At 50.9% G+C, this 57671-nt stretch carries 53 protein-coding genes (2 of these 53 running past the window's edge); 18 read left to right on the forward strand and 35 right to left on the reverse strand.

From position 1 onward, the window contains the following. The 5 genes from icmF to CFI03_RS28695 form a co-directional block, all read right to left on the reverse strand. Positions 1-1319, reverse strand: the 5' portion of a protein-coding gene (gene icmF, locus CFI03_RS28675; protein WP_248762539.1) for a fused isobutyryl-CoA mutase/GTPase IcmF. 1912 nt of this gene lie to the left of the window's left edge; 1319 of the gene's 3231 nt are visible here — the first part of the coding sequence; it begins with the start codon at positions 1317-1319; the stop codon falls past the left edge of the window. Positions 1320-1574: 255 nt separating this feature from the next. Then, a complete protein-coding gene (locus tag CFI03_RS28680; RefSeq protein WP_127491439.1) occupies positions 1575-2807 on the reverse strand; it encodes a beta-ketoacyl-[acyl-carrier-protein] synthase family protein in 1233 nt (410 codons plus the stop codon). A gap of 1 nt (position 2808) precedes the next feature. Then, complete coding sequence (locus tag CFI03_RS28685) at positions 2809-3297, reverse strand: SRPBCC family protein (RefSeq protein ID WP_248762540.1); 489 nt, start codon at positions 3295-3297, stop codon at positions 2809-2811. Then, positions 3270-4457 (reverse strand): NAD(P)/FAD-dependent oxidoreductase, encoded by a 1188-nt coding sequence (locus CFI03_RS28690; protein ID WP_248762541.1) that lies wholly within the window; start codon positions 4455-4457, stop codon positions 3270-3272. Before CFI03_RS28690 ends, CFI03_RS28685 begins: the two co-directional genes overlap by 28 nt. Then, positions 4450-5154 carry a methyltransferase domain-containing protein gene (locus CFI03_RS28695; protein WP_248762542.1) on the reverse strand — a complete coding sequence of 235 codons (705 nt, stop codon included), beginning with the start codon at positions 5152-5154 and terminating at the stop codon, positions 4450-4452. Before CFI03_RS28695 ends, CFI03_RS28690 begins: the two co-directional genes overlap by 8 nt. Before the next feature lie 192 nt (positions 5155-5346). On the opposite strand from CFI03_RS28695, the gene CFI03_RS28700 reads away from it, so the two are divergent. Then, complete coding sequence (locus CFI03_RS28700; RefSeq protein ID WP_248762543.1) at positions 5347-7278, forward strand: glycosyl hydrolase family 18 protein; 1932 nt, start codon at positions 5347-5349, stop codon at positions 7276-7278. A gap of 50 nt (positions 7279-7328) precedes the next feature. On the opposite strand, the gene CFI03_RS28705 is transcribed toward CFI03_RS28700, so the two are convergent. Beyond that, positions 7329-8471: a DUF2264 domain-containing protein gene (locus CFI03_RS28705; RefSeq protein WP_248762544.1), complete on the reverse strand. Its 1143-nt coding sequence runs from the start codon at positions 8469-8471 to the stop codon at positions 7329-7331. Between the two features lie 47 nt (positions 8472-8518). Next, positions 8519-9649, reverse strand: coding sequence for a glycoside hydrolase family 88 protein (locus CFI03_RS28710; protein ID WP_248762545.1), 1131 nt, complete (start codon positions 9647-9649; stop codon positions 8519-8521). A gap of 112 nt (positions 9650-9761) precedes the next feature. On the opposite strand from CFI03_RS28710, the gene CFI03_RS28715 reads away from it, so the two are divergent. Next, positions 9762-10637, forward strand: coding sequence for an AraC family transcriptional regulator (locus tag CFI03_RS28715; protein WP_248762546.1), 876 nt, complete (start codon positions 9762-9764; stop codon positions 10635-10637). 62 nt (positions 10638-10699) lie between these two features. Here the strand turns inward: CFI03_RS28715 and CFI03_RS28720 are convergent, their stop codons facing one another. The 4 genes from CFI03_RS28720 to CFI03_RS28735 all read right to left on the reverse strand — a co-directional run bounded on the left by CFI03_RS28720 (position 10700) and on the right by CFI03_RS28735 (position 14306). Next, complete coding sequence (locus CFI03_RS28720; protein WP_248762547.1) at positions 10700-12253, reverse strand: AbfB domain-containing protein; 1554 nt, start codon at positions 12251-12253, stop codon at positions 10700-10702. Between the two features lie 322 nt (positions 12254-12575). Further along, entirely contained in the window at positions 12576-12962 is a 387-nt protein-coding gene (locus tag CFI03_RS28725; RefSeq protein ID WP_248762548.1) for a VOC family protein, read from the reverse strand. A gap of 103 nt (positions 12963-13065) precedes the next feature. Continuing rightward, entirely contained in the window at positions 13066-13950 is an 885-nt protein-coding gene (locus CFI03_RS28730) for an AraC family transcriptional regulator (RefSeq protein ID WP_248762549.1), read from the reverse strand. 155 nt (positions 13951-14105) lie between these two features. Next, positions 14106-14306, reverse strand: a complete 201-nt coding sequence (locus tag CFI03_RS28735) for a hypothetical protein (protein ID WP_127491516.1) — start codon at positions 14304-14306, stop codon at positions 14106-14108. Positions 14307-14524: 218 nt separating this feature from the next. Here CFI03_RS28735 and CFI03_RS28740 point away from each other — a divergent pair, with 218 nt between their 5' ends. After that, positions 14525-17998 carry a glycoside hydrolase family 2 TIM barrel-domain containing protein gene (locus CFI03_RS28740; protein ID WP_248762550.1) on the forward strand — a complete coding sequence of 1158 codons (3474 nt, stop codon included), beginning with the start codon at positions 14525-14527 and terminating at the stop codon, positions 17996-17998. Between the two features lie 298 nt (positions 17999-18296). Beyond that, positions 18297-18905 (forward strand): hypothetical protein, encoded by a 609-nt coding sequence (locus tag CFI03_RS28745; RefSeq protein WP_248762551.1) that lies wholly within the window; start codon positions 18297-18299, stop codon positions 18903-18905. A 25-nt stretch (positions 18906-18930) separates the two neighbouring features. Here CFI03_RS28745 and CFI03_RS28750 read toward each other — a convergent pair whose 3' ends face one another. From CFI03_RS28750 to CFI03_RS28785, 8 genes are all read right to left on the reverse strand, one after another. Next, positions 18931-19608 carry an HAD family hydrolase gene (locus CFI03_RS28750; RefSeq protein ID WP_248762552.1) on the reverse strand — a complete coding sequence of 226 codons (678 nt, stop codon included), beginning with the start codon at positions 19606-19608 and terminating at the stop codon, positions 18931-18933. Then, on the reverse strand, positions 19601-20395 hold the full coding sequence (locus CFI03_RS28755; protein ID WP_248762553.1) for an aminoglycoside adenylyltransferase domain-containing protein: 795 nt from the start codon (positions 20393-20395) through the stop codon (positions 19601-19603). Before CFI03_RS28755 ends, CFI03_RS28750 begins: the two co-directional genes overlap by 8 nt. Positions 20396-20541: 146 nt before the next feature. Continuing rightward, positions 20542-20832, reverse strand: coding sequence for a hypothetical protein (locus tag CFI03_RS28760; RefSeq protein ID WP_248762554.1), 291 nt, complete (start codon positions 20830-20832; stop codon positions 20542-20544). A 21-nt stretch (positions 20833-20853) separates the two neighbouring features. Continuing rightward, positions 20854-21093, reverse strand: a complete 240-nt coding sequence (locus CFI03_RS28765; protein ID WP_248762555.1) for a hypothetical protein — start codon at positions 21091-21093, stop codon at positions 20854-20856. Positions 21094-21212: 119 nt separating this feature from the next. Continuing rightward, positions 21213-23801 carry a metallophosphoesterase gene (locus CFI03_RS28770; protein ID WP_248762556.1) on the reverse strand — a complete coding sequence of 863 codons (2589 nt, stop codon included), beginning with the start codon at positions 23799-23801 and terminating at the stop codon, positions 21213-21215. Between the two features lie 2 nt (positions 23802-23803). Next, complete coding sequence (locus CFI03_RS28775; protein ID WP_248762594.1) at positions 23804-25069, reverse strand: methyltransferase domain-containing protein; 1266 nt, start codon at positions 25067-25069, stop codon at positions 23804-23806. A gap of 148 nt (positions 25070-25217) precedes the next feature. Then, positions 25218-25658, reverse strand: coding sequence for a hypothetical protein (locus CFI03_RS28780; RefSeq protein ID WP_248762557.1), 441 nt, complete (start codon positions 25656-25658; stop codon positions 25218-25220). A gap of 35 nt (positions 25659-25693) precedes the next feature. After that, positions 25694-26731, reverse strand: a complete 1038-nt coding sequence (locus CFI03_RS28785; protein WP_248762558.1) for a collagen-like repeat preface domain-containing protein — start codon at positions 26729-26731, stop codon at positions 25694-25696. Positions 26732-26923: 192 nt separating this feature from the next. Here CFI03_RS28785 and CFI03_RS28790 point away from each other — a divergent pair, with 192 nt between their 5' ends. Further along, positions 26924-27355, forward strand: coding sequence for a VOC family protein (locus CFI03_RS28790; protein ID WP_127499186.1), 432 nt, complete (start codon positions 26924-26926; stop codon positions 27353-27355). Between the two features lie 27 nt (positions 27356-27382). Continuing rightward, complete coding sequence (locus tag CFI03_RS28795; protein WP_248762559.1) at positions 27383-27745, forward strand: hypothetical protein; 363 nt, start codon at positions 27383-27385, stop codon at positions 27743-27745. Here CFI03_RS28795 and CFI03_RS28800 read toward each other — a convergent pair. Beyond that, a complete protein-coding gene (locus tag CFI03_RS28800) occupies positions 27678-28790 on the reverse strand; it encodes a DNA alkylation repair protein (RefSeq protein WP_248762561.1) in 1113 nt (370 codons plus the stop codon). The genes CFI03_RS28795 and CFI03_RS28800 overlap by 68 nt on opposite strands. Positions 28791-28886: 96 nt before the next feature. Between CFI03_RS28800 and CFI03_RS28805 the strand changes: the two genes are divergently transcribed. Beyond that, positions 28887-29417 (forward strand): GNAT family N-acetyltransferase, encoded by a 531-nt coding sequence (locus tag CFI03_RS28805; RefSeq protein ID WP_248762563.1) that lies wholly within the window; start codon positions 28887-28889, stop codon positions 29415-29417. Here CFI03_RS28805 and CFI03_RS28810 read toward each other — a convergent pair. The 3 genes from CFI03_RS28810 to CFI03_RS28820 all read right to left on the reverse strand — a co-directional run bounded on the left by CFI03_RS28810 (position 29414) and on the right by CFI03_RS28820 (position 32557). Next, a complete protein-coding gene (locus CFI03_RS28810; protein WP_248762565.1) occupies positions 29414-29935 on the reverse strand; it encodes a GNAT family N-acetyltransferase in 522 nt (173 codons plus the stop codon). The genes CFI03_RS28805 and CFI03_RS28810 overlap by 4 nt on opposite strands. A gap of 94 nt (positions 29936-30029) precedes the next feature. Next, positions 30030-30452 (reverse strand): VOC family protein, encoded by a 423-nt coding sequence (locus CFI03_RS28815; protein WP_127499194.1) that lies wholly within the window; start codon positions 30450-30452, stop codon positions 30030-30032. An 89-nt stretch (positions 30453-30541) separates the two neighbouring features. After that, entirely contained in the window at positions 30542-32557 is a 2016-nt protein-coding gene (locus CFI03_RS28820; RefSeq protein WP_248762566.1) for a methyl-accepting chemotaxis protein, read from the reverse strand. Between the two features lie 282 nt (positions 32558-32839). On the opposite strand from CFI03_RS28820, the gene greA reads away from it, so the two are divergent. Beyond that, positions 32840-33316 carry a transcription elongation factor GreA gene (gene greA / locus CFI03_RS28825; protein WP_127499198.1) on the forward strand — a complete coding sequence of 159 codons (477 nt, stop codon included), beginning with the start codon at positions 32840-32842 and terminating at the stop codon, positions 33314-33316. 38 nt (positions 33317-33354) lie between these two features. On the opposite strand, the gene CFI03_RS28830 is transcribed toward greA, so the two are convergent. Next, the gene (locus tag CFI03_RS28830) at positions 33355-34245 is read right to left on the reverse strand and encodes a LysR family transcriptional regulator (protein WP_201003417.1); all 891 of its coding nucleotides are present in this window, start codon (positions 34243-34245) and stop codon (positions 33355-33357) included. Positions 34246-34362: 117 nt separating this feature from the next. Here CFI03_RS28830 and CFI03_RS28835 point away from each other — a divergent pair, with 117 nt between their 5' ends. Continuing rightward, positions 34363-35460 carry a branched-chain amino acid aminotransferase gene (locus tag CFI03_RS28835; RefSeq protein WP_248762567.1) on the forward strand — a complete coding sequence of 366 codons (1098 nt, stop codon included), beginning with the start codon at positions 34363-34365 and terminating at the stop codon, positions 35458-35460. Here the strand turns inward: CFI03_RS28835 and pdaA are convergent. Further along, positions 35457-36251: a delta-lactam-biosynthetic de-N-acetylase gene (gene pdaA / locus CFI03_RS28840; RefSeq protein WP_248762568.1), complete on the reverse strand. Its 795-nt coding sequence runs from the start codon at positions 36249-36251 to the stop codon at positions 35457-35459. The two genes, CFI03_RS28835 and pdaA, sit on opposite strands and share 4 nt — an antisense overlap. A gap of 137 nt (positions 36252-36388) precedes the next feature. On the opposite strand from pdaA, the gene CFI03_RS28845 reads away from it, so the two are divergent. The 3 genes from CFI03_RS28845 to CFI03_RS28855 all read left to right on the forward strand — a co-directional run bounded on the left by CFI03_RS28845 (position 36389) and on the right by CFI03_RS28855 (position 39776). Continuing rightward, the gene (locus CFI03_RS28845) at positions 36389-36841 is read left to right on the forward strand and encodes a MarR family winged helix-turn-helix transcriptional regulator (RefSeq protein ID WP_127499207.1); all 453 of its coding nucleotides are present in this window, start codon (positions 36389-36391) and stop codon (positions 36839-36841) included. A gap of 8 nt (positions 36842-36849) precedes the next feature. Continuing rightward, complete coding sequence (locus CFI03_RS28850) at positions 36850-38085, forward strand: MFS transporter (protein WP_248762569.1); 1236 nt, start codon at positions 36850-36852, stop codon at positions 38083-38085. A 587-nt stretch (positions 38086-38672) separates the two neighbouring features. After that, positions 38673-39776 (forward strand): winged helix DNA-binding domain-containing protein, encoded by a 1104-nt coding sequence (locus tag CFI03_RS28855; RefSeq protein WP_248762570.1) that lies wholly within the window; start codon positions 38673-38675, stop codon positions 39774-39776. Between the two features lie 60 nt (positions 39777-39836). Here the strand turns inward: CFI03_RS28855 and araA are convergent, their stop codons facing one another. Together araA and CFI03_RS28865 are read right to left on the reverse strand one after the other, a co-directional pair. Continuing rightward, the gene (gene araA / locus CFI03_RS28860) at positions 39837-41327 is read right to left on the reverse strand and encodes an L-arabinose isomerase (RefSeq protein WP_248762595.1); all 1491 of its coding nucleotides are present in this window, start codon (positions 41325-41327) and stop codon (positions 39837-39839) included. Between the two features lie 149 nt (positions 41328-41476). Continuing rightward, positions 41477-41665: a hypothetical protein gene (locus CFI03_RS28865; RefSeq protein ID WP_248762571.1), complete on the reverse strand. Its 189-nt coding sequence runs from the start codon at positions 41663-41665 to the stop codon at positions 41477-41479. Positions 41666-41817: 152 nt separating this feature from the next. Here CFI03_RS28865 and CFI03_RS28870 point away from each other — a divergent pair, with 152 nt between their 5' ends. Beyond that, complete coding sequence (locus tag CFI03_RS28870) at positions 41818-42132, forward strand: helix-turn-helix domain-containing protein (protein ID WP_236013277.1); 315 nt, start codon at positions 41818-41820, stop codon at positions 42130-42132. 21 nt (positions 42133-42153) lie between these two features. Here CFI03_RS28870 and CFI03_RS28875 read toward each other — a convergent pair whose 3' ends face one another. Next, positions 42154-42741 carry a phosphatase PAP2 family protein gene (locus CFI03_RS28875; RefSeq protein ID WP_248762572.1) on the reverse strand — a complete coding sequence of 196 codons (588 nt, stop codon included), beginning with the start codon at positions 42739-42741 and terminating at the stop codon, positions 42154-42156. 257 nt (positions 42742-42998) lie between these two features. Between CFI03_RS28875 and CFI03_RS28880 the strand changes: the two genes are divergently transcribed. The 3 genes from CFI03_RS28880 to CFI03_RS28890 are packed head-to-tail and all read left to right on the forward strand — an operon-like array spanning position 42999 to position 45891. Continuing rightward, positions 42999-43865: a class I SAM-dependent methyltransferase gene (locus tag CFI03_RS28880; RefSeq protein ID WP_248762573.1), complete on the forward strand. Its 867-nt coding sequence runs from the start codon at positions 42999-43001 to the stop codon at positions 43863-43865. After that, positions 43865-44593, forward strand: coding sequence for an RluA family pseudouridine synthase (locus CFI03_RS28885; protein WP_248762574.1), 729 nt, complete (start codon positions 43865-43867; stop codon positions 44591-44593). Before CFI03_RS28880 ends, CFI03_RS28885 begins: the two co-directional genes overlap by 1 nt. A gap of 17 nt (positions 44594-44610) precedes the next feature. Next, positions 44611-45891 carry a CapA family protein gene (locus CFI03_RS28890; RefSeq protein WP_248762575.1) on the forward strand — a complete coding sequence of 427 codons (1281 nt, stop codon included), beginning with the start codon at positions 44611-44613 and terminating at the stop codon, positions 45889-45891. Here the strand turns inward: CFI03_RS28890 and CFI03_RS28895 are convergent, their stop codons facing one another. After that, a complete protein-coding gene (locus CFI03_RS28895; RefSeq protein WP_127499002.1) occupies positions 45892-46296 on the reverse strand; it encodes a MarR family transcriptional regulator in 405 nt (134 codons plus the stop codon). Positions 46297-46491: 195 nt separating this feature from the next. Between CFI03_RS28895 and CFI03_RS28900 the strand changes: the two genes are divergently transcribed. Then, on the forward strand, positions 46492-46659 hold the full coding sequence (locus tag CFI03_RS28900) for a hypothetical protein (protein ID WP_164775626.1): 168 nt from the start codon (positions 46492-46494) through the stop codon (positions 46657-46659). On the opposite strand, the gene gyrA is transcribed toward CFI03_RS28900, so the two are convergent. The 5 genes from gyrA to CFI03_RS28925 all read right to left on the reverse strand — a co-directional run bounded on the left by gyrA (position 46650) and on the right by CFI03_RS28925 (position 56299). Then, complete coding sequence (gyrA, locus tag CFI03_RS28905; protein WP_248762576.1) at positions 46650-49103, reverse strand: DNA gyrase subunit A; 2454 nt, start codon at positions 49101-49103, stop codon at positions 46650-46652. The genes CFI03_RS28900 and gyrA overlap by 10 nt on opposite strands. Positions 49104-49114: 11 nt before the next feature. Beyond that, the gene (gene parE, locus CFI03_RS28910) at positions 49115-51085 is read right to left on the reverse strand and encodes a DNA topoisomerase IV subunit B (protein ID WP_248762578.1); all 1971 of its coding nucleotides are present in this window, start codon (positions 51083-51085) and stop codon (positions 49115-49117) included. A gap of 285 nt (positions 51086-51370) precedes the next feature. Then, positions 51371-52549 carry a formate-dependent phosphoribosylglycinamide formyltransferase gene (purT, locus tag CFI03_RS28915; RefSeq protein WP_248762580.1) on the reverse strand — a complete coding sequence of 393 codons (1179 nt, stop codon included), beginning with the start codon at positions 52547-52549 and terminating at the stop codon, positions 51371-51373. A 115-nt stretch (positions 52550-52664) separates the two neighbouring features. Beyond that, positions 52665-54518, reverse strand: coding sequence for an ABC transporter ATP-binding protein (locus tag CFI03_RS28920; RefSeq protein ID WP_248762582.1), 1854 nt, complete (start codon positions 54516-54518; stop codon positions 52665-52667). Continuing rightward, complete coding sequence (locus tag CFI03_RS28925) at positions 54515-56299, reverse strand: ABC transporter ATP-binding protein (protein ID WP_248762584.1); 1785 nt, start codon at positions 56297-56299, stop codon at positions 54515-54517. The genes CFI03_RS28920 and CFI03_RS28925 overlap by 4 nt, the downstream gene beginning before the upstream one ends. Positions 56300-56679: 380 nt before the next feature. Between CFI03_RS28925 and CFI03_RS28930 the strand changes: the two genes are divergently transcribed. Next, a complete protein-coding gene (locus CFI03_RS28930) occupies positions 56680-57507 on the forward strand; it encodes a helix-turn-helix transcriptional regulator (protein ID WP_248762586.1) in 828 nt (275 codons plus the stop codon). A gap of 10 nt (positions 57508-57517) precedes the next feature. Here the strand turns inward: CFI03_RS28930 and CFI03_RS28935 are convergent, their stop codons facing one another. Next, positions 57518-57671 carry the end of a quinone oxidoreductase family protein gene (locus tag CFI03_RS28935; protein ID WP_248762587.1) on the reverse strand. Its footprint extends 839 nt past the window's final position, so 154 of the gene's 993 nt are visible here — the last part of the coding sequence; its start codon lies beyond the right edge, outside the window — the gene reads right to left on this strand; its stop codon occupies positions 57518-57520.

Consider the following 57671-nt stretch of genomic DNA (forward strand, 5'->3'; position numbering starts at 1 on the left):
TCGCGCAAATATCCGGTTCGTTCCTGCGGAATAATCAGGTTTCTCTTGGTTGCCCTAATACCGGAATCCTCCAGCCGAACCGGCCAGCTTCCGCCCATTTTGTCCTGGGCAAGCTGCATCGCATGCCGGAAGAGCATCGTTACGCCGGGATCGTTGAATTGACTCGCCATCGTCCCGAATACGGGAAGCTGCTCGCTAGGAACCCTGTCAAGCCTTCTGCTTCGCTTGTATTGCTTGCGGACATCCCTCAAGGCATCCTCTGATCCTTGGCGTTCAAATTTGTTAATGACGATAATGTCGGCGTAATCAATCATATCAATCTTCTCCAGCTGGCTAGGTGCTCCGTATTCGCTGGTCATAACATACATAGCGATATCGCATAGCTCTACAATGGCAGCATCTCCTTGGCCAATTCCGCTAGTCTCGACGATTACAAAGTCGTAGCCCGCTTGCTTGACGATCGCGATCGCGTCACCTGTGGCTTCGCTGATCTCCGACCTGGATTTCCTTGTCGCCATGCTGCGCATGTAAGCCCGCGGATCATGTATGGCGTTCATTCGGATCCTGTCCCCAAGAAGAGCCCCGCCCGATTTCATCTTTGTTGGATCTACCGAAATGACGGCAATCGAACGGTTCGGAAAATAGTCCAGGAACCGGCGCACAAGCTCATCCGTCAAGGAGCTTTTGCCGGCGCCGCCCGTTCCGGTTATCCCTATCACAGGCACGCCGGGAACTTGTTCCTTCAGCTGTTGCAATACGTTGACGGTACAGTCATCGGCAGAAACGCCCGCCGCCATATCCTCGGCCGAAGAGATCAGTCTTGCAATCGCTCCCCAGTTGCGCTGCTTCACCAGCTTAAGATCCTGTTCAGCCTGTCTCGGCGTCGGATGATCGCAAGCTTCAATCATGGCATTGATCATCCCCTGCAGCCCCATCCTGCGCCCGTCTTCAGGGGAAAACACTTTGGCGACGCCGTAACGCTCCAACGCTTCAATCTCGGAGGGAATAATAACGCCGCCTCCGCCTGCGAATAGTTTGATATGCCCGGCTCCGGCTTGTTTCAGCACATCCATCATATAGGTTAAATATTCGATATGACCGCCTTGGTAAGAGCTTATCGCAATACCCTGGACATCCTCTTGTATCGCTGCGCTGGCTACTTCCTGAACCGACCGGTTATGGCCGAGATGAATAACCTCAACTCCGGAGGCCTGCAGAATCCTCCTCATAATGTTGATTGATGCGTCATGCCCGTCAAATAAAGCGGCTGCCGTAATAAATCGCACATGGTTTTGCGGGCGATATACGGGTATTTCCATGCTGGTTCCCGCCCTTCCGATCCGGTTATATCGCTTCGACTCCATCCATCCTAGTATTACAATATTCGCTTGCGGGCAAGTGATGCTTGATTCAAATGGCATTTACAATCGTACGCGTGTTTGCTAATATACTTTATGGTAATATTTACAATTTTAATCTATGGGAGAAATCGTTAATGCCCGTAAAGCCTCACGTGCAAGAGCTGTAATAGAAAAAAAGGCCGCTTCCAATGTGACATGGAAACGGCCTTTTCGTTATGCTTTGCGGAATGCCAATACCGCATTGACTCCGCCGAAGCCGTAGGAATTCGATACGGCTGCCTCTGCCTTCACTTCTCTGGCCTGCCTGGCGACCAGATCAATCTCGGCCTCCGGATCCGGATCATTCAAATTCGTCGTTGGCGGAAGCCAGCCCTGGTTCAAGGAAAGCAGCGTAATCGCCGCTTCTATTGCGCCGGAAGCTCCAAGCGGATGCCCGTACAAGCCTTTTGTTCCGCTGACCGCAACCGGACGGCTGCCGAATACGCTTCGGATCACCTTTGATTCCGTCACGTCATTAAGCAGCGTTGAAGATCCGTGCGCATTGACGTACGAGACGTCATCCGGCGACATATCCGCGCTCGAGAGCGCCAGCCTAAGCGCACGGGCAGCTTGCGCGCCCGTGGGAAGCGGCGCGCTCATATGATGGGCGTCGTTTGTTAATCCAAATCCCGCAAGCTCGCCATAGATCCTTGCGCCGCGGGCACGGGCATGATGCTCGGCCTCGATAACAAGAATAGCGGAGCCTTCTCCCATCACAAACCCGTCCCGGTTCCGGTCAAACGGTCTGCTTGCGCTTGCCGGTTCTTCATTGCGAGTCGACATCGCGCGCAGCATATCGAATGCGCCGAAGGATAAAGGAGCAAGCGGCGCTTCCGAGCCGCCCGCCAGCACGACATCCGCTTCGCCGCGCTTGATGGCCTGCAATGCCCTGCCGATGGCAACCGCACCCGAGCCGCAGGACATCGAATTCGTCTCGTTTGGTCCGGTAAATCCGAACTCCATGGCCAGATTGCAGGAGGCTGCCCCGCCAAATACGGAAAACCCAAGCGTTGGGGACACCGAACGGAAGCCGCCATGGAAATATTGCCCGCATTGTTCCTCCGCAAAGGCGATACCGCCTAGAGCCGAGCCCATAAAGACGCCGGCCCGCTCGGTTTCCAGATCCTCCGCATCCAGTCCGGAATCGCGAAGCGCCATAATGCCGCCGGCTACCGCAAGCTGGGAGTAACGGTCCATCCGGTGCGCCCGCTTCTTATCCATAAATGCCGTCGCGTCGAAATGCGGAATTTGCGCGGCAATCCGGCTGCGAAGCCCTTCCGGCACAAATCGGTCAATCGGTTTGACCGCGCTTTCTCCCCGCTGCACGCCTGCCCATAACGCTTCGACTCCTATGCCAATCGGGGTTACGCAGCCGATGCCGGTTACCACCGCTCTAATCTCGTTCATATTAGCCCACCTCTTCCTGGATGTCCTGCTCGTTCCCGTGCTCTTCGATCCGCTGTTTCAGGCCCTGCAAAGTCCGGTCCGCAATCGCGTATACGAATAAATCGCCGATCATGTCGGCTGCCAGTCTTCTGCCAAGCGGCGGCTGCAGCCAACGATGGATGATCGTCACCTTTACCGGCTCCTTCTCATCCAATGCTTCTATCAGCCATTCGACTTCCATTCCGGCTGTAACGCCGCGAACATGCTTGTAATACACCGAGCATAACTGCTCGTCCACCTTCATTTCGCTAACCCACCAGACCGGCCATTTAAACGGCTTAAACGGCCTTACCGCTCTCATCATGACGAGTCCGCCCCGGTCGCTGCCGCCCTGCTCGAACTGGACTCCCCGGTAATGCGGGAGCAGCGCCGGCCAATTCTCCACTTGCCGGGCATAACGGAAAGCCGTTTCTTTATCGCAATTTATGGTGATTTCATTACGGGTATACATGTATTCGTCTCCTTCGGGCAATCTCCGATGATCCCCGCAAGCTTATTGGTCAGCAGCGAGGAAGTGCCAACGATTCTAAGGGCTGAACGCCATAAGATAGGCTGTCTGCTTAAACGTTCAATGATGTGCTGCAATCGGGAACCGGCTGCGAATTCGGCCTGCTGGTCCATTCTATATTGACGCAGCGGCTCGTGACTGCGCGTCTGAAGCATACGTACGATTGCGGGTGCGGCAAGCTCCGCGCTTCTTAATGCCCGATAGATCCCTTGTCCGGTTAACGGATCGTAATAACCCGCCGCATCGCCGAGCAGAAGCATGCCCGCTATGTCATGAGGAATGACCGGTCTGTCGAAGGGACCGCATGTCAGCACGCCGTCTTCGATTTCCGCATCCCGCAGCCGTTCCGTCAGCTCCGGCACAGCCCTCGCCTCGCCAAGGACAACGCCGGAAAGGTCCTTGACCGCTAATGAAGCCGCCTTGGCGCTGCCAAGCACAACGGTCATATTCGCCAGCCCGGCGCCAATCGGGGCGAGGCCAATGACTTTTCCATCGCCGGCCGTAAACAGCTCGACCCTGCCATTTAAACCTCGCACCCCATTCAAACGCGCAGTAAAAGCGGCCTTGCGAAGCGATCCGTACCGGTTCACTTTGGCGTTTCTCGCCACAACGGACCGCAGACCGTCGCTTCCGATGACAAGGGAGGCTCTTATGGACATCGGCTTGCCTTCCGGGGAGCGGGCGATTACGCCAGCCGCCCTCTCTCCTTCCCAGATCAGACGCTCCACCTTCGTACGCTGCTCAAATACCGCACCAGCGCGGCTGGCCTGCTCGGCAAGCCATAAATCGACCTGTTCCCTGCGGCATCCCGCTCCGTACTGTCCTTCCGGATAAACGGCTTCAAGCAAGGCTCGTCCGCTGCTTACTTTCCAGCCTTGTATCGGACTGGACGGGAAATCAAAGGCTTCACGGGCATGCGAATGCCCCGTTATTCTCCCAAGGGCGGCAACCGCTCCGGGATTCAAGGACTCGCCGCAAGGCTTGCGCCGCGGGAAGGCCTCCGCATCCAGCATCAACACGCGAACGCCGCTGGCAGCCAGCAATCTGGCGGATGCGCTTCCGGACGGGCCGGCACCCACAATAATGACGTCATACCTATTCATGGCCAACCACGGCTAGCCGGAACGGAAAATGTTTATGCACCGCCGCGTTTACGCCAGCAAGCTGAACGAGCTGCCGTGCCTCCTGCTGAGTGAAGGAGCGCATGACAGACAGCGGTCCGTCATGTCTCGTTACCGGGCTTTTCCATACGAATCTGGCCAGCAGCTTGGCCGCCAGATAAGCGAGCCGATGCCGTTCCAGATCCGTTACAACCCAACCTGCGCGGGTTACGCGAGCCATTTCGGCGAACAGCTTTATCGCTGATTGCTCGTCCAAATGGTGCAGAGCAAGATTGCAGAACGCCAGATCAAAGCTTCGGTCTTCAAAAGGCAGGGCCGTTCCGTCCGCATGCAAGACTTCAATGGATGGATACGCATCCGTCCGCCGGGCAGCGAGCTGCACAATTTGCGGATGGTTGTCCACGGCGACAAGCGAAACGTTCCTGCCTCTTTTTTTGCACCAGTCAACAAATGCAACCGGAAGGTCCGCAAGACCCGTGGCCACATCCAATACCCGCACCGGTTCGCTTGGCGCCAGCTTGCGCATCAACCTTTCCAGATGAACAAACAAAGCCGGATTTCCGCCAAGATACCGGTTGACGCCCCACACTTCCCGAAGGCTCTTTTCCAGCTCCACCGGTTCTACGCTATCCCCGTCCAGCCATTCCTTCAGGTCCAGCCGTTCGAACAGCTGTGCCATGCCATCACCTCATCCAGATTTTCCCTGCATGACCTTATTGTTATTCTTTTCCACCTCTTTTATCCGTCCCTCGCAAGGTTTGCGCAACGATTGCCATTATTTACACCTGAAAGCCAGCTGAAATTCATCGCAACCTATCTCTCTCAATTGCGTCTAAATTAGTAGACTTTGAGAGGAGAGTGATAAAGAAGCATGTTCAAAAAACTATCGGCGGCGGTTCTGCTTCTGTTCGTTGCCCAAACCATTGGGACATCCGCGATCAGCATGGCAGCCAGCCCGGTTTCCGGCACAATGACCAAGTATCGCGTCTATCAGAACGATCGTGCATTGCGTGAATTTGCTACCGATAAACAGGCGATTGCTTACGCGTCGAGTTTCGAGTACAGTCATGTGGAAGCGATTACGGGCCGTGAGTGGGTGTGGGACAACCTGCCCAGGTACAAAATCTATCAAGGCGGCACTTCCAGCACCAAATGGGAATACCGCACGTACAACGAGGCAATGGCCGCAGCCAAGAAGATGAAAGGCGTACATATCCGGGATCTGGAAAGCCCGGGCTGGATTTATCAATCCTATCCGAAATATCAGCTCTATCAAGGCGACAAAACAAACGCGAATTGGGGTTATACGACCCTCGATGCAGCCAAGCAGGAAGCGAAGCGCTGGACAAACGCCCATATTATGGAGCTCAGCTCGAATAGCTGGATCTGGGACAACATGACGGATGCTACGGAGAAAAAAATACGGAGCGGCAGCCCGGTCTACTCCATTAAGGTAGATCAGGTACCGGTGGACGGGACAAAAACGTATGCTTTTCTGTACGATGCGATAAAAGCGGCAGCAGCTATTCCAAGCAGCACCGTTGTAAACGAGGTGTCCGGACTTGTCGTGCATTCCAATGTGCCGGCTTACGATGTTCAGCAAAGCGGTAAAACGATCAAATCCTTTGTCGCTCTGCAGCCTGCTTTGCAATATGCCAAATATTTCTTTAACTCCGAAGTCAAACATAACGGAACAACCTGGTGGACTAGCGTGCCTTATCTTTCGGTCTATCAAGGCAATAACAAGTTAAAATCATTCTTTACACGCGCATCGGCTGTCGCTTACGCGAAAAGCTACTCCAACAGCTATGTCATCAATGCAGACGGTCGCAAATTATGGAGCAATACCAAAAACCTTGTCTATCTGGCATGGAATGGTTCATCCAACAGTCAGACGATTCTGAATCAAACGTCGAAGACGCAAGGTCTGTCCATCGATTCCCCGTCATGGTTTGAGCTGAAGGATAGCAGCGGCGCATTAACGGACCTGTCGGATCCGTCGATCGTAACGACGCTGAAGGCTCAGGGCATACAGGTGATGCCGCTTGTGTCGAACGACTTCGATAAGCAGATGACAACGGCTTTCCTGGCGAACTCGAATGCTCAGCAGCAATTCATCTCGGGTCTGGTAACAAAGCTTGATGCCTTGGGCGTATACGGAGTTAATATCGACTTCGAAGAGGTTGCGGGTACGGACCGGGCTGGATACACCGCATTCGTTACCGCTTTAACGAAAGCGGCGCACGCCAAAGGGCTGAAGGTCTCCATCGACCTGCCGCGCGGCGATACCAGCTGGGATCATCTCACCGCCTACGAACATGCCGAGCTTGCCCAAGTGGTGGACACGATCATCATTATGGCGTATGACGAGCACTGGAGCGGAAGCTCAACGGCGGGTTCCGTAGCCAGCCTGCCATGGGTGGAAAAAGGCGTTCAGCAGTTCCTGGCGTACGGCGTACCCCGCAGCAAGCTGATGCTGGGCATTCCGTTCTACGTGCGGGAATGGAAGCTTGACGGCTCCGGCAATCTCGTTAGCAACCGCGCGGTTCTGATGAGCGACATTCCTAAGCTGATCGCGGACACGAATGCCGTTGGCGTCTCGGATCCTGCCACTCCCGGTCAGACCAAATACAAATACGTGAAGGACGGCTTCACCTATGTATTTTGGGCGGAAACCGCGAGCAGCGTGCAGGCGCGTATCAACCTCGCGATTAAATACGACCTTGCCGGCGTTGGCGCTTGGCGCCTCGGCTATGAGACACCTGATCTCTGGACGATGATGCTTCGTTTAAAGCAAGGGTAAACAAAACCCCCGGTCCTCGCTGCCTAGCGAGAACCGGGGGTTATTTATTTTTACTTTTGGGCCTTATCTATCGGAAACGGCTGTCCGGACCATGCTTTCTTGGAAGTCCAGTCCGCTTCGCCCTGCCAGAACGGGTGCTCGCGTTTCAAGCCAAGGGGCAGGAACACGGCTGCGCATAGATACAAGCTGCCTGTCGAGATGTATCCTTCGCCAATATCCTCTTGGTCGCCGCAGAATCCGATTCGAAGCCAGCCTCCCTCGTCGAAGGTCCCGGGCTGCTCCATCATACGGCGGATAACCGCCGTCAGCGCGCATCTTGCCTGATTAGGAGCAATGTCTGACGGAAGCCAGCCTTGAAGCACGGCCTGCGACAGCAGCTGAAACGCGCCAAACCGGTAAGCAAGCGAGCGCCCGATCGGCGGAAAAGTGCCTTCCGGAGAAATCAAGCGTTCTTGCTGCGCCGCATGGCGGGCCGCCCGGCGGATAACAACAGTCGTTATCTGCTCCCACTCCGGCAATTCCGGTCCGACTGTCCGGAGAATATCAACCAGCATCGGTTGAATGACAAATCCGTTATAGTAGTCCCAATGGAATTCCGGCCCGTCCCCATATACTCCATCGCCCAAATACCATTCCTGATGCTTCTTGAGGGCATAATCGATGCGCATCGGATCCCAATCTTCGCCGAGCAGATACAAGGCCGTCTCGGTCATGGCTGCGAATAACAGCCAGTTGTTATAGCCCGGTTTTCTTGAGCGCGTCGCCTTTAAGCAGCTGACTACGTTTTGCTTTACCCGGTTCTCAAGCTTGCCAAGCAATTCATGCGGTGCCCGGACAAGGGCATGGGACAAAAAGGCGGAATCGACAATCGGCTGATAGCCGCCGGCGAAGTTCATAACGTCCGGCGATGACGGATCCGTTGCCGCGTCAATGGCTTCTCTCGCCAATTGCGCCATCCCGCTTCGCAGCTTCTCCTCATCCCCGGATAAGCCGGTCATTTCAAACCAGGGAGCCATTCCGGTCAGCAACCGCCCCAAGGCTTCCAGGTATGTGTATTCGCTGCGGTCGTCTGTGAACGCTTGAACCGGCATCCGTTCCTTCAGCTTGCGTTCCGCTAAAGCTTCCAATACCGGCCTTCCGATTCGAAGCATCCATTCTATCCACTGCTCGCGATCCTGCTTAACTTCAGCCATCGTTTTTGCCCCCTGCAGTCTTGTCTTCATTTCCATTTCTAATAACGCTAACGTTCGTACCAGTAACCCGGAATGCCTTTTTCAAGGCGCATCAGCGCTTCAAGGTAGAAGTAATCGCCCCAAATCGTATAATCGTCCGGCGAAGTATTCGTGCGAACGGAATACGAACCGCGGTTCAAGAAGCCTTCCGCTTCTTTCTCTCCATTCGTCGAGTAATGGCTGACGAGTCCTTCCATGGAGCGGTTCACCGCTTGCATCAGCTTTTTGTACGCGGGATCATTGTCCGGCAGGAAGCCGCAAATCTCCAGCATACCGGAGGCCGCGATGGCCGAAGCCGAGCTGTCCCTCATGGTTTCCGGCACCTGAGGCGCGTCAAAGTCCCAATACACTACGCCATCTTCCGGAATTCGGTCTGCAAAATAGTTGGCGAGCCGCTTGGCCGTTTCCAGATACTCCGGCTTTCGCAAATAACGATAAGCCAGCGCAAAGCCGTAGATCCCCCACGCTTGCCCGCGCGTCCAAGTCGAGCCGTCTTTAAAGCCTTGATGGGTTCCCCCCCGGTTGGAATCGCCGGTCTCGGGATTAAACCAGAAGGTATGGTAAGAGGAATCGTCTCCGCGCACAAGGAAGCGGCGGCTCATCTCCGTATGCTGCTCCGCGGCCTCCCTGAACGATTTGTCCCCGGTCTGCACATAAGCCCAGTGAAGCAGCGGCAGGTTCATCATACAGTCAATGATCATGCGCCCGCCGTTAATCGGATCATCCTTTGGTCCCCAAGCCTGCAAAATATTCATATTTTCGCGCCAGCGCTTCATCAGTACTTTCGCGGCATCTATCGTTATTTGCTTGGCGGCTTCATCCTTCTCCAAGATCCATTGCGCCTTTGCGGACAAGGAATACAAGAAGCCGATGTCGTGATGGTCCAGACTCAGGTTGTTCTCGAGCCTCTTCCCTAGGCTATTAACCGTTTGCACGGCTGCTTCCCGGTAAGCCCTGTCTCCGGAATACTCGTAGCTCAGCCATAGAACCCCGGGCCAAAAGCCTTCCGTCCAGCCTTCGTTTTCAATGAGTACGTATTGACCGCTGCTGTTCTCGCTGACATGCGGGAATTTACTCCCAAACCGTTCGATATTGGCTCTAGTTACTCGCAGCGTATCTTCAATGGCTTTCTTCCACATTTCGATGCCCTCCCGATAAGGTTTATGGCCTCATTATAAATCTCTTGGGCTTAAGGGGAGTTGTGCTATAATGTAGCTAAATTGCGATTTTAGCCCTACCGGGAGGTACGTAATGCCAACAAATGTTCAGCCTATGGATCTTGGCGCTAACGCTTTTTCCTTTACTCATAGATATGAAACCCGCAACGAGAATTGGCTGATGCTGCATGCGCATCAAGGGATAGAGCTGCTGTACATCCACGAAGGATCCGGCACGGTAACGCTTGAAAGCCAGCAGTATAAGCTTGAGGATAACATGTTATTTTGTTTTCAGCCCTACCAGCTTCATAAAGTAGATGTTCCATTAAAGGACGGCGCTACCTATATAAGAACCAATCTGACCTTTGATGCCCGCATATTGGATCCCTATCTGCAGCCTTATCCCAAAATGCAAGCTTTTCTGCGAAGATTAATGTACGGCTTGCTCAGGCGCCAGGTATTTACGTTTTGCGATGACAAGACCTTAGCGAATTTGCTGTCGGACTATGATAAAATGCGAACTCTTACCGGAGGCGAGCCAAGCGTAGAGGATCGGGTACTTTTTCTTCTAGCCCTGTTTAAGCATCTTCAACTGCATGTATTTGAATTAGAAGATACGCACGCTTCCATGGATAAAAACTCCGGCCATGTCGAGAAAATACTAGACTGGATCGAAACGCACTACCGTCAGACGATATCCCTGGAATCCCTGTCACGGGAGCTTCATTTATCCTCTTACCATATATCGCACTTGTTCAAGCAGCAGACCGGAATGACCATCTCCGATTACGTGGCGGGACGCCGGATTCGCGAAGCGTGTGCGCTGCTCGAGAATACGGATTATTCCATTAACGAGATCGGCCGAATGATCGGCGGCTTTAGCGCTCCGTATTTCTCCCAGCTGTTTAAGAAGCATAAAGGGGTAACACCCAATTTGTATCGAAGTGCTATCAAGCATACGTACCGGTAGTCTCGTGGGTAGTCTCGTGGCTGCTGCATGCAAAAAGCTGCCGTCTCCGGCAGCTTTTTGCATTAATGGATGATAAACGTGGCATCCTGTTTATCGGTCGTAGAGCTGGACGAGCTGAGCGGATCAATCCGCATAGCGGTGTAATTGGATTGTCTGAGATAGTAGGTCGGGAAGTTGTAGGATCGGAACGATACCTGCGAAGAGTTCGCAAGACCCGCCGTTTGATAGAACGTAGCATCCTGCTGGAATGTTGTTGTACCGTCGTTGCGGCTTAATTGCATGACATAGTTGTAATGTCTCAGGTAGTAGCCAGGGAAATTGACGGACTCGAAGGAAACGCCGCCCGAATCCGCAAGTCCCGGCACCATTCTGAATTTGGAATCATTAACCGGAGACGGATTCGCATCGATTCGGGCCAGGAAATTGTAGTGGCGGATATAGTATCCGGCATAACGGCCCGATTCGATTTGGTGAAGCTGTGCCGCATCTCCCAGGTCCTTGCTGCCGTAAGTCACCGAGTTGTGTCCGCTGCCAAGCGGTCCGCCCGACAGAATCAATACGCTGTGATTGTCGGCAAGTGGCAGGATCGCGCGGCTGTAGCCTTGCGGAACGACCGTGCTTACACGCGTCCAAGTATCGGATGCCCCGTTCTCGGAGTTCAGAAATAGCTCGTTACTTGAATTGGAGGTTACGGCGATTGTTCCGTTAGGCCCCGTACCCGGCACCCATACGACATAAGGGGAGCTGGTAGGAACAATTCCGTCTCTCGTTTTCAGCAGAGTGCCGGGATCGGTAGCTGCGCCAAAGTTCTCGGGGTTGGAAGAGATTTTGTAATAGACGGCAAAATTGCCGTTAGGCGATCCGCCGTATTCGTAGGTCATAATATAATTACCGTTCCCAAGCTTGGCTACCGTCGTCATGCCCGGACGTTTCGTCGAATCGGCGAGAGCGATATCTTCGACCGCCGTGCTCCAAGTCGTGCCGTTCGTCGAGGTTACATGAACCAGCTTCTGGTTATGAGCGGCATCACGCTCATCCGAGTAATACATAATCAGCTTGTTATTAGCGACGAGAAGAAACGGCTCCCACACCGGATCGTATGAGCCATTTGGATCCGCGCGGCCGCCGGTAGCGATCGAGCTCACGAAAGTCCAAGTCAAGCCTTTATCCGTGCTTTTGTACAAATCAAGCTTCGTTTGGGACAAATCGGATGGAATCGAATTGCCGGCGCAAAGAAGCGTTCCCGCAGGCAAATTGCCGATGGCTTGAGGAAGCTCGTACAGGAAGGGCTGATACCGGAGACCCCATCCGTTCACGGTATCGGCTACTTCCGAAATCTTCGTCCAGGATACGCCTCCGTCCGTACTGCGATAAATCGGGAACGTTGGCGTACCGTTGACATAATGCTCAAAGGTAGCCAGCATGGTGCCGTTTGAGGTTCCGTTGTACTGCAACCGGATGGCTCTTGGATACAGAGTACCCGGACCGGGATCCGTGGAAGGCGAAGTATACATCGTTGAAGGGCCAAAAGCATTCGCTTCCCCTATGATCATCAAACAGGCCAATAGAGCCAAGCCTATTGTTTTTACCCACATCCTTTTTAACTTTTTCCCCATTATCTTTCCTCTTTTCGATAGGAGATCGGAATCCGGGAACGGGCAGGTTCAAGCAGCAGAAATCCGGACTTCCGTCAGGCATTTTATACTGCGCTACGAGTCGGATCTTTAAAGGATTGTGTAAGAAGAGACGGCTGTTAAACCATGTTGGATGATGCGATGTGGCATACGGGCAGGCGCTGCATGGAGTTGTGTGGCTGAGGTAAGCACCTTTTTAGGAAGCTGCAGACTTCGCTAATTAATGAAAGCGCTTTATATATTGGATTATAATGTACGTTAAATCGTATTTATATAACTAATTGATTATAAAAACAATATTTTTTCATTGCTCATTCTTATTCCCGGAACCAAATCCGATGACATAACCGTCCGGATCCTTCACCGAGAATTCCTTCCACACTCCCCAATCATGCTCGGATAGGACAGGCTCAGCTTCAATGATTGCCCCGTTTGCTTTCAACTCCGCATAGAGAAGATCCAGCTCTTGATGGGTCTGTACGTAAGCATACGTATTCCATATCCCTTTGTTTGGACGCACATCCTTGCTGTCCTCCGCTTGAATAAGCTTGAAGCCTAGGCCAAAGTTATCCCGAATAACCCAATAGTCATTCACTTCGCACCCTAATGCTTCCGCATAATAGTTCTGTGAATTAGCCAGATTGGATACCACTAAGACCGTAAGAGAATTCTCGACTTTCGCCTTCTTCATCACTATTCAATCACCCATTTACTGGAAGTATACTCACAAACAAAATACTACCAAACATATGTTCCTATGTAAAGCAAAAAAAGAAGAGGGGCTCCCTCTTCTTCTAGCTTGATCTATCCTTCTGAATGACCGGTATCCAGATCTCGCTCCTGAACGTCGGCGAACTGGTATCCTTATGCTCATTCCATAATATCTCGGGACCTTGAGCCGCTTCGTAATTCGAGGACGGAAACCATTCCGAGTAGATGCGCCCCCAAACATTTTGCAGCGTTGCCGGGAATGGCCCTACCGCTTCGAATACGGCCCATGTTCCGGCTTCAACCAGCAGTTCGCTGTAATGCTCCGGACATGCGGAACTCGTTGCTGCACCGATATAATGGTCTAGCTCTCCTTTTTCCTCCATACGGCCCTCGGAGAAATTTACGGAGGCGCTTATTAAGCCTGTAGGTGTCACGTTGGACAATGCTTTAAGCTCGCGGATCCGCTCCTCGGTCAAGCTCTGCCACATCGCGGCAATTTCCGGGTTCACGCCTTCGAATACAATCGGTACCCGCTTCATCAGCCCAACAATGCGGAACGCTTCCTTGTCTTCAATCCGGTAATTCATTTCGTCTCCCCCTGTTATGGTTAATTGAAAGGACATGCGGGGAAAAGCTTTCAAAGACTGCCCTTGCCGCCTTGCCTCGGACGGTGTAAGCCCGTGAACAGCCTGGAATGCCTTGCTGAACGAATCCGCGGAGGTATAACCGTATTTGACCGCCACGTCGATTACTCTGGATGAAGAGTTCATCAGATCAAAAGCCGCCAACGTCAGTCTTCTCCTTCGGATATATTCAGACAAGGAAACCCCGGCAAGAAACGAGAACATGCGCGAAAAATGGTATTCCGAGCAGTGTGCCCTTCTGGCCGCTTCCTTGAGATCAATCTCCTCGGCCAAATGATCCTCGATATATTTCAAAGCCTGATTCATTTGTTCCAGCGTATTCATCCGTTTCCCCTCCTTTCCTCACCAATAGATTAACAAAAGGGAATTCTCCCTATCCGACTTTTCTTGCACAAGATTAACGGCAAGCAGCTTATGAGCTCTTAAAATTTAAAAAAGGCAAACCTATGCAGGCTCGCCTCTTCCTTGCCTAATATTGCCTAATATTGCCTAACTTCCTCAATAACAGAGATCGGAACATGCACAAGCACGTTGGACTGGTAACGCAGCTGCACGAACTGTTCCTCTACCTTTTCGATTTTCCCGCTCCATACTTTTCCCTTGCTGGTTCTTACGGCTACCGACTGCTGTGCAATTTGCGCATGCAATAAGTGCAATCGAATCGTTGAGATTGGTATCATCTCCTCTTCTGTTACCCGAAGTCCTCCAGCTCTTATCTATCCGGGACCTATTTCTTGATTTTAAAGGACCCGACGTTTTTGCACAATTGTTTAATTGCTTACTTAGAAAATTAAATATGATACTCCAATAAAATTACTTCTTCGTTTAATTTCGTTGCACTCCCGCATACCTGATGCCACTATCGAAATAGATGCGTCAGAATGAAAGGAGTTCTCTCATGAGCCGGAAACAAAAGCTGAATAATGACTGGTATTTCTCCAAGCATCCGCTTGGTACGGAGCTAGACGCCATCAAGCAAGGCGGTATCGATTGGTCCCCTATTACCCTCCCGCATGACTGGTTAATTTATGACTCTAACAACCTGTATGAGAATAGCGTCGGCTGGTACCGTAAAGTTATCAGCTTCGAAGACCTGCCCGAAAATAAGAAATTTGCCCTTCGATTTGAAGGCGTTTACATGAATTCGACGGTTTATGTGAACAGTCGTGTTGCCGGTACGTGGAAGAATGGATACTCGACCTTTGAATTCGATATCACCTCCTTGCTAATAACAGGCGATAATGAAATTCTCGTTCAGGTCGTTCATGAATCTCCGAACTCCCGCTGGTATTCCGGAGCAGGAATTTACAGGCCGGTGTGGCTCATTGCCTCACCGGATACACGCCTTGCCTCTGACGGTATTTATATATCCGCCAAAAAAAATACAGGCGATGCCTGGTCTGTTGATATTGATACCGAGGTTGCATTTGGGAATCTCACCGATTCTTCCGAATTTAAGCTTCGGCATACGATCCTGGATGCCGCAGCGACGGTAATCAGCCAATCCGAAACCCTTGTTCAACCGGAGGCTGGCTCGACCGTAACCTTTAACCGGGTGCTTGCGGTTCATCAGCCGATGCTTTGGGATCTGGAAGAGCCGAACCTCTACAAGCTCCAAACGGAATTAATCGTTGAAAATAACGTATTGGATTCGGAAGAGCAAACCTTCGGATTCCGTACCTTCGATTTCGATACCCAGAAAGGCTTTTTCCTGAATGGCCGGCATGTCAAGCTTCAAGGGGTTTGCCAGCACCATGACCTTGGTTCTCTTGGTGCCGCCGTCAACAAGACGGCTCTAAGAAGACAAATTGCCCTCCTCCAGGAAATGGGCGTTAACGCGATTCGGACAGCCCACAATATGCCGGCGGTTGAGCTGATGGAATTGGCCGATGAGATGGGCGTGCTTATCGTCTCCGAAGCGTACGACATGTGGGAACGGGCGAAGACGCCGTATGACTTTGCGAGATTTTACAAGGACTGGTGGGAAAAAGATATCGCCAGCTGGGTCCGCAGAGACCGGAACCATCCAAGCATGCTGATGTGGAGTATCGGCAATGAAATTTACGATACCCATGCCGATGAACGCGGGCAGACGCTTACGGTAGAGCTGCGGGACAAAGTGCAATTCCATGATCCGAAGGGCAATGCCGTTGTCACGATCGGTTCAAACTATATGCCTTGGGAGAATGCCCGGAAATGCGCCGACCTGGTTCAATTCGCCGGTTATAATTACGGGGACAAATACTATAAGCAGCATCATGAGGAGCATCCGGACTGGTACATTTACGGCAGCGAGACCTGTTCGACGGTGCAAAGCCGGGGGATCTATCACTTCCCGCTTGCCCAGTCCGTTCTGGCGGACGACGACGAGCAATGCTCCTCGCTCGGCAACAGCTCGACCAGCTGGGGGGCAAAAAGCACGGAAGCCTGTATTATCGCCGACCGTGACGCCGCCTTCTCACTCGGGCAATTTCTGTGGACCGGCTTCGATTACATCGGAGAGCCAACCCCTTACCATACGAAGAACTCCTACTTCGGGCAGATCGATACAGCCGGTTTCAAGAAGGATGCCTTCTATATTTACCAGGCGGAATGGACCGATTATCGCGTGAAGCCGATGGTTCATATTTTCCCCTACTGGGATTTCTCGGAAGGACAGCTTATCGATGTACGCGTCTCTTCGAATGCGCCAAGGATCGAGCTTTTCTTCAACGATAACTCCCTTGGAACTTATGACATTGATCATGTCCACGGCCAACAGCTGCTGGGAGAATGGCGGATTCCTTATACGAAAGGCATCCTTCGGGCTGTTGCTTATGACGATTCGGGCAATGCGATTGCAACCGACATTCAGTCCTCCTTCAGTGATGCGGAGACCATCCTTCTGACACCGGACAAAACAACTTTGGCGGCCGACGGCTCGGATCTGGTCTTTATCGAGATCTCAACTCTTGACCGGGATGGCTTGCCGGTAGCCAATGCAAATAACCGCATTCATGTGACCGTAGAAGGTCCCGGCCGACTCGTTGGGCTCGATAACGGGGACAGCACCGATTACGATTCATACAAAGGAACGAACCGCCGCATGTTCAGCGGCAAGCTTCTTGCGGTCGTTGCGCCTACGCTGGAGAGCGGAACCATTACCGTGAGGGCGGAATCCAAAGGTTTAACTGCCGGCGAAGTGACGTTGACCGCTGCTGCTCCTGAGCCGGCAACACCGGGTAATGAATATACTCTGTATGCCTATGCGCCTGGACAAGCTGACGATCCATCAAGCAAACCAGCCGTTTCCGACGACGAGATTCCCGTACGCAAGCTGGAAATCATTTGTCCGCAAGGCAATGAGCTTTCGGCGGAGGACCGCGCTTTGCCGGTACAAGTCGTTATCCATCCAAGCCAAGCCGCGTATCGGGACGTGGAGTGGCGGGTTACGAACGCTGCCGGCGTTGATGCCAATATAGCGACCCTGGAGGCAGACGGGCATCACGCAGCCGTTCATGCCGTTAGCGACGGCGAGTTCTATCTCCGATGCGCAACAAAGAACGGAGCAGACCGTATCCGTCTTTATTCTTTAATGGAGTTTCGGACTGACGGTGTCGGACAAGCTTTTATTAATCCGTACGAATTCGTATCCGCAGGCTACCATAGCGAGGCCAGCCGCAATCTGACAAACGGGAATGAACGCGGCGTAGCGACAAGCCGGGACGGCGAAAGCTGGATCTGTTTTGACAACATCGACTTTGGAAGCTACGGCGCGGACGAGATTACGCTGCCAATCTTCTCGCTCGACAGCGAACGGTTCGCCATCGATATGTGGGAAGGCATCCCTGGCGAGCCCTCGGCTTCCCTGCTAGCCCAGCTGGCGTATCAAAAGCCATCCAAATGGAATGTGTACCAGGAAGAGACGTATCGTCTGCCACGCCGGCTTACAGGCATTACGTCCCTCAGCTTTGTTCTTCATCGCAAGATTCATTTGAAGGGCTTCCGCTTCAAGAAGGCAATGAAAGCCTTTGAACGACTGGAAGCGCTGGAGAATAACCAGATTTACGGCGATACGTATACGCTGGCGGATCAGGCAATCGAGAACATTGGCAACAACGTCTCGCTTGTGTTCCGGGACATGGATTTTGGGGACACAGGCACAAGGAAGCTAGCCATCCGCGGTCAATCGCCTATCGACAACAATACGATCCATATCCTTTTCAGCGGTGCCGAAGGCGAAACTACTCAGCTGGTGGAGTTTGCCTATACGGAAGATTATTTCGAGAAAGAATACGCTCTCGAGCGGATCACCGGCCTTCAGACGGTCACCTTCATTTTCCTGCCGGGCAGCCGATTCAACTTTAAATCTTTTCAGTTTCTCCCGGAGTAATTTGCTCAACAGGCATAGGGACCTCAGCGGACAGCTGAGGTTTTCTTTTTCCCCCTTCCCACCGCAACTTACCAAACAGAAAGACGTACAATTGTATAATTCAGGAAGATGGTAATAGTAATACCATAAGGGATGCCGACTTATCCTGACCCTCCTTTACGAAAATGTATATTTGAAATAAAGACTTTAGAAGGATTGAAGTGAGCACATTGGTACTTTCGAACATTTCCATACGGGTTCATATTTTGGTACACTAAACGTTACGATTGTAACAGTCAGCTAAGGGAGGATTTATACATTGCGAGTAAAAGAGAATCTGATTGGCGCTGCAATCGCTTTTGTACTCATCTGCGGTGCGGGAGCCATCGGCGCGAATTACGTTCTTAAAGCCATGGATAGTGGGGATAAGACTGAAACAACCGATAAAACGGAAACAACGGATACAGTACAACCGCTGCATGTTCCGCAAGTTGACTTTGCGGCGAATTCGACGGAAGGTAAAGCGATCGGGAAGATTAAGGAGTATCATTCGACCTTTGATCTCAAGGTAACGGGCGGCGGACTGGATAATTTCAAGCCGGACAACGATACCGCCTGGGAGGAGTTTCTCGCGTCGGAAGTCTTCAACGCCAAAAATTACGAAGACATTGGCAAAGCCCTGTCTAGCGTCGAAGGTCTGCAGATTGATATGAACAACCTGATCGAGCTTGCCGATATTGCCCGCAAGAAGCATGATCCGGATGCTTTGCGTTTCATGCACCGTATTTTGCATGATTTGGACTTATACGCATTCCCTAATAAAGATACCGTCCAGCGCGATTACTGGGGGGTAACGAACACCGCTCCCTCCGGCGACAATGCGAACCGGGATGAGATGGAGAAGTTTCTGGCCGCTAATAAAAAGTAATGGAAAAACCGGGAACACGAAAGTGTTACCCGGTTTTTGTCTGAATGAAACTATAGATAAGATTCGGTATCTCCGATAAATCATCGCATGCGAAGTCCGTATACTCGTTAGGATCGGCCCTTTGCTTCCATACGGTCCTCATCCCCAGCTCCTTCGCCGGTATTATATCTTTCTTCATGTTATCGCCTACAAAAACGGCCTCCGCTGCGGATACGTTCAGGTTGGATAGGGATAATTGAAAAATGGCGGGATCCGGCTTCCGCAAACCTACCGCTTCCGAGATGACAATGTCGTCAAAATAATCCTCGATGCCTAAAGCCCGTATTTTGTCCCGCTGATAAAACGCTCTTCCGTTCGTAATCATGCCCAATTTGAATGGGGCCTTCTTCAGACCGATAAGCATTTCCGTAAGCCCCGGATAACCGATAGCATGCTTCGAAAAATTACGGTTCAGATCCTCCAGCATAACGGGAAGCAAGGAGCTGGCCATGTCGAAAAACCCGATTAGATCCTTATAGACCTCTTCCTTCGGACGAACGACATGATTCATTTCCGTAAACTTTCGAACATACTCCCCTTTGTCTATACGATAGGCTTCCAGAGCATAAGCATCATATTGATGATTGGCGAATCCGATTAAGGATTGATGTTTATCCAGCAACGTTTGGTCGAGATCGAAAATAACGGCAGCGATCTTATTCATTCAAGCACTCCTTAATCATATAGTCCATATAGGCTAAGGCATCTTGTCTGCGTTTGAAGACGTTAAGGTACAAGGATTTGGAGTTGCCCTCTCGCAAACGAATGGATTCCCGTAAAATAAGATGCCATCTTGCCGGTACATGCCGCATGACATATTGACCTGCCCCTGATTTCGAGATCAGATCCCGTTCCTTAATCGTGTAATAAATGCGGGAAACGCCAAGTACACCCCACTCAATCATCCAGCCTTTCATGAACATGCCGAAGTAAGGCAAGGAAGGAAATTTCTCAGCTCGTCTTTTCCAGTTCAGCCAATAGTGCTCTAGATTCAGCTTCATGTTACGGGTTAATACATCCCAATCAATCGTATAGCCGAAGGTTTGGGGAGGCGGCCCGATTATCGCCATTCCGTAATGCTTGAGCTGGAACGCATCAACCGAATTTTTGGATAACCGCTCTAATCCGACCAACCTGCCGCTATTAAAATAATAGTAAGGGCAATCCTGATCTTCGATACTATCCAAATCCGCCTTCCATATGTACCTGCCGTCCAAGCTGATCTTCGGACGGCTTTTCTCCAGATCGAAATGGATCCGCTCGAGGACCTTCACTTCTTGCTCCGTTAACGGCCGGTAGGTGACTGCCGCAAAATCCAAATCGCTAACCCCTTCCTGAAAGGAGGCAAGCGAGATGGATCCGAACAGGTAGAAGGCTTCCAATAGGCCGGGCAGATCCTTGTTCATTCTGGCGAAGTATTGATCCAATACCGTTTGGACTTGCTCAGGCATCGTCATTCGCTTCACCCTCAATATTAGGATAAAGAGAGAATAGCACAGGATAGGAAATTATAAAATATTGGAAATACCATGGGGATCTCCTAACCGAATGACTGTCAGGACAGGCTCGAACACGGCAACGCTGCCCGTCATGCTCTCTACGACCAGGCTGATTGCCGCTCCTTCAGGAAGTGACAGGACATGGTTCTGCTTATTCCAGCCGTAATGGAATCCCCATTTTTGCCATTGCCAAGCCTTCCTCTTGTTTTGCCAATACCTTCACCATCTACGAAAAGGATAAAAGTTACATTCGACACGGGAGGTACCGTAGCGTTAACGGAATACGAGACCAGATATAAGCCGGCATGGGACACTACAATGGCACCGTACCGCAAATCCGTATTCTCCGAATCATAGAGCTCCGTCACCTCGATCGCCTCACCGCTCACCGGCTTAATTTCCGAGTCTATTCAGGCGTCTCCAAAGCTTGTAAAAGGATTACCCGACGGTCCCGGTACTCCTTGCGGCCCGGGCGGTCCGGTTAATCCCGTTGGTCCTGTTGGCCCGGTTGGCCCGGTTGGTCCCGTAGCGCCGGTTCTTCCCGTTAATCCTGTTGGTCCAGGAGGTCCGGGCGGTCCTTGAATGCCTTGCGGCCCGGGTGGTCCTGTCATACCTGTCAATCCCGTATAACCTGTTAATCCATCACTCATCCGCTGCTCACCTTCCATCCTTTTTCTACTAGATTATATGTGCCATTCGGCAAGCTTGTCTGTACATTAGCAATAGAAAAAACGCACCTGAACAGTGCATTTTTCCTGAAATAATCTACTCATAGCCTTGGGTCGATTTCCTTCTCTTTGGCCACCTCGAACAGCAGATTTGCTGCGATATTTTTGTAATGCTCATTATCCGGCGAGATCTCTGCGTGGGGAATGGCCAGCATCCGTTGACCGATCCGGAATTCCGCAGCAGAGGTGCGAAGCTTCTGACTGACATTCTTTTGCTTCATCAGCTTGTTGTATTTATGAGGGAATCGATAGTCATACCCGTACACGATGGACAAGTACTCCGCATTCCGAACCTTGAGGAATGGAACAACCTGATCTCCGTTTGTTTCCGGCTTAATGACCACTCCTTCCATCTTCTGTTCGACGGTCAGCTTGGAGAAAAATTGCTCCGCTTGCTCAGCTGCGTGCTCATTCGTCAAGTCCAGGAGCAGGAATTCGTCGTCCGAGAGAAAGCGATACATTTCGGAGGTTTTCCAGCTTACCGGAAGCTCCTCTTGACCGGATTTATAAATGATTTTCAGCAGAGCAAAAGGCTTATAGGCAAGCTCGCCTTCTTCCGCATACAGCTCCATTTGTTGCTTATAGGTTTCGTAAGCAGCCCGGTGGACATCCAGCGGCACATAGGAATCAACAACGGCAGGCAGATGCTTATAGTTCTGATAGGCGATCGATCCGTATTTTTTGTTTAACTCCGCCTTTGGCGTATGATGTTGATCCTTTTCGAAGCCGCTTGCGCGGTAACCTTCGGTTAACTGATGAAGAGCCTCTTCAAATCCGTTCTGCTGCAGAAAAGCGATCTCGGTCTCTAGCGCCTTCTCGATAGGCTTGAATTGCCGCTGGATCAATCTCTCCCCCATTGCCTGCCAAGGAAGCAGTTCGCCGTCGAGGATAAGCATTTCTATTGCATGATCTCTCATAAAACCGCCAATTTTGTTAAGCAGCCCGGAATAGATGCCGTTCATATCCACTTTCTTGATTTTGTATCCGTTACGGCTGATCGCAAAGCATTGCTCTGCATCGGCATGGAGATAAATATTGCATCTCGAGCCCATATACTTCGGCTGCAGCACAACTTCCTTCACACCGCGCTCCGCGTAATACTGCAAACCTTTGCGGATAGATTCTAATTGGCCCGCCGAATCATCCTTATCCGCCGGAGCCATAGTTCCGGAAATATAATTGATCTTGTGATGAGTGGCATAGCGAAGGCGGCGCAGCTCCTCTTCCCCTAAATCCTGAACCGCTACTTTTCGTACCGACACAAATAAAGGCTTCAGCTCCTCGGTCATATAAGCCTGTTTGGATGGCTGGGACTTATAAAATGGCTTATAAGACAGGCTCACAGCGGTTAGTGCGTTACCATGCACGCAGCCGGAATCGACATGGACTTTATTTTTGATCCGGAACGCATTCTTCGCGGCGACATGGCCGAATACATGAAACGGATAATTGCTCACAGCTTCTTCCTCCAGAAATTTCAGCTGCGATTCCAAGTCAGCTTCGCGGTCAATCCGGAAATTCCGCTGATGGTGAACCGAATGCGTGTCCAGCTTGCCGATATATTTGTTCCGGCATGGCGCATGAGTGACATAAAAAGAGGAACCGCTGCCGCCAACAAGGCGGTAAAAAGGCTTCGACACCGCAACAAGCTGATGAAATTGATCAAGCAGCTCCGTATCGCCTGCAAGTACCTGCGTGGAGTCGAAATACGTATGCAGCAGCTCCTGGTCGACTCCCTGTACATCCCCTTTTAAATACTTGTGAACGAAATTTTCGTGATTGCCCAGCACAAAATAGAAATGCTCCCGATTCTCATAAAGAAACCGAATCGTTTCCCTGGTCTGTTTTCCTTTGTCAATCCAATCACCCACAAGGACGATTTTCGTGTCTTTGACACGGTCGGCAGGCGTCAAAGTATTCCCTTCAATCTGATAACCGTAGCTGCGCAGCAAGGATTGAAACGTATCCAGGCATTCGTGGATATCCCCTACCACGATATATTTATAGCGGCTTGGCAGCGCGGTTGCCAGGTATTCATCCAGATTCTCGATACGAACACGGTATTCGGGATTTGCTTTTTTCTCTGTGGCGGAGTAGAAATCTTTGGCCCTTATTTTGTGAACGGCGGAATAGCCTTCTCTGGATAAAGAACGCAGCACTTCGGTCTTGAGACGGTTAAGGTGTGCCGTGATCACCTTTTTGGAACGCTCGGAGGCGTAATAATCGGCACGGTTGCGATAATCGAACAGGATAACTTCCACATTGTAGTTGTTCTCATGGGCGATTTCTCTCACTTTTGCGCGGAAATCCTCTGCCAGCCCCGTTGTATCTACAATGACGAATTCCGCATTGACCGGAAAGGAGGTTACAAGCTTCAGCTTGGTAAACAACAATTGAAAAGCCTGATCGCTAGCTTCCAGCATAACCCGGTCATATTTATCGTAATCAAAGCCCAATACCTCCTGCCGGATGGAATCCGAGGACAAATATTGAATATTGGGTGTAATGCCCTTCTCTTCATCCCGGAACTTCAGGCCCGGAATCAATATTTCGTTCGCGAAGGTAGACTTCCCGCATTCCGTTGAGCCGACCATTAGAAAGATGGTATGGATTTTTGTTAAGATCTGCATGGTTATGCCCCTCTTTTCTTCAAAATAACGCCTTGCGTTGTTTGGATGCCGTTCACTCCATCGCCGATTGCGATAAATTCGATATCCCATTTGATTTCATGAAGGATATCCTCGAACCACTGCCGGAATTCTTTTTGCGTCATCTCCCATTTGTGATCTTCGTGCCTCATGTTCTGAAGCTCGTAATAGGGATTAAAGTCAGCATTAGGCGTTGTCAAAATAAATTGATCGAACTCGATATGGGCACAAATCGTTCGAATAAGTTGCTTGGCTTCATCCATGCTCATATGCTCAATAACCTCGGTCAGGATAATATCGACCTGTTCCCCGTTGTAATCCTCCAAGAAATGCTCAATCGACCGGTAAAGCGCAATGTTCTCGATTTCTTTCGATCTCGCTTTACGTTCAACGGCTGCAAGCTGCTCCTCGTTAATATCGATCGCATAATAGCTTCCCTCTATCTTTTTGGAGAAAGGTATCGCGTAAAAGCCTTCCCCGCAGCCGACATCCAATATAGATTTATCGAATGTAAGGGAGCTGCCGATATAATTCCTTCTCTGGAACGCCGTTCCGCCGAAATCAAAGTCAATGGCGTAACGTTCCGTATGCTCCAACGCCTGTTTGTATTTCCAGAAGCTCGACTTGGACTGCAGGAAGTTTCTAGCGAATAGGCTGCGAATATAAAAGGGAGCATCAATTTCTTGAATGCTATGAATATATTTGTCCAGAACTTCATCGTTGATATCGATATACTCCTTGCCCGACATGGCCAGAAACAAGCAGAGGACGCTAACCACATGAAGGAGATGATACAAGCTCTTCTCGGTTGTGACCGTTAACGCATAGCTCTTGCCGGATAACGATTGATATTCGAAGCTGCAATCCCGCATGTGCTTCTCGAACATCTCGACGTAGCGGACCCATTCCACATGAACCATATTGATGTGGAAAGCATGCACGAATCCGTCTATATCCTCTTCATGCCGGGTTTTGTAAGGTGCCGAAAAATATTCGTTGATGGCATTAAGCGGAAACAACGGCGTATTGTACCTGGAAACATTCAAGTATTCGAATTGTTCCTCTTCGCTTTCTTTATAGGAAATTTCATTGTCCGCATCCTTGAAATAGACATTGTAAGCCGAGTCGTCGGTATACCAGCCAAAGGCCATACCTTTCCGGACGGAACGGATTTGCATGCCGGAGCCCGGATTCTTTTTTAAGAGATAAGATAATTTCGGATTCGTAGATTTCAACTGCACGATGGCCATAAGGTTCATTCCCTTCTTCCTTCACAACTTCTAATCGCATTTTCACATGTCTTCCAATCAAGGAACACGGCAAAAGTATTACGACACCGCTTTTTAAGGGTAAAAAACAGCACGTTGGCCTGAGGAACCATCGTGCTGCTGTCTCTTTTTAAGTTAAACGATGCATGCTCCAGACAATCCCTCCCGAGTTCGCCCCGCCTAATATAAGCGCAACGGTTAACCCATCCGCATTGTAAAACAAGCCGATTACGTCTCCCGCATTCAAAGTTACGCCGCCGGATAAGGTAACCGTGCCATTCCCCAAAATAGCCCTTAGGTTGAGAAGCGTAACGTTAACATTGAGAAGCGGGAATAATCCGCTAATAAGCGTCGTAGCCGTTGGCGAAGTTCGTTGCACGGCAAAGGAGGGATTTATTCCTGCTCCTAGAGATAAGGTTATTGCGGCTGTTGTTGAGTAGTTGATCGTCGCCAGGATTTCATATCTGCCTGTAACCGGAACGGTATAATTGCCTGTGACGGCGTTAAAGCTGGCGCTTGTAAAATACGGCGAAGCCGTCGACCAGTTGGTCAACTGCTGACTTGCCGCCAAGTTCAGAGTACTTATAAATCCCGAAAACCCTTCCGTCAGGATGTTCGGGCCGGTAGCTCCTGTTGCTCCTGTTGCTCCCGTTGCACCTGTCGCTCCTGTTGCTCCTGTTGCTCCTGTTGCACCTGTTGCTCCTGTTGCTCCTGTTGCTCCTGTTGCTCCCGTCGCTCCCGTCGCACCTGTCGCTCCTGTCGCTCCCGTGGCTCCCGTCTCGCCCGTCGCACCCGTGCTCCTGTCGCTCCCGTCGCCCCTGTGGCTCCTGTAGCTCCTGTTTCGCCTGTAGCTCCCGTTGCACCCGTCGCACCCGTAGCTCCTGTTTCGCCTGTCGCTCCCGTCGCACCCGTCGCTCCCGTTGCACCCATCTCACCCGTAGCTCCTGTTTCGCCTGTCGCTCCCGTCGCCCCTGTCGCACCCGTCGCTCCCGTGGCTCCTGTCGCACCCGTCGCACCCGTAGCTCCTGTTTCGCCTGTCGCCCCCGTCGCACCTGTCGCACCCGTAGCTCCCGTCTCACCCGTGGCTCCCGTGGCTCCTGTCGCACCCGTCGCTCCCGTGGCTCCTGTCGCACCCGTCGCTCCTGTCGCACCTGTCGCTCCCGTCGCTCCCGTCGCACCCGTCGCACCCGGTTGGCAATGGCATCTTAACGCATCCGCCAATATCGCCTGAATAGAAGAAATAATCGTTATGAACCGGCTCGTAAAACTGGGATCCAGACAACCCTGCCTTACGATAGACAACAAAACATTCATCAGTTGCTGTAAGGCAATACCGACGCTCAGGGTTGCAAAAGGAGTTATTTTAGCCGTTACAAGTGCCAGCTCTATTCTGGCAACCAGACGGGCTTTGTTCGCATTTTTTATTCTCGAGCACTCCGTTATTTTCAGCAGCCTGCTTAAAAGCTCCTGAAGGTATACGATTGCTTGGGGAGTTGGAGCTACCTTCAACACAATCGGTATAATCGTCCTTAACTCTTGCAGAAGTTGCAAAACCGTACCCGTTTCTTGCCCAAATCCTTTTATTTTGGATTTATGTCTATTCTGGTTTCCCAAAGCGCCTTTCATCGGTTTCCGGCGTTTCAACCGTTCCACCTCCCCGTGCTTCTCCAAAGGCTCAACGTACAATTACAACCGCTGCTGCAACCTATATATTTACGTGCAAAAGGTTTTTAACATAACTAGCTGTTCGCATTTCTCTATTGCCTCTCCAAATTCCAAAACGGTATAATTGGTTCCATATTCCAATATTTCATATTTTTCAGGAGGACAACCGATATGATCCCTCAGCGTGTCAGCTTGATCACGATTGGTGCTTACGATTTGCCTGCGCTTCGTGCTTTCTACCAGAAGCTTGGCTGGGAGGAAACCGCCCACAGTTCGGATAACTATGCTGCATTTACAACCGCAGGCGTCATTTTGACCCTATTCCCGATTGAAGAACTCGCCAAGGATGCCGGAATAACCTTTACCCAAGACAGAAATAGCTACCGTGCGGTTTCATTTGCCATTAACTTGGACGAGCCTTCGCAAGTAGACTCGGTCATTGAACAAATCCGAGAGATTGGCGGTACGATATTAAGAGAGCCTAGCGATGCGTTCTGGGGAGGCCGTACGGCGTATTTCGCCGACCCGGAGAACAATCTGTGGGAAGTGGCCTGGAATCCCTCTGCCGTATTCGACGAGCGGGGCGCAATGATCTCGTACTAACTTCACAGGGGAAGAGGTAATCCATTCGTGGAAATCCGAAGCATTCGCGAATCTGAGATTGACCTGTTTATTGAGGTATTAATGGAAGGCGCAAGTTGGATAGCCGCTAACAAAGAACGGATGTGGGATGAAGCCGATCTTCAAGCGCACAGCTTGATGGAAGGACTTACGATAAACAATTTTTTTGCGGCCTTTATGGATGGTGAGATTGCCGGGGTTATGATTTTGCAGGATGAGGACAGCTTTTTCTGGCCGGAAGACCCGGAGGGCGAGGCTTTATACCGAAATAAAGAGCTATGCCAACGCATAGCTCTTCTTCTCTCTATTCAGCTGGCGGTCGCAGATCAATTACCGTGGAAGCCGTTTCAATACCATTTACCATCAGTATAATACGATGCTCTCCCGCGTAATGCCGCCGGGTAGATAAATCCGCGAACCGGTGAACCCTGCTGCCAGAAAGCTTTGAACCACCCGGAACCGTCTTATCTGATAAGAGGAACAACTTGCGTGAAGTTTTGCCGCCCGATTTCACGAAATCTATTCCGTATTCAATCCTAAGATGCATCGGCTCTCCCTCTTGGATTTGCAAGGCATATTCCAGTCTGCAGCTATCGCCGATTGCCAGAATGGAAGGACGGGCCTGCAGATCTGCGGACGTAACAATGGGGGTCGAATCATCGGACATTGCATAACCGAAAATAGCCAGAGCCTCCGGATGTGCTTGGCGAACCAGATTCCGGCAAGCATGACGGATAATCCAATCCGTGTAAGGATTCTGCCCCTGCCAGCGCCGGGCTATGCCCAGTACAACATCCGGATGATCCTTCGCGATATCGTTCAGATTGTTGGCAACGCTCTTGCGCACGTAAAGCGAAGGATCCGCCTTCAACAATTCCAGTACCGGAAGCAGCGGCGAAGGGTCTTTCTTAAAGACGGGAAGAGCTTGGCCCCATGGAAGACGAGGCCTGCAGCCTTCGCTTGCCAGTCTTCGCACATGTTCATTCGGGTCGCTTGCCCAGGTCAGCATTTGCTTCATCATACGCTCGGGATCACGCAGCAAAAACACGCGGACGGCGAATTCCGCCGAAGATTTCGGAGTAAATCTCTCCAAGGCTTGCATGGACAGCTCCCAATGCTCTTCAGCTCTTCCGTACACCTCAACGAAATCCGGGAAGAACAGATACGGGAATCCGCTGCACTCCTCGCAGATCGCATACAAGACTGCAAGCGCGTCGCCGTAATTTGCCGGCAAATGCCTGCCCAGTACCGTTGAGATTTGTCTGATCCTCCCTTTCAAGGCTAGCTCGTTCCACTCTTCATTCATAACTTCAGTCACAAAAGCCTCTTTCTCAAACGCTGGATAAGCGGCCAGCACTTTATCCGCGAATTGCCGCAGGAAAGCTTCGTCGTACATATCTTTTAACGGCTCAGCCAATGGAGTACCTCTCTTCGATAATCTCTTTGTCGTAGTCATACGCCCATTATAGAACATTTGTTCTTGTTTTGCAAAGTAGCTTGAAGGAGGAACCGCATGTTCCCTGTTCTAGAGACTGACCGCTTGCTATTAAGAGAGATCACTTGCGAGGATCGATCGGACATCTTTGCTTGCTTTTCGAACAAACAGGTTACCATGTATTACGGACAAGAAGCATTGGAGCATATGGACCAGGCACAGGCACTTATTGATTTTTTCTCAAGAAGCTATGCGGAAAAGCGCGGCATTCGCTGGGGAGTTGAACGTAAGGAAGAAAAGAATCTTATCGGTACCGTCGGCTTTAATCAGTGGTCTCCCAAGCATAGAAGAGCCGAGGTTGGATATGAGCTTCTTCCCGATTCCTGGAGGAATGGATACGCTTCGGAAGCGATTTCCGCAGTTCTGCGGTTCGGATTTCAAGAACTTAAGCTCAATCGCATTGTTGCCGTAGTGTTTAAGGAAAACGTAGCCTCGAATCATCTGCTGACAAAGCTGGGGTTTCAACAAGAAGGCATTCTTAGGGACTATATGGTCCAAGACGGGAAGGCACATGATACTTACATTTACTCTCTGCTAAACCGTATTTAAAATTTGCGATACCAAAAAATAGCTTTCTCCCGTGCCGTAGAAAATTTGGAGTAGAGCATCGTATCCACCCCGCCGATGATAAAATGATTCCTGGCATAGAAACGGCATGCAGATAAATTAACGTCTTGCGTCTCGAGCATAAGACCAATCTGATGATTTTGCCTTGCCCACTCGACCGCTTTTTCTAGCAATCGGGTTCCGATGCCTTGCTGACGACTGCTGGCGGATACCCCGATATCTTCTACAAGCGCAAAGCCGTTCCAATTGGAACGGAGTTTAATCCGGCCAATGCATTTATCGTCCGCGTAGTAGAAAAAAACAGCCTTTTCGGCATCCTCCATATACGAGTCGTCAATATCATCGTTCTCATATTGCTTCAAGTACGGTTCAGAAAAGCTCTCTTCCGTATAGGTCCAATGATCGTTTTCATACTTGGGGATTATACGTCCGGTTACAAGGAAGCTTTCGTTGGACTTGTTATAATCATCTTTATTGGAATGCGTCATCTTCTTAATCATGCCTTATGCGATACTCCTTTCCGGTATAAAAAAAGAACCAGTACCTGCCCAAACAGACTACTGGTTCCTTCTATTTTTGTTAGATAACTATGAGTTAGTATTCGCCAATTCCGAGATTGAACTGCCAATGAATACCGAATTTATCGGTAACCTGACCGTACAGCTTGCTCCAGAACGTTTCCTGCAGCTCCATCGCGATGTTGCCGCCAACCTTCAAACGATCGAAGGCCGAACGGAGTTTGGCTTCATCTTCCTCCACGAAGGCCAGCGAAATATTGTTGCCTACCGTAAACGGCATGCCCGGGAATACGTCGGAGAACATCACGTTGCTGCCGCCAATATTCAGGCGCGTGTGCATGATCAAGTTTTTCGCCTCTTCCGGCAAAGGATATTCCGGGTTGGGAGGAACTTCGCCAAACGTCATCAGTTTAGGCTTGTCCAGTCCAAATACTTCGGCATAAAACTCCGCCGCTTCACGGCAATTTCCGTCAAAGTTCAAATAAGCATCAACTGACATCTCAATCTCTCCTTGTATGACGATTATAAAATCGTTGGATGGCTACCCTTCCATACTGTACCATTTTCGATATAAATAATCAAAACCTGTTAATTCGTTTTGAATTTCGACAGCACTTCCTGCAAATGCTGTGCCATATGGCTCAAATCCTCGGCAGACGCCGAAATATCCTTCATGGATGACAGCTGCTTCGATGCCCCCTGCGAAATATCTTGAGAATGGTTATGCGTGGTTTGCGTCATCGATACAATTTCGGTCATCGACGCCGTAACCTCTTCCGTCCCCGCGGACATTTGCTCCGATGCGGCAGACACCTCTTGGATTTGACTGGAGATCTCCTGGAAGGTTGCGGTCATGCGGCCAAATACTTCGCCCGCTTCATTAATAAGCTCCGATCCAATCTCTGCATCATTCACGCCTTGATTCATCGCATGTGCGGCGCGTATCGTTGTTCCTTGTACTTCCTGGATCAACGCCGTAATTTCGGACGCGGATTGCGCCGACTGCTCCGCCAGCTTTTTCACTTCATTGGCGACTACGGCAAAACCTCTTCCATGCTCCCCTGCCCGTGCAGCTTCAATGGATGCATTAAGCGACAACAGCTGCGTCTGATTCGTGATTTCCTGAATAACCGATACAATGCTGCCGATCTGGTTCGACTTAAGCTCCAGATCCCGGACTTCATCGGCCGACTTGATTGCGGACGCGTGAATAAGCTTCATCTGCTCAACGGCATGAGTGACGGCAACCTGTCCAAGCTGCACTTCTTCAAGCGAGGTCTGAGAAGCTTCCGCAACGACCGATGAGGATTCCGCAATCCGCTGCACGCCGGAAGCCATCTCTTCCATCGCAGTAGAGGTCTGCTCGGCAGAGATCATTTGATTCTCCCCGGCTGATGCCACATTATGTATCGCTTCTCCGATACGGCTCGAAATATCGACGGAATCAATGGATGAAGCAGTCAGCTCTTCGGAGGAAGCGGCCAGTTGCTCCGCCGCGAAGCTGACTTTGCCGATCGTATCGGAGAACGAATCAAGCATCTCGTTCATATTATCCGCAAGCTGGCCAAGCTCGTTTCTCGCCTCGACTTCCAGTCTTGGCCGCAGATCCCCGCTTGCGAGGGTTTTAATGACATTCGATATGTAGACAATCGGTTTCGCCATTTGATTGGCGGATATATAGGTAGCGATAAGAGCAAGAAGGGTTACCGCGAGAGCAACGCCGATCGTTTTCCAGAGCATGTTCGTAACGGGCTGCATCGCTTCTTGCTCCGAGATCGATAATTGAATGACATAGCCGTTCCGCGTCGCTTCGGCATAACCGATCTTTTTCTCCCCGTTAAAGGTATAGGAGTAGTTCGTGTCCTTGCCCTGCTTGGCCATTTCGAAAGCCTTCACCGTTTCCGGCATATTCATGTCGTAGACGGTTTTCTTCATGACCAAGTCTGCTTCCGGATGACTGACAACAAGCCCGTTGCTGTCCAGCAGAATCGCGTAGCCGGTTTTTCCGACTTTCGTTTCGCTTACAATCGCCGCGGCTTTGTTAATTTCATAACCGAATGCGTAGAAGCCGTAAGCTTTTCCATCCTGTTTGAGAGGTGCTGCGATTACGATAGATACCTTGGAAGGATCGAGTTTATTCACCAGCGGATCGCTGACGGTCAAATTGCCTTCCGACAAGGATTTGAAATACGGTCGTTCCGACAAATCAATCTTGTCGCCGGATTGCGTGGCAACAAAATTTTTGCCTGTCATGTCAAGCGAATAGCCCGGGGACATCAATTCGGGGTTTTCTTTAATGAAATGCTCAATCAATTCCCGGTGCTTACCGGCATCCCCGCCATAGTATTGCCCAACTCCCGCCAGGGCGTTGATTTTGGATACCTTGGACTGCAGATCTTCGTCGAGCCTTGCGGTAATGACATCGGCCTGCTGGGCAAGCTCCCTCTTGATCTGGCTCTTGAACAACGAGGAGTTCGCAAGAAATAAAGCTGTCGACATGGACGCAACAATCGCAATCGCGATAATCAGCGTCGTGATCAACATGCGGTGGGCAATTTTCCGCGTTTGAAATAACCTGGGTAGTTCGAATCTCTTCTTCAGCATTTCTCTCAATGACTCCCTCTCTGTAATGTCGGCGGCGGCATGTCAAAAAGACCTCTGTCTGAGCGGTTGTTCATGTTGATCGAGGTCCGTTCGAAAAAAGATATACGCGATGCCAGCACGACATATCCTACACTATAAATTTGAGTTTTCGATTTCGTTTTAGTTAGAAATATGTTAGTTTTATATTCCTGCTGGGAGCTTTGCCCAAGTTTCTTTTCCCTAATGGATAGTGTAAGATGTAGGAAACGAATCAACGAAAATCAATGGCAGGAGTTGTCGAGCTTGGCACAAAACGAAATCATTTTAACCCCTGAAGGACTAAAAAAATTAGAGGATGAGCTGGAAGAGCTGAAGACGGTCAAACGCTCCGAGCTGGCGCATCGTCTGAAAGTAGCCATCAGCTATGGAGACCTGAAGGAAAACAGCGAATACCATTCGGCGAAAGACGACCAAGCCTTCATGGAGACCCGCATTGCGCAGCTGGAGAAAATGCTCAAGACGGCCCGGGTATCCAATTCGAAAGATACAACGAAAGTTGGCGTAGGCTCCATTGTGGTTCTGAACGACATTGAAGTCGCGGAGAAAATCGAATACCGCCTCGTAGGACCTGCGGAAGCCGACGTATTCGAGAACAAGATCTCTTACGAGAGCCCGATGGGCCAGGCGCTTATGGGCAAATCCGTTGGGGACGTCATCAGCGTGGATGCGCCAATCGGCGTCATCAAATATGAACTTCTCGAGATCAAAGTGAACGGATAAAGAATAGGATGCAGCATACGATGCTGCATTCTTTTTTTTCATTCCTCGAACAAACGGATGAAGTTCCGGGCACTCTTCGACAGGTACCGGTCCTTCAGCCAGATAATGCCGACCTCCGATTGAAAATCGGCATCCGATATGGTAAGCATTTTAATGGTAGGAAGCGGAAACGAGGCCATAACCGATTTGGGAAATACCGTCGCGCCGATACCGGCCGCCACAAGGGCTACAATGATCGCAACGCTGGAGCATTCGCAGATGACCTTTGGTTCGAAGCCATGCGCCCTCGCTTCAATCATTACGCGATGATGCATCCCGATTGTTTTGTCCGTCTTGAGGGTCAGAAACGGCATATCCGCAAGCTCGCTCATCAGCATCGTATTTTTATCCGGGGCACTCACCCAGTTGGCAGGAAGAACGGCTACGTACGGATCGGAAGGAAGCGGAAGCACCGAATAGGGCTGCGTATGCAGCGTCGATTCAAAGGGAAGCCTCGCCACAATCAGCTCGATATCCCGCTTCTCCAGCAGATTGCCGAGAATGAAGTGATCGCCTTCCCAGATTTTGAACGTTACATTCGGATACAGTCTGCGGAATTGCTCGATGGGCGGCGGCAACAGCGAAATGCAGGACACAACCGAACCGATAGCCAGCATGCCGTGCAAGCCCGCGTCGAGCTCCTTAACCTCATGCATGGTTTCGTTAAATTCCTGCAGCAGCTTCTCTGCTTTATCCCGCAGAAGCTCGCCAGCATGCGTCAGACTTAGCCCCTTCCCGCTCCGGTCAAACAAAGTTACGCCTAATTCATCCTCCATCAGCTTCAGTTGACGGCTTAGCGGCGGCTGCTCCATATTAAGCGCTTTCGCTGCCCGGGTAATTTGTCCTTCCTTGGCGATCGCCAAAAAGTACCTTAACTGTCGAATATCCATAACCAGCCCCCAATATACCTTTTCGGTATGCGTTCGCGATAAAACAGATACTTTAAATATATCGGCTGGCATGGTACGATTCAACTATAAACGAGCAACAAGGAGAGATCAAAGACGATGAACAAGGCCATTACCATAGAACTTTCTACTAACAAAAAGCAAAAACCTAAAGCATCCGAGCTTGGATTCGGCAAGTACTACACGGACCATATGTTCATTTTGGACTATGATGCAGCCAAGGGCGGCTGGTACAACCCGCGCATCGTCCCTTATCAGCCGATTTCGCTTGATCCGGCAGCAAAAGTGTTCCATTATGGCCAAACGATCTTTGAAGGCCTTAAAGCTTACCTGACCGGCGATGGCAAAATCCGTATGTTCCGTCCGGAGCAGAACATGGCGCGCCTCAACCGTTCCAATGCGCGTCTCAGCATCCCTGCCGTTGACGAGGAACTGGCGCTTGAAGCACTGAAGCAGCTTATCTTGACAGACCGCGACTGGATCCCTTCCGACGCGGAAACTTCCCTGTACGTACGTCCATTCGTTATCGCAACCGAAGCGCAGCTTGGCGTTAACGCATCGACGCAATACATGTTCATGATCATCATGTCCCCGGTAGGCTCTTACTACGCGGAAGGCATTCATCCGGTTAAAATTCACGTGGAATCGAAGTACGTTCGCGCGGTACGCGGCGGCGTGGGCAACGCGAAGACAGCCGGCAACTACGCGGCAAGCTTGAAAGCGCAAGAAGAAGCTTATGCGCAAGGCGCATCCCAGGTTCTGTGGCTGGACGGCGTTCACCGCAAATATATCGAGGAAGTCGGCAGCATGAACGTCTTCTTCAACATTGACGGTACGGTTGTAACCCCTGCACTGAACGGAAGCATCCTGGACGGCATTACGCGCGACTCGATCATCCGTCTGCTCAAGCATATGAACGTGCCGGTAGAAGAAAGACAGCTGTCGGTTGACGAAGTGATTGCGGCTCATCAGGAAGGCCGTCTTGTTGAAGCGTTTGGTACGGGTACTGCCGCTGTTATTTCTCCGATCGGAGAATTGTCTTGGGAAGGTACGCGTTACGTCATTAACGAAGGAAATACCGGCGAGCTGTCGCAAAAACTGTACGACACGCTGACCGGTATTCAAAAGGGTACGGTTGAAGATCCGTTCGGCTGGTCCATCGTTCTTGAACCTTCCGAGCATCTTATTTCGAATTAATTGCCATACGTCTTGACAGTCATTTGATCGAGACTTTTAAATTCATAGCCTTGCTTGCGGGCTTCGTCAATAATCGAGCCGAGCGCGGCAGCATTGTCTTTGGATACGGTATGAAGCAGGATTACCGCTCCGGGATGAAGCTGCGCGACAACTTGATTAAAGGCGAAGCCCGCTCCTTTTTGCTGATTGACGTCCCAATCCTTGTAAGCGACGGACCAGAATACGTTCGTATATCCGGAATCCTTGCTTACCGCAAGAACATTATCGCTAAAGATTCCTCTTGGCGGCCGCAGGTAGGTCATGGCTTGCTGACCGGTAAGCGATTGCACCTGCTCTCTTACCTTTTCGAGCTCTGTACGGATCTGGCTCGACGAGATTTGCGTCATATCCGGATGCGTCCAGGAATGATTACCAACCAGATGTCCCTCATTGACCATTCGCTTCACCAGCTCCGGCTGGTCCTTCACGTAATGCCCCGTCACGAAAAAGATCGCGGGCACTTGCTTCTCCTTAAGCACGTCCAGCACCTTCGGGGTATACCCGTTCTCATACCCGTTATCGAAGGTCATGTACAGCTCCTTCTTGGTTGTGTCCCCGAGAAAAATCGCCCCATGCTTCATGACAATATCCTTGAAGCCCTCTTCATTAATGGACGGCAGCTGTCCACCTACGCTTTTCTTGAATCCGAAATGAAACGGCCCCTGCTGTGCTTCAGCCGGATGCTGCGCAACCAGCAAGGACAAAACGGCTGCGATCCATAAGGTATGGATCCATGCTGATGTTTTTCTCATTCCTCTTTCTGCTCCTCTATGTGTAGTCCGTTTATTTTCCCCGCATTCTCCGTTTCCAATCCACTATTTTCGAATTGACAAAATTAGTTGTCAGGCATATAGTTGTTATAACAACTAATTTTGGAGCGTGATTCGCTATGCATCAGAAAGGATTGGATCATTCGATTGGCTTCCTGCTCGGAGCAACCTACCGGAAGCTGACGAATTTCTTTAGCTCCCGCATTAAGGAATTTGGCTTGACGCCCGAACAATGGGCCGTTCTCTACCGTGTCCGCGAGGAAGACGGCTTAATACAGAAGGAAATTGCCGACCGTGCGGGCAAAGACAAGCCTACAACAACCCGAATCCTCGATTCCCTGGAGGCAAAAGGCTTTGTTACGAAGCGTGCCAGCGAGCATGACCGGCGTTCCTTCCAGGTCTTTATCACCGAGCAAGGACGAGCGACGGCGGATGCCATCGAACCGATTGAATACAGCACGATGGTCGAAATCGCGCAAGTCTTGTCTACGGACGAATACGAGCAAATGACAAGCCTTCTGAAAAAATTAAATGAACATGCAAAAGGCTTAATCGATCAAGAAAAGGAGTAATGAGCAACATGAACATACAACCAGACAAACTATGGAGCCGGTCATTCGTAACCTTAACGGTCAGCTATTTACTGCTGTTCTTGAGCCTGCAAATGCTGCTGTCTCCATTCCCTACTTACGCGAAAGAACAATTTCATCCGAATAACTTCGCGCTTAGTCTTGTAACAAGCCTATTCGCCTTAGCCGCAATCGTTACGCGGTTTGCCACCGCTGCCTTGCTTCGCAAGGTTCACCGTAATGTTATTTTGTTCGTGGGTCTTGTATTGGCAGCAATAGCAACTGTCCTCTACCCGTTCGCGGGCTCCATGACATCGCTTCTTATTCTTCGCGCGTTGTTTGGTATCGGCTTCGGGATGACGAGTACCATTATCCCTACCCTGGTATCGCAGATTATCCCGAAGAAAAGAACCGGAGAAGGCATCGGTTACTTCGGTTTATCGACCAGTATCGCTATGTCCCTTGGTCCTATGATTGGTCTTTCCGTCATTAAGCAATTTGGATTTACGACCCTCGCGATGATCGGTACGATTGCCCTCGTTCTTATTATTCCGTTGCTTCTTGTTATGCGCAGCATTCCAAAGCAGCCTGCCAAGCCCGCCCCATCGGCAAACAAGTCCGAGTCAGGAGAATCGGCTTCCGGATCTTCAACCGGCCGTATGATGGTGCCCGCTATTCTTAATGTGTTAATGTCCGTTACTTACGGCGGTATCCTTGGATTTATTGCGCTCTATGGCGCTCAAAAACATATTGAACAGATTGGCCTGTTCTTCTTATTTATTGTATTTACCGTCTTTATTATCCGTCCGATTTCCGGCAAGCTGTTTGACCGCCGCGGACCGATGCCCATCGTTATCCCAGGCGCGCTTGTTGTCATTGCCAGCTTAATCATCTTGTCCTATGCAGACTCCCTTCCGTTGATTATCGTATCCGCATTACTGTACGGGTTTGGTTTTGGCGCCATCCAGCCGACAACGCAAGCATGGATGCTGCGCGAGGCAGCTCCTCATCAAGTCAGCTTCGCGAACAGCTTGTATTACAATACGATTGATTTTGGGGTAGCCGTAGGCTCCATGCTGCTCGGTATCGTCGCTTCGGCTTCCAGCTATTCGGTGATGTACCGTTGGGCAGCGGTAGCCATGGTCATCTTTATGCTTGTTTACCTGGTCAGCTTGGTCATTGAAAGAAAGAACCGGGCTGCCGCACCTGCTGCCGCTCGCGAGAAAACAGCAGTAACTTCGAGATAACAATAAAAAGCCGGCAAAGAAGTCCGGGGTCGCCAATAATTGGTTGACGCCCCACTTCTGTTGCCGGCTTTTTTATTTGATATATAAATATTTGTCTAGATTAAAGAAGAGATAATATGGCATTATAAATGGTTGTAACAGAAACTTCCAGCCTCTGATTGGACATCCGCATTCTAATTTAATGGTCTCTTTTTCTTGTATAGTGAACGAATAACGATTGCTCCCGCACCAATCGATCTTCAGATATAATTCGTACTCTCCCGGCTCAAGCTCATAACGGATGGTTTCATCGTTAGCGATTTTTTCATATTCGGTGCCGTTTAAGAACACTTTGAAATTTCTAAGCCAATTTGAGAATTGATTCGTCCTCTTTAACTCAAGAATCGCAGACACAACACACCTCCGATCATACATTTTCTTCTAATTAAAACAATTTTATCTCTGTGGATCAATCCCTTTTGTTCTTTTTAATCCTTATTAGTCTTGTAACTTTCGCCGAATAGAGCTACTCTAATTGGAAATAGATTCTAAATTGGAAATAGATACTAAATTGGAAGTCAATTCTGAATAAAAAGGCGCTGGTAACCATGACTAGTAAAGGCATGCCCATAAGCTCATTGGAGCTAAACCGGGCTATCCTTGCAAGGCAAATGCTGCTCGAACGTTCGAATACGCCTGTTTACCATGCATTAGAATGGTTTATCGGTTTGCAGGCCCAAGCTCCCCAAGCACCTTACTACTCGCTTTGGACAAGGCTTGAGGGATTTGTCCCAGACGATCTATCCACGCTTATCTCGAATCGGTTGGCAGTAAGGATCGCTTTGATGCGCTCCACTCTTCATTTGGTATCGGCAAATGACTGCCTGCTTCTCAGACCATGGGTCCAGCCGGCTCAAGAGCGCGCGCTCAAGGGTAGCTTCGGCAAACGGCTTGCCGCAGTTGATTTGAACATCCTTGCATCGGAAGGAAGAAAACTCGTAGAGGAGCAGCCCCTTACCTTCAGCGAGATCGGCAAGCTGCTAGTCCCGTATTGGCGGGATTCCGATCCGGAGGCACTTGCAGCAGCTGTACGTACCTATGTCCCTCTCGTTCAAGTTCCGCCACGCGGATTGTGGGGAGAAAGCGGTCAGGCCCTTCATACTTCCGCTGAAGTTTGGATGGAGCAGCCTATGCTTGAGCAGCCGGACGTCGAACAGCTTGTACTGCGATATCTGAGTGCTTACGGCCCTGCATCCGTTAAGGATATTCAAGCTTGGTCCGGGCTTACTCGACTTAAGGATTATTTCGAGAAGCTTAGACCGGGCCTTGTTATTTTCCGAGATGAACTAGGAAATGAATTATTTGATCTGCCCGATGCTCCTCGTCCGGATCCCGGCAACATACCTCCGGTCCGCTTCCTCGGAGAATTTGATCCCATTCTGCTTGGCATTTCCGACCGCTCGCGAGTAATGAACCGTCATTATGGCAAACGAATCTTCACGGCTAACGGCATTCTCCGCTCAACGATTCTTTTGAACGGTTATATCGAAGGGTTATGGTCGATCGAGCGTGACACCGGGCTAGCCGCACTCCATATCGATCCATTCCGCCCTCTCACGAAAGAGGAACAGCTAGATCTCATTCAAGAGGGCCAAAAACTGTTGGAGTTCGCTGTACCAGGTGTTACTCATGAAATCCGTTTTATAAAATAAATTAAAGGGCCATCCCATTGTCAATGACAAGTGGAATGGCCCTTTTGCCTGCCTTACGGATTAACGGCGGCCGTAGCTTTGTTCGTTCCAGCGCAGCTCTTGGCGGAACTGGCGGATTGTTGTGTTGTTGTCAATAACGACAACCTCGATGCCGAGCATATCTGCCCAGTCAACAAGCTGATCCGTCGTTACGACATACGACAGCACCGTATGATGCGCGCCGCCTGCATAGATCCATGCTTCAGCCGAATCGCGAAGGGATGGACGCGGCTTCCACAACACGCGGGCAACCGGAAGCTTAGGCATTTCCTTCTCTACCTTCACCGCGTCTACTTCGTTGATGATAAGGCGGAAACGGTTGCCTAGGTCGACCAGGGATGCGTTTACGGCTTCGCCTGCTTTACCGTCGAAAATGATACGCGCAGGATCGGCTTTGCCGCCGATTCCGAGCGGATGAACTTCAATGCGAGGCTTGCTCTCCGCAATTGTCGGACATACCTCAAGCATATGAGCGCCAAGAATCATCTCGTTGCCGTTTTCCAGATGGTAAGTATAATCCTCCATGAACGACGTGCCAACATTGCCGGCCATCAGCTTCATAATGCGGGTAAGCGCTGCAGTCTTCCAGTCGCCTTCACCGCCGAAGCCATAGCCTTGCTCCATCAGGCGCTGAACAGCCAGACCCGGAAGCTGCTTCATGCCATGCAGGTCTTCGAAGGTTGTTGTGAATGCCGTATAACCGCCTGCTTGCAGGAAACGCTTCATGCCAAGCTCAATTTTTGCCTGCTCTTCGATAGCTGCCCAAGCTGCTGCATTGTCGCGGACACTGCTTGCAATCTCGTAACGCTCTGTGTACTCGTTCAGCAGTTCTTGTACCTCTGCATCGCTCACTTCGTTCATGCTGGCAACCAGATCACCGATGCCGTAGCCGTCAATCTGCCAGCCAAGCTGGATTTGCGCTTCGACTTTATCGCCTTCGGTAACGGCTACTTGACGCATATTATCGCCGAATCTTGCGATCTTCAGGTTCTTGCTCTCCATGGACGCTGCTGCGGAGTTCATCCATGCGCCGATGCGGGATTGAACCTCGCCCTCCTGCCAATGTCCGGTAACCACTTTGCGGTCAAGGCCAAGACGGGCAAAAATATGACCGAATTCGCGGTCGCCGTGAGCCGACTGGTTCGTGTTCATAAAGTCCATGTCAATGGAATCCCAAGGAATATCGCGGTTATATTGCGTATGCAGATGAAGGAGCGGCTTGCGGAGCTCGGAAAGTCCTCTGATCCACATTTTCGCCGGCGAGAAGGTATGCATCCAGGCAACAACGCCCGCGCAATTTGGATCCGCTTTCGCTTCAATGCAAACTTTGTAAATTTCCTCCGGAGTTGTCACTACCGGTTTGTATACAATCTCAAATGGAAGGTTAGAAGATTCGTTTAATCCCGCAGTAATGCTTTGCGAATGCACGGCAACCTCTTCCAAAGTCTCTGGACCGTACAAATGCTGACTGCCTGTTACAAACCAAAATTGATAAGGTTTAATGGATAACACCATAATTCCTCCTAGCTGAGAATGAATTTGTACGTACATGATCTGAAAATAAAATAAAAATAGAGGATAAGTTGTACGTACAACTTATCCTCTATACTACTCCGAACATGGCCGGATTTCAATATGCATTTTGATAATTTTTTTGCGTTTTATAGCTTGTCCATACGGTAAGTGTATCCGCAAAACTTACATTTAAATAGTACTCCGTCTTCTCCGACGATATAAGTCATGCGGTCATCGTCTTCCAGCTCGATAAATTCTCTTCCTGTTTCGTCGCGGTCTCCGGTTGCAAACAGCCCTGTTTTGTTGCCGCATTCGCATTCAAAGATCAAAACCATAATTTCCAATCCCCTTTCCTATTTTTTTCTATTATATTAGTAACTTTCTCATATAAAGCTTGACAATGATACGATTCGTATCATAAATTACTATTAGTGAGTGTAACATATTGCTTGATTGATACCAATGTGAGGAGCGAATGACCTTGACGATGGGAGATCGCCTAAAGGAGCTGCGCCGAGAGCGAAGCTTATCGCAAGAAATAGTTGCACAATCCATCGGAATAACGCGATCCGCTTACAGCCACTACGAGATCAACAACCGGCAGCCCGTGTACGAGACTCTGATTAAGCTAGCGTCCTTTTTTGAAGTCACTACGGATTTTATTATCGATGGTGATACACGCGGTACAGAGCCTCAAGTAGCAGCAGATGCAGCTGAGATCATCCGTCTGCTCAATAACATGGACGAAGACAAACGCAAGGAATCCATCGACAAAATGCTGGATGCTATCCGGGAGTCTTAATTAGCCGCTGTCCAACTATGACTAGCGGCTACTAAGCCTCTTCCCCCCGGCAAGAGCCATTACGAGGCATACGATTGCAAATCCGGCTGCATAACCGCCGATTATGTCAGTGGCGTAATGCACGCTGAAATATAAACGCGATGCTCCCATTAGTATGATCAATGCAATAGCGATCATAGCCGTCATCCACTTCACCGTACGGTTTATACCGCTATCCGCTACAACCCAGGCCGCCGCCAGACTGTACATCACAATAGCCAGCATGGCATTGCCGCTCGGAAAGCTCGATCCGTCAGCTTCGATTCCCCAAGCCATTGCCGGTCTTGCCCGGTCAAAGCCTGATTTCACCAGCGTGTTCGCCGCATAGGCTCCCGCTACCCCCGCAATGAGCAGAACCGCGCTCCTCCACCCCTGCTTCCAGGCAAACCATATCGCAAGAAAAAGCGTAATTGCGATAATGCCTACCGTTGACCCCAATGTTGTCATTGCCTTGAACACATCGGTTAAGGTACCGCTATGTATGCTTGCAAACCAATCCGCAACCGATTCATCCAGCTGCGAGACATTATGGCGCGAAGCCAGCATTGCATCTGCGATAAAGATAATCAAGCTTGCCGTTAAACCGATTAACCACCCTTGTTCTCGAATAATAAGTCCCTCCTGAAAAGAATTGACGCGCTTTTTGCTTTTTGCGGCGATTCTTGCTTCGTAAGCGTTAACCTAAAGAATTGTCTCGCGCTTTTTGTGGCGATTCTTGCTTCGTAAGCATGAACCTAATTGCTTCATCTGGTGCGCTTCGTTATAATAGTCGAAGACTTTCATTATAATACAACGAAAATTATACACCAAGGAAGGATTACAATAACATGTACGTAGCAGATAAATGGGTTGATTACGAGGTCATTGATACTGGTGCGGGGGACAAGCTTGAACGCTGGGGCCAATATATTCTCCGCCGTCCGGATCCTCAGATCATTTGGCCAATCGCCGATGAATCCGGAGCCTGGAAAAAGGCAGACGGACATTATCACCGCAGCTCCTCCGGAGGCGGACAATGGCAGTTCAAATCCAGCCTGCCCGAGCGCTGGACCATCGCTTACGGCGAGCTTAAGTTCCACATTAAGCCGACCAACTTCAAGCATACCGGCCTGTTCCCCGAACAAGCGGTGAACTGGAGCTGGATGATGGACAAAATCCGTTCCGCAGGCCGTCCAATCCGCGTGCTGAACCTGTTCGCCTACTCCGGCGGAGCTACGGTTGCTGCAGCGGCAGCCGGCGCGGAAGTCGTGCACGTGGACGCTTCCAAAGGCATGGTGCAATGGGCGAAAGAAAATGCGCAGCTATCCGGCCTTGAAAGCGCGCCAATCCGGTACATTACCGATGATGTCTTCAAATTCGTGCAGCGCGAGCAGCGCCGCGGCCGCCAATACGATGCGATCATCATGGATCCGCCTTCTTACGGACGCGGACCTAACGGCGAAACCTGGAAGCTGGAAGAGAACCTCTATCCGTTCCTGGAATTCTGCACGACTATCCTTTCGGATAACCCGTTGTTCCTGCTGATCAACTCCTATACGACCGGCCTGTCTCCGACCGTGCTCCATAATTTGCTGCATACGACGATGAAGGGCAAATTCGGCGGCATGATCAACTCCGGCGAAATCGGCTTGCCGATCACCCAATCCGGCCTGCATTTGCCTTGCGGCATTCTTGGGCGCTGGGAGTCGGAATAATGGCTGCAGGGAACGAAGCAACTCAAATACCGGTATTGTATGAAGATAATCATATCATTGCCGTAGTCAAGCTCCCCGGAATCCCGTCCCAAGAGGACGAAACCGGGGACCCTGACATGCTGACGCTAATTAAACAGGATCTGAAAATCCGCCATAACAAGCCGGGGAATGTCTTCCTCGGCCTCGTTCACAGACTGGACCGGCCCGTTGGCGGGGCGATGCTGTTCGCGAAAACCTCCAAGGCGGCGTCCCGCTTGTCCGAAGCCGTCAGAAGCCGCACTTTCGGTAAAACGTATGTCTGCGTTGTTCACGGCAAACCGGCTAAGCAGCAGGACCGACTTCGCCATTACATACGCAAAGACGCCAAACGCAATCAAGTAACCGTATTCAAAGAACCCGCAGCCGAAGCGAAAGAAGCCATTCTGGAATACAAGGTATGCGCACAGGCTGGAGGTTACTCCCTGATCGCCGTAAAGCTGCATACCGGCAGACCGCATCAAATCCGGGCTCAAATGGCTTATATCGGCTGTCCGCTTGTCGCAGACCGCAAATACGGCGCTCCGGTCACGGCGTCCGTAACCGATATCGCCCTATGGTCTACTTCGGTGGAAGCGCCTCATCCGGTTACGAAAGAGCTTCAATGCTTCCGGTCCGTTCCATACGGTTCTCCCGCATGGTCCTGGTGGACAAGCGATCAGCTCGAGGAAGCATCCAGCATCTACCTTTAAGGAGGGATTCGCCCTTCATGCGCAGAATGCGAAGCAAGAAGCGCTTGACCATTCATTTCTTTCTCCTGCTGCTTTCGGCAGCAAGTATCTTGATTATCGTTACCGCAACTCTCAAGCAGGACTCCGTCAAACCAACTGTCGTCTCAAACAGTCCTGAGCCTTCCGTAGAGCCTGCAGCCACTCCGGACCCTACGGTTGCACCAACCGCGATGCCGGAGCCGACGCCAACGCCGGTGCCAACCCCGGAATACGAGGAAGCCGTATGGATGGCCGTAGGCGACATCATGATGCATAAGCCGGAGCTTCCCGGCGCGTATGACAGCAAAACTAAGAAATACAACTTCAATTATTTCTTCGACGAAGTCAAACCGATTCTTGAACAAGGCGATTGGGTAATGGCGAATCTGGAGACACCGGTTGCCGGCCCCGCATACGGCTATACGGGTTATCCAAGCTTTAATGCCCCGGTGGAGCTGCTGGACGCGCTGCAGTATGCCGGATTCAACATCCTGACCAATGCCAATAATCATTCGCTCGACAAAGGCGACAAAGCACTGATGCTCACCTTGCAGCATCTCAAGCAATATCCATTTGTCATCAAAGGTACGGCGGAATCCCAGGAAGAAGCGGATACGCCCGTCATTGTCGAGCATAACGGAATCAAGATGGGGCTGCTCGCTTACACCTACGGAACAAACGGAATCCCGCTTCCGAAGGGCAAGCCGTACGCCGTCTCCTTAATCGATGAGCAGAAAATGATAAACGATATTCATCGCTTGAAAGAGCTTGGCGCGGATTTCGTAACGATAGCCTTGCACTTCGGCATTGAATATCAGACCACGCCTAACGATGAGCAGAAGCAGTTGGCCCGCAAGCTGGTTGCCGAAGGAGCGGATATCATTGCCGGCTCCCATCCCCATGTTATACAGCCGTACGAGGTACTTGATGCCACCGACGCGAGCGGACATGAAAGACACGGACTTATTATTTATTCTATGGGCAATTTCATCTCCGCACAGCGCGGCGACACTAAGGATTATGGCGTAATCTATAAAGTAACCGTACGAAAAAATAAATCCGACGGCTCAATCGAGCTATCGGATATTGAAGCAACTCCTACATGGGTACACCGTTACTTGTCGGGCAGCTATTATAAATACCGCATCCTGCCGGTCGAGCAGACGATTACAGCGGCCAGCGACAGCTTGCTTACGGAGAATGACTACAGCTCCATGAAGCAAACGCTTAAGGTTCTTCGCAATCGTCTGCGCGCTATGTTAAACACGGATTCACGCTAATCAAGCATTTGCAACCTTGCCCAGCAGATACACGAGAAGCTGCTGGTTATGGGAAGAAATACGGTCCAGCGAATCTCCAATAAGCTTGGAGCGGACTTCCGCTCCGCGCTGGGCCTCGCTTCTTCCTTTTTCCGATACGGAAACCCATACGATCCTGCGGTCTTGATTGTCTCTTGTACGTACAATTAACTCGTTGCGCTCCATCCTGTCGAGCAAAGTTGTAATGGCAGCAGGAGTTGTCGCAAGATACTGCAGCAGTTCAGAAGGCTTCATTGGCTCATGCCGCAGCAAAATATCAAGTACATTCAATTGACCTTCCGTCAGAGGCGCAAGTCCATCTTCCAAACTATCCTTCCAATCTCTTGTCATCTTCATCCACAGCCGAGTAAATTCTTCTGAAACCATATGAGCACCCGCTTCCTGTCCAATTTTCTCATTTATACCAATTATAACATTCGCTAATGTCGAATAAAAGGTTAACCCGATTAATAATTTGAGTCATTAATCGCGATAAAGTCGAACATTCTGACAACAGTAGACATACAATGGGCATAGGCATCTGACCAATTCGTCGAATCGATGCATGAAGGAGTGATCCCTATGGATGACCAAAAAGCAGAAATCATTCGCAAGATAAAAGCCTACGGCATCATAAAAGACCCACAATGGCTTGACCGCCCGGATGAGCTGGTGCCAATGTGGGTCATGTTTGATGCAATCATTCGGTTGATTGAACGGTTTGATCCGCCTAACCGGCCTTATGATTGAGGAGATATCTCAGGTCTGATAAAGATCGTCGCAATAACATCGTTTTTCTCGAGCGGGAGCAGGATGCGTCCAATGGACTTCCGGTCTTCAATCGGCGCTTTTTCCGAAGACGCCGCAAGCTGGCCGCCTTGCGATGTAAGCGCTATAATGCCTAACTCTTCCTTGCAGTACAAAGCTGCGACGAGTGCGGAGCCGTTCGGCTTCACGCGCTTGCCTTCCTTGAATTCGAAGGTTTGAACGCCTTTGCCGCCTCTTCCTTGAAGCGGATAGTCAAGCAGCAGCGTGCGTTTCGCGTAACCCAAATCCGTCACGACGAGCACTTCGCCTTCGTCATCCGCAACCCATTCCGCCGCAATCAGCTCATCGTCTTCTCTAAGCTGCATGCCGCGTACGCCTGCTGCGACGCGCCCCATTGCATTTACTTCCTGCTCGCTGAATCGAATGCTCATGCCAAGCTTGCTGACGAGCAGCAGCTGCTTCGTTCCGTCGCTTAGCATCACTCGGATAACCTCGTCTCCGTCCGCAACCTTGGCGGCTGCAATGGCGGTTGAACGGGTGGTCATGTATTCTTTAAGCTCCGTCCGTTTCACCTGGGCGCGTTTCGTAACGAATACAAGCGATGCTCCAGGCAGATTGAAATCTTTCACCGGAATAATGGCTATGATGGAATCGTCTTTCGGAATCGGTACGATATTGACGACCGCCGTACCCGTATCCTTCCATTTGAACTCCGGAATTTGATGCACGGGAAGCATGTAGTACTGGCCTTTGCGGGTGAACAGCAGCAGGTTATCAATCGTATTTACTTCGTAAACGCTGCTGATGGCGTCGCCTTCCTTCACCCCTGCCGTCTGCAGATCGCCGCCCGACCGGGTGAACGACAGCATGCTTGTCCGCTTCATATAGCCTTCTTCGCTAAGCGTAACGATTACGTCTTCGGATTGAACCATAACCTCCAGGTTCACCTTCAGCTCTTCCACTTCGCCGCGGATCGACGAGCGGCGGTCGATGCCGTATTTCTCGCGGATCTCCGTCAACTCATCCTTGATTACGCCAAGCAGCTTCTTCTCGCTCTCGAGGATCGAACGCAGGTAAGCGATCTTCTTCTGCGTTTCTTTCAATTCCTTCTCCAGCGACGTAATCTCCAGGTTCGTCAAACGGTACAATTGGAGTGTCAGAATGGCATCCGCTTGCCGCTCGCTGAACCCGTATTTCGCTACGAGGTTGTTTTGCGCGTCAGCGCGGTTCTTGGAAGCCTTGATGGTCGCAATTACTTCGTCGAGGATATTAAGCGCCTTTACGAGGCCTTCCACGACATGCGCACGCTCTTCGGCTTTCTCAAGCTCATATTTGGTCCGGTGAGTCACGACTTCCTTCTGATGGTCGATATACGCGCTTAAAATCTGCTTGATGCCAAGCTGCTGCGGCGCTTTGTTCACAATCGCAACCATGTTGAAGTTGTAAGTGACCTGCAGATCGGTTTTCTTCAGCAAATATGCCAATATACCGTTCGCATCCGCATCCTTCTTCAGCTCGACAACGATACGAAGCCCGTTGCGTCCGCTCTCGTCCCTAACCTCGGAGATCCCCTCTACCTTCTTCTCGAGACGGATATTTTCCATCGCGCTGACAAGACGGGATTTTACGACCTGATAAGGAATTTCCGTAATGGTAATTTGCTGGCGTCCGCCGCGGACATCCTCGATCTCGACCTTCGAGCGAATATAGATGCGGCCTTTGCCCGTCGTATAAGCCTCGCGGATTCCTTCCTCGCCCATAATAATGCCGCCGGTCGGGAAATCCGGGCCCTTCACGATGCCCATCAGCTCTTCGACGGTCATTTCCGGACGAGCCATGACGGCAATGCAAGCGTCGATCGTCTCGCGCAGGCTATGGGGCGGGATTTCCGTTGCGAAGCCTGCCGAAATCCCGCTTGTACCGTTCACCAACAGGTTCGGGTAACGTGAAGGCAAAACAACCGGCTCTTTTGTCGTATTATCGAAATTGTCCTTGAATTGGACGGTTCGTTTATCGATATCGCGCAAAATTTCCATGGCGATTGGCGACAAACGCGCTTCGGTATAACGCATTGCCGCTGCCGGGTCATCATCCATCGAGCCCCAGTTGCCGTGTCCGTCAATCAGAACATGGCCCATCTTCCAAGGCTGCGCCATCCGCACCATGCCCTCATAGATGGAAGAATCGCCGTGAGGATGGTAGTTACCCATAACGTCCCCGACCGTTTTCGCCGATTTGCGGTATGGCTTGTCCGGGGTATTGTTCGAATCGTACATCGCATAAAGAATGCGGCGCTGAACGGGCTTAAGCCCGTCCCTTACGTCAGGAATCGCGCGGTCCTGAATAATGTATTTCGAATAACGGCCGAATCGGTCTCCGACGACCTCTTCCAAATAGGCCGGTAAAAACTGTTCAAGCATGCCCATGCCGTTACCTCCTATTCTACGTATACTGTGAAGTCTACGTTCTCAATAATCCAACGCTTGCGCGGGTCAACCTTGTCGCCCATCAGGGCGGACACGCGGCGTTCCGCTTTTGCCGCATCCTCGATCTGCACCTGCAGCAGCGTCCGCGTCTCCGGATCCATCGTGGTCTCCCACAGCTGATCGGGATTCATCTCGCCAAGCCCTTTATAGCGCTGAAGCTCAAAGTTCTTGCCGAATTCCTTCAAATAATTTTGCAGCTGGTCATCCGTCCATGCATACCGGACCGTCTCCAGCTTGCCCGATTTGCGAGTGATCTTGTATAAAGGCGGCTGAGCGATATAGACGCGCCCGGTGTCGATCAGCGGTTTCATGTACCGATAGAAGAACGTCAGCAGCAGCACTTGGATATGCGCGCCGTCCGTATCCGCGTCGGTCATAATAATGATTTTGCTGTAATTGCATTCATCCGCGTCAAACTCCGGGCCAACGCCCGCTCCAATCGCGCTTATTATGGCTTTGTATTCCTCGTTCTTCAGAATATCCAGCAATTTCGCTTTTTCCGGGTTCATCGGCTTGCCCTTCAGCGGCAGAATAGCCTGATGCTTCGAATCCCGGCCCTGCTTCGCCGAGCCGCCCGCCGAATCGCCTTCGACGATAAACAGCTCGTTGCGCGAGAAATCTTTCGACTGAGCCGGCGTCAGCTTGCCGTTCAGATTGGAGCTTTCGCTCTTCTTCTTGCCGCTGCGGATCTCTTCGCGCGCTTTGCGTGCCGCTTCTCTTGCCTTGGAGGCTTGTACCGCCTTCTTCAGCAGCATTTGCGCGACCTGTGGATTCTCTTCCAGGAACACCTGCATCTTGTCGGAGACTACGGCGTCTACCGCGCTGCGAGCCGACGCGCTGCCCAGCTGGTCCTTCGTCTGGCCGACGAATTCGACCTCGGACATCTTGATGTTAATGACCGACATCATGCCTTCGCGCAGATCATTGCCTTCTAGATTCTTTTCCTTTTCCTTCAGGAGACCAGCCTTGCGGGCATATTCGTTCATAACCCGCGTATAAGCGGTTTTGAAACCGGTCTCATGCGTACCGCCGCCGCGTGTCGGGATCGAGTTTACGAAGGATGCGATCGTCTCGGTATATCCGTCGTTGTACTGAAGTGCTACTTCCACTTCAATCTCGTCCTTCTCTCCCGTGAAATGAACGACATCGTGCAGGACGGTCTTGTCGTCGTTCAAATATTGCACGAACTGGCGGGCGCCGCCTTCGTAGTGGAAAATATCCTCTTTGCCGCTGCGGTCGTCCTTGATCGTAACCTTAAGGCCCGAGTTCAGGAATGCAATCTCCTGCAGGCGCTCGGCCAGGGTATCGTAGTTCAGCGAGGTGCCGCCCTGGAAGACGCGCGCGTCCGGTTTGAACGTTACCTTGCTACCCGTTCGGTTCGTGTTCCCCGTAATCTCAAGCCCTGTTACCGGCTCGCCGACATGCTCCTTGCCTTTATCGTCTACCCAGTATTCGAAGCGCATCTTATGTATTTTCCCGTCACGGAAAATTTCCACTTCAAGCCACTCGGACAATGCGTTTGTTACCGAAGCGCCTACGCCGTGCAGACCGCCGGATTTCTTGTATCCTCCGCCGCCGAACTTGCCGCCCGCGTGCAGGATGGTGAATACGACCTGCGGCGTCGGAATTCCTGTCTTATGCATCCCTGTCGGAATGCCGCGCCCGTTATCCTGCACGGTAACCGCGCCATTCTTGTGCAGCGTGACGTCGATCGCCGTACAAAATTTCGCTAAATGCTCGTCCACGGCGTTATCGACGATTTCCCAGACCAGATGATGAAGGCCGGAGCTGCTCGTGCTGCCAATGTACATGCCCGGCCGCTTTCTGACAGCGGTCAAGCCTTCGAGCACTTGTATGTCATCGGCCTCGTAATTCCGTTCCGGGGCCGCTGTTTTTGCGAAAAGATCTACTTGCTCTGCCATGGGTATGCCTCCTAAATTTTGCGAAGCTTCACGTTTCCATATCTTCAAGCTATTTTAATTCAACTTATCCCGATTAGTAAAGATACGAGTATAACGACGGTTATGAAGTTTGTGCCCTTATCAATATCGGTCAAATGCGCTCGATGGATTAACAGAATAACATAAATTCGCGTCCCACGCTAAATTATTCATGCTCGTTATCGCCAAGTTCCATTCATGACTCGCCAAAAAAGGAGCGGCTCCTCCTTGTTATCGCACAAGGGAAGCCGCCGCTAAGAAGTCTGATTAGTCGTACTGAATATGGAGTGATTCCGCCGCTTGGCGGGCCAGATCGCGCGCCTCGTCAACGCTGCCGGCCGAGCTCAAGGCTACGGCCATCCGGCGGCCGACTTTCGTCTCCGGCTTGCCGAAGACGCGTACCTGCGTATTCGGCAGAGCGAGCGCTTGTTCAACGCAGCCGATGCGGAAGGAAGCCGATTCGCGGTCCGCCTTCAGCGTATGGGTTGCCCCAGGCGTCAGCAGCCGGATCGTAGGGATAGGGAAGCCGAGAATAGCGCGTACATGCAGGGCGAACTCCGACAAATCCTGCGTCGCCATTGTAACCATGCCCGTATCGTGAGGACGAGGAGATACTTCGCTGAACAGAACGCCGTCCCGTGTAATAAACAGCTCTACCCCGTACAGCCCGTACCCGCCAAGCTCGTCCGTAATACGCAATGCAATATCTTCCGCTTGCTTGATTTGCTCCGGAGTCATATCATGAGGCTGCCAGGACTCGATATAGTCCCCATCCTTCTGAACATGGCCGATTGGCGCGCAGAAGCTTGTTCCGGATACCGAACGGATCGTAAGAAGCGTAATTTCGGATTCGAACGTAATAAAGCCTTCCACGATAATCCGCGCTTTTTTCGCGCGGCCGCCTTCCATCGCATAATTCCAGCAGCTTTCGATGTACGCTTCCGTCTTGCAGACGCTTTGCCCTTTGCCGGAAGAGCTCATGATCGGCTTGATTACGCAAGGCAGACCAATCTCTTTGACTGCGGCCTTAAGCTCGTCAAGCGAATCCGCGAACCGATAAGGAGCCGTTGGGAGACCAAGCGTCTCGGCCGCCAGACGGCGGATGCCCTCGCGGTCCATCGTCAGGCGAGCCGCGCGTGCGGTAGGGATGACGTTAAAGCCTTCTTGCTCAAGCTCCAGCAGCGTTTCGGTAGCAATCGCTTCAATCTCCGGAACGATAAAGTCCGGCTTCTCGTCTTCGATAATCCGTCTGATTGCGGCACCGTCAAGCATATCCGTAACATGGCAACGATGGGCAACCTGCATGGCCGGCGCGTTCGCATAGCGGTCAACCGCGATAGTCTCTACGCCAAGGCGCTGTGCCTCAAGCGCAACCTCCTTGCCAAGCTCGCCCGAGCCGAGCAGAAGAAGCTTGCGTGCATTCGTTGTCAATGGTGATCCATACATAATTAAAAAGAACCTCCCGGAAGAACCCAGCGTCGAGCGAACGGAATATCCTCGTATTCCTCGAAGTCTGGTTTATTTTCTTCCATTGTGGAGGTTCTTTAACTAAAAATCAATACTAGGCCGACAAGAATCGATATTGGGCCTCGATAAGTCCGTTATAAACGCCGTTTTTCTTGATTAGAGCTTCATGATTGCCCTGCTCTACGATCCTGCCGTGATCCAGAACGATAATTTCGTCCGCATTGCGGATCGTTGACAGACGGTGAGCGATCATGAAGGACGTGCGTCCCTTCAGCAGCGTCTTAAGCGCCTCCTGAATCTTCAGCTCCGTCTCGGTATCGATGCTTGCCGTCGCTTCATCCAGGATCAGCACGCGCGGATCCGCCAGCAAAGCGCGGGCGAAAGAAAGCAGCTGGCGCTGCCCCATCGACAGAACGTTCCCCCGCTCCTCGACTTCCGTATCGTATCCGTCAGGCAGAGACATGATGAAATCATGCGCGTTAACGGCTTTGGCAGCCTCCACAATCTCGTTGTCCGTTGCGTTCAAGCAGCCGTAACGGATATTGTCGCGGATGGTGCCGGAGAAGATAAAGGTATCCTGCATAACCAGGCCTACTTGGGAACGAAGACTGTCTAGCGTAATGTTGCGAATGTCTTGACCGTCAATCCGGACAACGCCGGAAACCGGATCATAGAAGCGGCAGAGCAAGTTAATAATCGTGCTTTTGCCGGAGCCGGTATGGCCAACAAGCGCAATGGACTGGCCGGCTTTTACGTTTATGCTGATGCCATGCAGCGCAGGGCGCCCTTTCTCGTACTCGAATACGATATTATCGAATTGCACGTCGCCTCGAATACTGGCAAGCGGCTTCGCGTATTCCAGTTCGCCTACCGTCGGCTCTTCGTCGATAAACTCGAAGATACGCTCCGATGAAGCCATCGCGACTAGCAGCTGGTTATATACTTGGCCAAGGCGGTTGATCGGATCCCAGAAGTTGCCGACATAGTTGGCAAAGCCGACGAGCAGACCAACGGTAATCTCCTGATGCTCAATGAGATAAGATCCGTACCAGAACAAAATAAACGTACCGATTGCCGAAGTAACCTCGATAACCGGGCCAAACGTCTGGTTAAGCGCCGAAGCCTTATTCCATGCTTTTACGTTGACCGCATTCATGTTATCGAAGAAACGCATGTTTTCTTTTTCCTGTACGTAGGCCTGCGTAATTTTCATCCCTTGAATGCTTTCGTTCAAATGGGAGTTAATCCGCGACTGCTTCTTGCGCACATCCTGCCAGGCGAAGCGGATTCGCTTGCGGAGCGCGGAAGAGACAAGGAACATAATCGGAACCGTAATCATCACGGCAAGACCAAGCTTGAAGTTCCAGATCAGAAGGATGATCACGATACCGGCAAGCTGCACGCAGTCCATAAGCGAGTTGACGACGCCGTTCGTGAACAAATCCTGCAGGGCGTTAACGTCATTGGTTACCCGCACAAGCACGGAGCCCGCGGGACGCTTGTCGTAGAAACGGAACGACAGCTTCTGAATATGCTGGAATAGGTGATGGCGGAGGTCGTAGATAACCTTCTGGCCGATAATGTTCGTATACTTGATCCGATACTGGTTGGAAGCCCATTGGATAATGAATAGTGCCACCATAATGCCTGCAACCAAATAAAGCTTACCGTAGCTCGTTTCTCCGCTCTCCGGCTGAATAGCTTGATCAATCGCCACAATGGTTAAGGCCGGAATGGTCAGCCTGGTGATCGTGCCGATAATCATGGCGACAATTACCGGAATCAATTGGCGCGTATACGGCTTCATATAAATGAACAAGCGCCGCATCTGCGACCAGTTAAACGGTTTTTCGATCGCATCGTCATCCTGGTAAATAAAACGTTCTTTCTTGCCGTTTTCGCTTGCATTCTTGATTCTATCCTTCAGTTCCTTATTCGAACTGCTCATTGAACAACGCTCCTTTTCCGCTCCGGTACCGAAGAATCGAGGTTCGCAAGCGGCCGATCGGCATATTGAATGTTATAGGTGTCGCGATAAGGTCCATGCTCGGCAATCAGCTCGTTATGCGTACCGCGCTGCACGATATGACCGTTATCCAATACGATGATTTCGTCTGCATGGCGGAGCGACGAAATCCGGTGCGCAATGATAAACGTAGTCCGGCCGGCCATCAGCTCTTTAAAGCCTGCCTGGATCTCGTGTTCCGTCTCCATGTCGACCGCGCTGGTCGCATCGTCCAGAATAAGAATCCGGGGATTGCGGATAAGCGCGCGGGCAATCGCGATACGCTGCTTCTGTCCGCCGGATAAGCCCATCCCTCTCTCGCCTACGATCGTTTCATAGCCGAGCGGCAGCTCCATAATGAAATCATGCGCTTTCGCAAGCTTGGCTGCGCGGATAATTTGTTCGTCCGTTACGTTTTTTTCCCCGTAGGCAATGTTGGTGCGAATCGAAGCCGAGAACAGGAAGGTCTCCTGAAATACCGGCGCAATTTGGCTGCGCAGGCTTTGCACGTCCAGATTCTGAATATCGATGCCGTCAAGGGTAATCCGGCCCGTTTTTACGTTATAAGCCCTCATCATGAGTTGAATAATGGTGGATTTGCCCGAGCCTGTCGCCCCAAGGAGACCAACCACTTTGCCCGCCGGCGCGTCAATGTTAATGTTCGTGACCGCGGGCGTTTTGTCCGGATAATTAAACGTCACGTTCTCAAAGCGGACATGGCCTCTAACTACTTCTTTATCCACTTCAACGGCGTTTTCGATGCTTTGGACATGGATATGGGTGTTCAGCAGCTCCATGATCCGCTCGCCGGATGCTTTGGACTGGGTATAGTTATTGATATGGAATCCAATTCCCCACATCGGACCTATGATGTACCAGATTAAGCTGAAGAAGGCGACAAGTTCGCCAAGCGTTAAGGAGCCGCGGATAACCATCGTACCGCCTGCCACCAGCAGGATGACGACGCTCAAGTTGGCGAGAAGCTCCATCGAAGGGAAAAACTTCGCCCAAATCGAAGAGGCGCCAATCTGATTCGCCTTGTATTGCTCGTTGCGCTTCGAAAATTTATCTACCTCATGCGGCTCGCGGGCAAAGGACTTGACCGTCCGCACGCCCGTAATATTTTCCTGAACCGCCGTTGTCAGATTGCTCATCGCTTTGCGCATTTCGCGGAAGGCGGGATGAATCCGTTTCTCAAAGCGGATTGCCGTAAAAGCAAGGAACGGGATCGTGACCAGCGTAATCAGCGTCAGCTTCCAGTCGATCGACATCATCATCGCTCCGCCGAACAGGATCATCAGCGCTACGTTCAGAATCTGGGCAAAGCCAAAGCCGATAAATTGGCGGATTGCTTCAAGATCGGCCGTTAGCCTGGACATCAAATCGCCGGTTTTCGCTTTATCGTAATATTGGAATGAAAGCGTTTGAAGTTTGTCGTAACAGGCGTTGCGCATGCGGAAAACTACCCGGTTGCCGAGCCTGCCGCCGAAAAATCCGTGCAGGAACTGCATGAAGCCCTTCAAGGTAACGACCCCTACGACGGAAAGAGCTAGCATTGGTACTTTGTCAAAGTCTTTTGGCTTGATAACATCGTCAATCAAGTAACGCAGCAAATTCGGATACACCAGGCCAAGCGCAGTCGCAAACATCAAACAAATAATGGATGACAGCAGATACCTTCGCTCAACCCAATAAAACCGCTTCAATTGCCTAAAGACGTCCAAGTAAATCCATCTCCCCGTTCTTTATTTGTATAATTATGCAATGAATATTAGCAGTAACGGCGAGACCCGCGCAAACAGTAGATAATCACGTATAATTAGCTGAAACAGCCGATTATGGCGAATCGGGAAAGATTAACGGGGTATCCTCCTAAATAATCCATAATCATCCCAGATGTGTGGCAATTCCTCCATTTTTGCACAGAAACACACAGGGATATGTAAATAGGCCAAAGAAAAGATTTTTTTAAAAATAAAAATGCGCCCTTTCGCGAGGAAAGGACGCTTCTTTGCATGGGGTACGGCTGGCCGGCGACTTGCTCTTGTTCCATCTTCATCCCCGAGTATAATGGGGTATAAAGAAACGAGGAGGAGCATGCCGAATGGATAAGCAAAAAGCCGTCCTGCTCGGACAATTTCTGAAATCGCGCAGGGAGAAAATGAATCCTGCCGAAGCCGGTCTCCCTTCGGGTTACGGCAAACGAAGAACGCCCGGGCTCCGCCGCGAAGAGGTCGCCCAGCTTGCCCACGTCAGCACCACGTGGTATACCTGGCTCGAGCAAGGGCGGGCTGCCGCCCCTTCCAGACAAGTGCTGGACAGCGTCGCCCAGGCATTGAAGCTAAGCAAGAACGAGCATTTGCATATGCTTCACCTGGCAAATCTGGAGCTGCCAAATCCTTCTCTGGCCGTAAACCAGCTGTCTCCGGATATCAACAAGCTTATCGGTCAGCTTCCTTACCCTGCTTTCGTTGCGACGGACCGCACGGAGGTTTTGAGCTGGAATGATGCCGCCTGCCGGATCATTTTCGATTTCCCATCGGTTCCCGCGGAAGACCGCTGCATGGCCTGGCTGACGTTCATGAACGAGAATTTACGCCGTTCCTTACCGGATTGGGAAGAATATACCCAATATACGGCCGGAGTGCTTCGCGGACGCTACGAGAAAAATTTAAACGACTTGGCCTTCCGCAAGCTGATTGACCGACTAATAGGTGCAAGCCCGGAATTTCTCGCTTTATGGTCGACGCATGACATTATGGATAAGACCATCAAAACCATTCGTCTTCTTCATCCCGAAGCCGGACTGCTCACCTTCAATATCAATACCTTCTCCCAGATTAACGGAAACGGCAGCGCGCATTGCTGCGTCTACGTTCCCGTGGAAGGAACCGGTACGCAAGAGAGCATGCAGCATCTGCTTAACAGCTAACGGTATGCTGTCAGGAGCCTACCTTTAAAACGATTTTGCCCGTGGATTTTCTTTCCTCGATTCGTCTATGGGCCTCTTCGGCGCTGTGCAGCGGCAGAAGGCCGGTTACATCCACTTTCACCTCCCCGCTCGCTACCAGAGCCAATGCCTTTCTGGCCGATTCA

Source organism: Paenibacillus sp. ATY16 (assembly GCF_003399985.2).
GTDB lineage: Bacteria > Bacillota > Bacilli > Paenibacillales > Paenibacillaceae > Pristimantibacillus > Pristimantibacillus glycanilyticus.

Excerpts from the sequence above, each read along its gene's own strand:
- CFI03_RS28885 (WP_248762574.1), top strand. The coding sequence starts at position 43,865 with ATGGCTGCAGGGAACGAAGCAACTCAAATACCGGTATTGTATGAAGAT.
- CFI03_RS28835 (WP_248762567.1), top strand. The coding sequence starts at position 34,363 with ATGAACAAGGCCATTACCATAGAACTTTCTACTAACAAAAAGCAAAAA.
- CFI03_RS28805 (WP_248762563.1), top strand. The coding sequence starts at position 28,887 with ATGTTCCCTGTTCTAGAGACTGACCGCTTGCTATTAAGAGAGATCACT.
- CFI03_RS28920 (WP_248762582.1), bottom strand. The coding sequence starts at position 54,518 with ATGAGCAGTTCGAATAAGGAACTGAAGGATAGAATCAAGAATGCAAGC.
- CFI03_RS28810 (WP_248762565.1), bottom strand. The coding sequence starts at position 29,935 with ATGATTAAGAAGATGACGCATTCCAATAAAGATGATTATAACAAGTCC.
- CFI03_RS28730 (WP_248762549.1), bottom strand. The coding sequence starts at position 13,950 with ATGAATACGCTGGAACAAATGAATCAGGCTTTGAAATATATCGAGGAT.
- CFI03_RS28705 (WP_248762544.1), bottom strand. The coding sequence starts at position 8,471 with ATGGCTGAAGTTAAGCAGGATCGCGAGCAGTGGATAGAATGGATGCTT.
- CFI03_RS28725 (WP_248762548.1), bottom strand. The coding sequence starts at position 12,962 with ATGAAGAAGGCGAAAGTCGAGAATTCTCTTACGGTCTTAGTGGTATCC.
- pdaA (WP_248762568.1), bottom strand. The coding sequence starts at position 36,251 with ATGAGAAAAACATCAGCATGGATCCATACCTTATGGATCGCAGCCGTT.
- CFI03_RS28820 (WP_248762566.1), bottom strand. The coding sequence starts at position 32,557 with ATGCTGAAGAAGAGATTCGAACTACCCAGGTTATTTCAAACGCGGAAA.
- CFI03_RS28895 (WP_127499002.1), bottom strand. The coding sequence starts at position 46,296 with ATGGTTTCAGAAGAATTTACTCGGCTGTGGATGAAGATGACAAGAGAT.
- CFI03_RS28865 (WP_248762571.1), bottom strand. The coding sequence starts at position 41,665 with ATGGTTTTGATCTTTGAATGCGAATGCGGCAACAAAACAGGGCTGTTT.
- CFI03_RS28720 (WP_248762547.1), bottom strand. The coding sequence starts at position 12,253 with ATGGGGAAAAAGTTAAAAAGGATGTGGGTAAAAACAATAGGCTTGGCT.
- CFI03_RS28930 (WP_248762586.1), top strand. The coding sequence starts at position 56,680 with ATGGATAAGCAAAAAGCCGTCCTGCTCGGACAATTTCTGAAATCGCGC.
- CFI03_RS28750 (WP_248762552.1), bottom strand. The coding sequence starts at position 19,608 with ATGAATAAGATCGCTGCCGTTATTTTCGATCTCGACCAAACGTTGCTG.
- CFI03_RS28685 (WP_248762540.1), bottom strand. The coding sequence starts at position 3,297 with ATGTATACCCGTAATGAAATCACCATAAATTGCGATAAAGAAACGGCT.
- CFI03_RS28815 (WP_127499194.1), bottom strand. The coding sequence starts at position 30,452 with ATGTCAGTTGATGCTTATTTGAACTTTGACGGAAATTGCCGTGAAGCG.
- CFI03_RS28755 (WP_248762553.1), bottom strand. The coding sequence starts at position 20,395 with ATGCCTGAGCAAGTCCAAACGGTATTGGATCAATACTTCGCCAGAATG.
- parE (WP_248762578.1), bottom strand. The coding sequence starts at position 51,085 with ATGGCAGAGCAAGTAGATCTTTTCGCAAAAACAGCGGCCCCGGAACGG.
- CFI03_RS28695 (WP_248762542.1), bottom strand. The coding sequence starts at position 5,154 with ATGGCACAGCTGTTCGAACGGCTGGACCTGAAGGAATGGCTGGACGGG.
- CFI03_RS28845 (WP_127499207.1), top strand. The coding sequence starts at position 36,389 with ATGCATCAGAAAGGATTGGATCATTCGATTGGCTTCCTGCTCGGAGCA.
- CFI03_RS28700 (WP_248762543.1), top strand. The coding sequence starts at position 5,347 with ATGTTCAAAAAACTATCGGCGGCGGTTCTGCTTCTGTTCGTTGCCCAA.
- CFI03_RS28710 (WP_248762545.1), bottom strand. The coding sequence starts at position 9,649 with ATGTGGAAGAAAGCCATTGAAGATACGCTGCGAGTAACTAGAGCCAAT.
- purT (WP_248762580.1), bottom strand. The coding sequence starts at position 52,549 with ATGTATGGATCACCATTGACAACGAATGCACGCAAGCTTCTTCTGCTC.
- CFI03_RS28735 (WP_127491516.1), bottom strand. The coding sequence starts at position 14,306 with ATGATACCAATCTCAACGATTCGATTGCACTTATTGCATGCGCAAATT.
- CFI03_RS28790 (WP_127499186.1), top strand. The coding sequence starts at position 26,924 with ATGATCCCTCAGCGTGTCAGCTTGATCACGATTGGTGCTTACGATTTG.
- gyrA (WP_248762576.1), bottom strand. The coding sequence starts at position 49,103 with ATGGGCATGCTTGAACAGTTTTTACCGGCCTATTTGGAAGAGGTCGTC.
- CFI03_RS28775 (WP_248762594.1), bottom strand. The coding sequence starts at position 25,069 with ATGGCCATCGTGCAGTTGAAATCTACGAATCCGAAATTATCTTATCTC.
- CFI03_RS28870 (WP_236013277.1), top strand. The coding sequence starts at position 41,818 with ATGGGAGATCGCCTAAAGGAGCTGCGCCGAGAGCGAAGCTTATCGCAA.
- CFI03_RS28855 (WP_248762570.1), top strand. The coding sequence starts at position 38,673 with ATGACTAGTAAAGGCATGCCCATAAGCTCATTGGAGCTAAACCGGGCT.
- CFI03_RS28740 (WP_248762550.1), top strand. The coding sequence starts at position 14,525 with ATGAGCCGGAAACAAAAGCTGAATAATGACTGGTATTTCTCCAAGCAT.
- CFI03_RS28680 (WP_127491439.1), bottom strand. The coding sequence starts at position 2,807 with ATGAACGAGATTAGAGCGGTGGTAACCGGCATCGGCTGCGTAACCCCG.
- CFI03_RS28765 (WP_248762555.1), bottom strand. The coding sequence starts at position 21,093 with ATGAGTGATGGATTAACAGGTTATACGGGATTGACAGGTATGACAGGA.
- CFI03_RS28715 (WP_248762546.1), top strand. The coding sequence starts at position 9,762 with ATGCCAACAAATGTTCAGCCTATGGATCTTGGCGCTAACGCTTTTTCC.
- CFI03_RS28850 (WP_248762569.1), top strand. The coding sequence starts at position 36,850 with ATGAACATACAACCAGACAAACTATGGAGCCGGTCATTCGTAACCTTA.
- CFI03_RS28900 (WP_164775626.1), top strand. The coding sequence starts at position 46,492 with ATGGATGACCAAAAAGCAGAAATCATTCGCAAGATAAAAGCCTACGGC.
- CFI03_RS28880 (WP_248762573.1), top strand. The coding sequence starts at position 42,999 with ATGTACGTAGCAGATAAATGGGTTGATTACGAGGTCATTGATACTGGT.
- CFI03_RS28690 (WP_248762541.1), bottom strand. The coding sequence starts at position 4,457 with ATGAATAGGTATGACGTCATTATTGTGGGTGCCGGCCCGTCCGGAAGC.
- CFI03_RS28770 (WP_248762556.1), bottom strand. The coding sequence starts at position 23,801 with ATGCAGATCTTAACAAAAATCCATACCATCTTTCTAATGGTCGGCTCA.
- CFI03_RS28890 (WP_248762575.1), top strand. The coding sequence starts at position 44,611 with ATGCGCAGAATGCGAAGCAAGAAGCGCTTGACCATTCATTTCTTTCTC.
- CFI03_RS28830 (WP_201003417.1), bottom strand. The coding sequence starts at position 34,245 with ATGGATATTCGACAGTTAAGGTACTTTTTGGCGATCGCCAAGGAAGGA.